The organism is Streptomyces sp. NPDC002490 (assembly GCF_040296045.1).
In the GTDB taxonomy this organism is placed as follows: domain Bacteria; phylum Actinomycetota; class Actinomycetes; order Streptomycetales; family Streptomycetaceae; genus Streptomyces.
Map to the genome: position 1 here is coordinate 1 of NZ_JBEOWM010000035.1, position 54,882 is coordinate 54,882.

Annotated in this window: 57 protein-coding genes and 2 pseudogenes (1 of these 59 only partly in view); 28 read left to right on the plus strand and 31 right to left on the minus strand. The window is 72.9% G+C overall.

Annotated elements, in window-relative coordinates; all coding sequences use genetic code 11:
• The 3 genes from ABT092_RS21625 to ABT092_RS21635 all read right to left on the minus strand — a co-directional run.
• Nucleotides 1-1,905, minus strand: a 1,905-nt coding sequence (locus ABT092_RS21625) for a HelD family protein (RefSeq protein ID WP_351246260.1), incomplete at its 3' end; no start/stop codon positions are given.
• Nucleotides 1,906-1,945: 40 nt separating this feature from the next.
• Nucleotides 1,946-2,623: a TetR/AcrR family transcriptional regulator gene (locus ABT092_RS21630; RefSeq protein WP_351246262.1), complete on the minus strand. Its 678-nt coding sequence runs from the start codon at nucleotides 2,621-2,623 to the stop codon at nucleotides 1,946-1,948.
• A 50-nt stretch (nucleotides 2,624-2,673) separates the two neighbouring features.
• Entirely contained in the window at nucleotides 2,674-3,942 is a 1,269-nt protein-coding gene (locus ABT092_RS21635) for a GNAT family N-acetyltransferase (protein WP_351246264.1), read from the minus strand.
• Nucleotides 3,943-4,105: 163 nt separating this feature from the next.
• Here ABT092_RS21635 and ABT092_RS21640 point away from each other — a divergent pair, with 163 nt between their 5' ends.
• Nucleotides 4,106-4,504 carry a hypothetical protein gene (locus ABT092_RS21640; RefSeq protein WP_351246266.1) on the plus strand — a complete coding sequence of 133 codons (399 nt, stop codon included), beginning with the start codon at nucleotides 4,106-4,108 and terminating at the stop codon, nucleotides 4,502-4,504.
• A 211-nt stretch (nucleotides 4,505-4,715) separates the two neighbouring features.
• On the opposite strand, the gene pstB is transcribed toward ABT092_RS21640, so the two are convergent.
• The 4 genes from pstB to pstS form a co-directional block, all read right to left on the minus strand.
• On the minus strand, nucleotides 4,716-5,492 hold the full coding sequence (gene pstB / locus ABT092_RS21645; RefSeq protein WP_351246268.1) for a phosphate ABC transporter ATP-binding protein PstB: 777 nt from the start codon (nucleotides 5,490-5,492) through the stop codon (nucleotides 4,716-4,718).
• 30 nt (nucleotides 5,493-5,522) lie between these two features.
• A complete protein-coding gene (pstA, locus tag ABT092_RS21650; protein ID WP_351246269.1) occupies nucleotides 5,523-6,599 on the minus strand; it encodes a phosphate ABC transporter permease PstA in 1,077 nt (358 codons plus the stop codon).
• Nucleotides 6,596-7,609, minus strand: coding sequence for a phosphate ABC transporter permease subunit PstC (gene pstC, locus ABT092_RS21655; protein WP_351246271.1), 1,014 nt, complete (start codon nucleotides 7,607-7,609; stop codon nucleotides 6,596-6,598). The genes pstA and pstC overlap by 4 nt, the downstream gene beginning before the upstream one ends.
• Nucleotides 7,610-7,789: 180 nt before the next feature.
• Nucleotides 7,790-8,926 carry a phosphate ABC transporter substrate-binding protein PstS gene (pstS, locus tag ABT092_RS21660; RefSeq protein WP_351246273.1) on the minus strand — a complete coding sequence of 379 codons (1,137 nt, stop codon included), beginning with the start codon at nucleotides 8,924-8,926 and terminating at the stop codon, nucleotides 7,790-7,792.
• An 803-nt stretch (nucleotides 8,927-9,729) separates the two neighbouring features.
• Here pstS and ABT092_RS21665 point away from each other — a divergent pair.
• Entirely contained in the window at nucleotides 9,730-9,975 is a 246-nt protein-coding gene (locus tag ABT092_RS21665; protein ID WP_351246275.1) for a hypothetical protein, read from the plus strand.
• A gap of 21 nt (nucleotides 9,976-9,996) precedes the next feature.
• On the opposite strand, the gene ABT092_RS21670 is transcribed toward ABT092_RS21665, so the two are convergent.
• The 5 genes from ABT092_RS21670 to ABT092_RS21690 form a co-directional block, all read right to left on the minus strand.
• Nucleotides 9,997-10,839, minus strand: a complete 843-nt coding sequence (locus tag ABT092_RS21670) for a hypothetical protein (protein WP_502968476.1) — start codon at nucleotides 10,837-10,839, stop codon at nucleotides 9,997-9,999.
• A 57-nt stretch (nucleotides 10,840-10,896) separates the two neighbouring features.
• Nucleotides 10,897-11,748, minus strand: a complete 852-nt coding sequence (locus ABT092_RS21675) for an 8-oxoguanine DNA glycosylase OGG fold protein (RefSeq protein WP_351246279.1) — start codon at nucleotides 11,746-11,748, stop codon at nucleotides 10,897-10,899.
• 11 nt (nucleotides 11,749-11,759) lie between these two features.
• The gene (locus ABT092_RS21680; RefSeq protein WP_351246281.1) at nucleotides 11,760-12,626 is read right to left on the minus strand and encodes an alpha/beta fold hydrolase; all 867 of its coding nucleotides are present in this window, start codon (nucleotides 12,624-12,626) and stop codon (nucleotides 11,760-11,762) included.
• A 306-nt stretch (nucleotides 12,627-12,932) separates the two neighbouring features.
• On the minus strand, nucleotides 12,933-13,349 hold the full coding sequence (locus tag ABT092_RS21685; protein ID WP_351246283.1) for an NUDIX hydrolase: 417 nt from the start codon (nucleotides 13,347-13,349) through the stop codon (nucleotides 12,933-12,935).
• Complete coding sequence (locus ABT092_RS21690) at nucleotides 13,346-14,005, minus strand: NUDIX hydrolase (protein WP_351246285.1); 660 nt, start codon at nucleotides 14,003-14,005, stop codon at nucleotides 13,346-13,348. Before ABT092_RS21690 ends, ABT092_RS21685 begins: the two co-directional genes overlap by 4 nt.
• Before the next feature lie 407 nt (nucleotides 14,006-14,412).
• On the opposite strand from ABT092_RS21690, the gene ABT092_RS21695 reads away from it, so the two are divergent.
• The 6 genes and pseudogenes from ABT092_RS21695 to ABT092_RS21720 all read left to right on the plus strand — a co-directional run bounded on the left by ABT092_RS21695 (nucleotide 14,413) and on the right by ABT092_RS21720 (nucleotide 19,020).
• Nucleotides 14,413-14,922 (plus strand): nucleoside-diphosphate kinase, encoded by a 510-nt coding sequence (locus ABT092_RS21695; RefSeq protein ID WP_351246287.1) that lies wholly within the window; start codon nucleotides 14,413-14,415, stop codon nucleotides 14,920-14,922.
• An 80-nt stretch (nucleotides 14,923-15,002) separates the two neighbouring features.
• Nucleotides 15,003-15,302, plus strand: coding sequence for a hypothetical protein (locus ABT092_RS21700; protein ID WP_351246289.1), 300 nt, complete (start codon nucleotides 15,003-15,005; stop codon nucleotides 15,300-15,302).
• A 157-nt stretch (nucleotides 15,303-15,459) separates the two neighbouring features.
• Nucleotides 15,460-16,044, plus strand: coding sequence for a CYTH domain-containing protein (locus ABT092_RS21705; protein ID WP_351246291.1), 585 nt, complete (start codon nucleotides 15,460-15,462; stop codon nucleotides 16,042-16,044).
• Nucleotides 16,045-16,083: 39 nt separating this feature from the next.
• Nucleotides 16,084-16,800, plus strand: coding sequence for a hypothetical protein (locus ABT092_RS21710; RefSeq protein WP_351246293.1), 717 nt, complete (start codon nucleotides 16,084-16,086; stop codon nucleotides 16,798-16,800).
• Between the two features lie 2 nt (nucleotides 16,801-16,802).
• Entirely contained in the window at nucleotides 16,803-18,197 is a 1,395-nt protein-coding gene (locus ABT092_RS21715) for a hypothetical protein (protein WP_351246295.1), read from the plus strand.
• A 63-nt stretch (nucleotides 18,198-18,260) separates the two neighbouring features.
• Nucleotides 18,261-19,020: pseudogene (locus ABT092_RS21720) on the plus strand (class I SAM-dependent methyltransferase).
• Between the two features lie 213 nt (nucleotides 19,021-19,233).
• Here the strand turns inward: ABT092_RS21720 and ABT092_RS21725 are convergent.
• The 3 genes and pseudogenes from ABT092_RS21725 to ABT092_RS21735 form a co-directional block, all read right to left on the minus strand.
• Nucleotides 19,234-20,265: pseudogene (locus ABT092_RS21725) on the minus strand (NsdA family TPR-like regulatory protein); the annotation flags it as partial.
• Nucleotides 20,266-20,284: 19 nt separating this feature from the next.
• Nucleotides 20,285-20,761 (minus strand): hypothetical protein, encoded by a 477-nt coding sequence (locus tag ABT092_RS21730; protein ID WP_351246299.1) that lies wholly within the window; start codon nucleotides 20,759-20,761, stop codon nucleotides 20,285-20,287.
• A 30-nt stretch (nucleotides 20,762-20,791) separates the two neighbouring features.
• Nucleotides 20,792-22,057 (minus strand): helix-turn-helix domain-containing protein, encoded by a 1,266-nt coding sequence (locus tag ABT092_RS21735; protein WP_351246301.1) that lies wholly within the window; start codon nucleotides 22,055-22,057, stop codon nucleotides 20,792-20,794.
• A gap of 320 nt (nucleotides 22,058-22,377) precedes the next feature.
• Between ABT092_RS21735 and ABT092_RS21740 the strand changes: the two genes are divergently transcribed.
• The gene (locus tag ABT092_RS21740) at nucleotides 22,378-22,527 is read left to right on the plus strand and encodes a hypothetical protein (RefSeq protein WP_351246303.1); all 150 of its coding nucleotides are present in this window, start codon (nucleotides 22,378-22,380) and stop codon (nucleotides 22,525-22,527) included.
• A gap of 59 nt (nucleotides 22,528-22,586) precedes the next feature.
• On the opposite strand, the gene ABT092_RS21745 is transcribed toward ABT092_RS21740, so the two are convergent.
• From ABT092_RS21745 to ABT092_RS21785, 9 genes are all read right to left on the minus strand, one after another.
• Nucleotides 22,587-23,759 carry an RCC1 domain-containing protein gene (locus ABT092_RS21745; RefSeq protein WP_351246305.1) on the minus strand — a complete coding sequence of 391 codons (1,173 nt, stop codon included), beginning with the start codon at nucleotides 23,757-23,759 and terminating at the stop codon, nucleotides 22,587-22,589.
• A 51-nt stretch (nucleotides 23,760-23,810) separates the two neighbouring features.
• Nucleotides 23,811-24,077 (minus strand): DUF397 domain-containing protein, encoded by a 267-nt coding sequence (locus tag ABT092_RS21750; RefSeq protein ID WP_351246307.1) that lies wholly within the window; start codon nucleotides 24,075-24,077, stop codon nucleotides 23,811-23,813.
• Nucleotides 24,074-24,892, minus strand: a complete 819-nt coding sequence (locus ABT092_RS21755; protein WP_351246309.1) for a helix-turn-helix domain-containing protein — start codon at nucleotides 24,890-24,892, stop codon at nucleotides 24,074-24,076. The genes ABT092_RS21750 and ABT092_RS21755 overlap by 4 nt, the downstream gene beginning before the upstream one ends.
• Before the next feature lie 252 nt (nucleotides 24,893-25,144).
• On the minus strand, nucleotides 25,145-25,573 hold the full coding sequence (locus ABT092_RS21760) for an NUDIX hydrolase (protein ID WP_351246311.1): 429 nt from the start codon (nucleotides 25,571-25,573) through the stop codon (nucleotides 25,145-25,147).
• Nucleotides 25,570-26,730, minus strand: a complete 1,161-nt coding sequence (locus tag ABT092_RS21765) for a CHAD domain-containing protein (protein ID WP_502968477.1) — start codon at nucleotides 26,728-26,730, stop codon at nucleotides 25,570-25,572. Before ABT092_RS21765 ends, ABT092_RS21760 begins: the two co-directional genes overlap by 4 nt.
• Entirely contained in the window at nucleotides 26,648-28,879 is a 2,232-nt protein-coding gene (locus ABT092_RS21770) for an RNA degradosome polyphosphate kinase (RefSeq protein WP_351246315.1), read from the minus strand. Before ABT092_RS21770 ends, ABT092_RS21765 begins: the two co-directional genes overlap by 83 nt.
• Before the next feature lie 335 nt (nucleotides 28,880-29,214).
• Entirely contained in the window at nucleotides 29,215-30,273 is a 1,059-nt protein-coding gene (locus tag ABT092_RS21775) for an ABC-2 membrane transporter-related protein (protein ID WP_351246317.1), read from the minus strand.
• Nucleotides 30,270-31,193, minus strand: a complete 924-nt coding sequence (locus ABT092_RS21780) for an ABC transporter ATP-binding protein (protein ID WP_351246319.1) — start codon at nucleotides 31,191-31,193, stop codon at nucleotides 30,270-30,272. The genes ABT092_RS21775 and ABT092_RS21780 overlap by 4 nt, the downstream gene beginning before the upstream one ends.
• Nucleotides 31,190-31,639 (minus strand): GntR family transcriptional regulator, encoded by a 450-nt coding sequence (locus ABT092_RS21785; RefSeq protein ID WP_451364374.1) that lies wholly within the window; start codon nucleotides 31,637-31,639, stop codon nucleotides 31,190-31,192. The genes ABT092_RS21780 and ABT092_RS21785 overlap by 4 nt, the downstream gene beginning before the upstream one ends.
• Before the next feature lie 235 nt (nucleotides 31,640-31,874).
• Here ABT092_RS21785 and ABT092_RS21790 point away from each other — a divergent pair, with 235 nt between their 5' ends.
• From ABT092_RS21790 to ABT092_RS21800, 3 genes are all read left to right on the plus strand, one after another.
• Complete coding sequence (locus ABT092_RS21790; protein WP_351246323.1) at nucleotides 31,875-33,059, plus strand: S1C family serine protease; 1,185 nt, start codon at nucleotides 31,875-31,877, stop codon at nucleotides 33,057-33,059.
• Between the two features lie 84 nt (nucleotides 33,060-33,143).
• Entirely contained in the window at nucleotides 33,144-33,881 is a 738-nt protein-coding gene (locus ABT092_RS21795) for a response regulator transcription factor (RefSeq protein ID WP_351246325.1), read from the plus strand.
• Nucleotides 33,882-33,958: 77 nt separating this feature from the next.
• Nucleotides 33,959-35,374, plus strand: coding sequence for a sensor histidine kinase (locus ABT092_RS21800; RefSeq protein WP_351246402.1), 1,416 nt, complete (start codon nucleotides 33,959-33,961; stop codon nucleotides 35,372-35,374).
• A 72-nt stretch (nucleotides 35,375-35,446) separates the two neighbouring features.
• On the opposite strand, the gene ABT092_RS21805 is transcribed toward ABT092_RS21800, so the two are convergent.
• Nucleotides 35,447-37,273: a bifunctional metallophosphatase/5'-nucleotidase gene (locus tag ABT092_RS21805; RefSeq protein ID WP_502968478.1), complete on the minus strand. Its 1,827-nt coding sequence runs from the start codon at nucleotides 37,271-37,273 to the stop codon at nucleotides 35,447-35,449.
• Nucleotides 37,274-37,493: 220 nt separating this feature from the next.
• On the opposite strand from ABT092_RS21805, the gene mshD reads away from it, so the two are divergent.
• Nucleotides 37,494-38,420, plus strand: coding sequence for a mycothiol synthase (gene mshD, locus ABT092_RS21810; RefSeq protein ID WP_351246329.1), 927 nt, complete (start codon nucleotides 37,494-37,496; stop codon nucleotides 38,418-38,420).
• A gap of 28 nt (nucleotides 38,421-38,448) precedes the next feature.
• Here the strand turns inward: mshD and ABT092_RS21815 are convergent, their stop codons facing one another.
• Together ABT092_RS21815 and ABT092_RS21820 are read right to left on the minus strand one after the other, a co-directional pair.
• On the minus strand, nucleotides 38,449-39,471 hold the full coding sequence (locus tag ABT092_RS21815; protein ID WP_351246331.1) for a LacI family DNA-binding transcriptional regulator: 1,023 nt from the start codon (nucleotides 39,469-39,471) through the stop codon (nucleotides 38,449-38,451).
• Nucleotides 39,472-39,581: 110 nt separating this feature from the next.
• Complete coding sequence (locus ABT092_RS21820; RefSeq protein ID WP_351246333.1) at nucleotides 39,582-40,376, minus strand: response regulator transcription factor; 795 nt, start codon at nucleotides 40,374-40,376, stop codon at nucleotides 39,582-39,584.
• A 515-nt stretch (nucleotides 40,377-40,891) separates the two neighbouring features.
• Between ABT092_RS21820 and ABT092_RS21825 the strand changes: the two genes are divergently transcribed.
• On the plus strand, nucleotides 40,892-41,146 hold the full coding sequence (locus ABT092_RS21825; RefSeq protein ID WP_351246335.1) for a MoaD/ThiS family protein: 255 nt from the start codon (nucleotides 40,892-40,894) through the stop codon (nucleotides 41,144-41,146).
• 22 nt (nucleotides 41,147-41,168) lie between these two features.
• Here ABT092_RS21825 and ABT092_RS31040 read toward each other — a convergent pair whose 3' ends face one another.
• Entirely contained in the window at nucleotides 41,169-41,474 is a 306-nt protein-coding gene (locus ABT092_RS31040; protein ID WP_502968479.1) for a hypothetical protein, read from the minus strand.
• Between ABT092_RS31040 and ABT092_RS21830 the strand changes: the two genes are divergently transcribed.
• The 6 genes from ABT092_RS21830 (at nucleotide 41,466) to ABT092_RS21855 (ending at nucleotide 45,664) form a co-directional block, all read left to right on the plus strand.
• Entirely contained in the window at nucleotides 41,466-42,653 is a 1,188-nt protein-coding gene (locus ABT092_RS21830; RefSeq protein ID WP_502968480.1) for a hypothetical protein, read from the plus strand. The genes ABT092_RS31040 and ABT092_RS21830 overlap by 9 nt on opposite strands.
• A 215-nt stretch (nucleotides 42,654-42,868) precedes the next feature.
• On the plus strand, nucleotides 42,869-43,612 hold the full coding sequence (locus ABT092_RS21835; RefSeq protein WP_351246339.1) for an LmeA family phospholipid-binding protein: 744 nt from the start codon (nucleotides 42,869-42,871) through the stop codon (nucleotides 43,610-43,612).
• A 215-nt stretch (nucleotides 43,613-43,827) separates the two neighbouring features.
• Nucleotides 43,828-43,935 carry a putative leader peptide gene (locus ABT092_RS21840; RefSeq protein ID WP_351246341.1) on the plus strand — a complete coding sequence of 36 codons (108 nt, stop codon included), beginning with the start codon at nucleotides 43,828-43,830 and terminating at the stop codon, nucleotides 43,933-43,935.
• Nucleotides 43,936-44,118: 183 nt separating this feature from the next.
• Nucleotides 44,119-44,958: a sulfurtransferase gene (locus tag ABT092_RS21845; protein ID WP_351246343.1), complete on the plus strand. Its 840-nt coding sequence runs from the start codon at nucleotides 44,119-44,121 to the stop codon at nucleotides 44,956-44,958.
• A 35-nt stretch (nucleotides 44,959-44,993) separates the two neighbouring features.
• On the plus strand, nucleotides 44,994-45,281 hold the full coding sequence (locus ABT092_RS21850) for a DUF1416 domain-containing protein (RefSeq protein WP_351246345.1): 288 nt from the start codon (nucleotides 44,994-44,996) through the stop codon (nucleotides 45,279-45,281).
• 131 nt (nucleotides 45,282-45,412) lie between these two features.
• On the plus strand, nucleotides 45,413-45,664 hold the full coding sequence (locus ABT092_RS21855) for a DUF3099 domain-containing protein (RefSeq protein ID WP_351246347.1): 252 nt from the start codon (nucleotides 45,413-45,415) through the stop codon (nucleotides 45,662-45,664).
• Between the two features lie 18 nt (nucleotides 45,665-45,682).
• Here ABT092_RS21855 and ABT092_RS21860 read toward each other — a convergent pair whose 3' ends face one another.
• Nucleotides 45,683-46,045, minus strand: coding sequence for a DsrE family protein (locus ABT092_RS21860; RefSeq protein ID WP_351246349.1), 363 nt, complete (start codon nucleotides 46,043-46,045; stop codon nucleotides 45,683-45,685).
• 86 nt (nucleotides 46,046-46,131) lie between these two features.
• Here ABT092_RS21860 and ABT092_RS21865 point away from each other — a divergent pair, with 86 nt between their 5' ends.
• The 4 genes from ABT092_RS21865 to ABT092_RS21880 all read left to right on the plus strand — a co-directional run bounded on the left by ABT092_RS21865 (nucleotide 46,132) and on the right by ABT092_RS21880 (nucleotide 49,215).
• Nucleotides 46,132-46,857 carry a hypothetical protein gene (locus tag ABT092_RS21865; protein ID WP_351246351.1) on the plus strand — a complete coding sequence of 242 codons (726 nt, stop codon included), beginning with the start codon at nucleotides 46,132-46,134 and terminating at the stop codon, nucleotides 46,855-46,857.
• Nucleotides 46,854-47,612, plus strand: coding sequence for a hypothetical protein (locus ABT092_RS21870; protein ID WP_351246353.1), 759 nt, complete (start codon nucleotides 46,854-46,856; stop codon nucleotides 47,610-47,612). Before ABT092_RS21865 ends, ABT092_RS21870 begins: the two co-directional genes overlap by 4 nt.
• Nucleotides 47,609-48,433 (plus strand): hypothetical protein, encoded by an 825-nt coding sequence (locus ABT092_RS21875; protein ID WP_351246355.1) that lies wholly within the window; start codon nucleotides 47,609-47,611, stop codon nucleotides 48,431-48,433. Before ABT092_RS21870 ends, ABT092_RS21875 begins: the two co-directional genes overlap by 4 nt.
• Before the next feature lie 209 nt (nucleotides 48,434-48,642).
• Nucleotides 48,643-49,215 carry a heme-binding beta-barrel domain-containing protein gene (locus tag ABT092_RS21880; protein WP_351246356.1) on the plus strand — a complete coding sequence of 191 codons (573 nt, stop codon included), beginning with the start codon at nucleotides 48,643-48,645 and terminating at the stop codon, nucleotides 49,213-49,215.
• 88 nt (nucleotides 49,216-49,303) lie between these two features.
• Here the strand turns inward: ABT092_RS21880 and ABT092_RS21885 are convergent, their stop codons facing one another.
• The gene (locus ABT092_RS21885; RefSeq protein WP_351246358.1) at nucleotides 49,304-50,008 is read right to left on the minus strand and encodes a response regulator; all 705 of its coding nucleotides are present in this window, start codon (nucleotides 50,006-50,008) and stop codon (nucleotides 49,304-49,306) included.
• Nucleotides 50,005-50,886 (minus strand): sensor histidine kinase, encoded by an 882-nt coding sequence (locus tag ABT092_RS21890; protein WP_351246360.1) that lies wholly within the window; start codon nucleotides 50,884-50,886, stop codon nucleotides 50,005-50,007. The genes ABT092_RS21885 and ABT092_RS21890 overlap by 4 nt, the downstream gene beginning before the upstream one ends.
• Nucleotides 50,887-50,997: 111 nt before the next feature.
• On the opposite strand from ABT092_RS21890, the gene ABT092_RS21895 reads away from it, so the two are divergent.
• The 4 genes from ABT092_RS21895 to ygfZ form a co-directional block, all read left to right on the plus strand.
• Entirely contained in the window at nucleotides 50,998-51,708 is a 711-nt protein-coding gene (locus tag ABT092_RS21895) for an ABC transporter ATP-binding protein (RefSeq protein ID WP_351246362.1), read from the plus strand.
• A complete protein-coding gene (locus ABT092_RS21900) occupies nucleotides 51,705-53,987 on the plus strand; it encodes an ABC transporter permease (protein ID WP_351246364.1) in 2,283 nt (760 codons plus the stop codon). Before ABT092_RS21895 ends, ABT092_RS21900 begins: the two co-directional genes overlap by 4 nt.
• Before the next feature lie 86 nt (nucleotides 53,988-54,073).
• Entirely contained in the window at nucleotides 54,074-54,547 is a 474-nt protein-coding gene (locus tag ABT092_RS21905; RefSeq protein ID WP_351246366.1) for a Fur family transcriptional regulator, read from the plus strand.
• A gap of 34 nt (nucleotides 54,548-54,581) precedes the next feature.
• Nucleotides 54,582-54,882 carry the start of a CAF17-like 4Fe-4S cluster assembly/insertion protein YgfZ gene (ygfZ, locus tag ABT092_RS21910; protein ID WP_351246368.1) on the plus strand. It continues 671 nt past the right edge of the window, so the window shows 301 of its 972 coding nt (coding positions 1-301); it begins with the start codon at nucleotides 54,582-54,584; the stop codon falls past the right edge of the window.

The following is a 54,882-nucleotide window of genomic DNA, read 5'->3' on the forward strand; positions in this document are numbered from 1 at the left end:
CGCCGCCGTGCGGGACCCGGCGGGCACCGTGCTGCGGGACGCGGTCCAGGAGGGCCTGACCGCCTGGCGGCGGCGGCACGCCCGGGCCGCCCGGGCCGCCGACACCGCGGCCGCGACGGTGTCCGTCACCTGACGGATCGTCACCTCGCCGTCGTGGCGCAGCGAGCGGATCGGCGGCACCTCGACGTCCAGTCCGACCAGCAGCCGGTTCGCCAGCTCGGCCACCGGTGCCGGCAGCCGGAACCCGGCGCTCAGGGCCGCCCGGCGGGCCCCGGGCCGCCCCAGGTGGCCCAGGAGTTCGGACCAGGAGCGGGGCGCCCACGGGGTGGTGGCCTGGGCCAGGTCGCCCAGGACGGTCAGCGCGCCGTGCGGGACGCGGCGGGCGATCGCCCGGCACTCCATCGGGGAGAGGTCCTGCGCCTCGTCCACCACGATGTGCCCGTATCCGTCGGGCGGGGCGATGAGTCCGGCGAGTTCGTCCAGCAGCACCAGGTCGGCCGTCGTCCACCGGGCCGACCGGTACGTGCGCGGGGTCCGGGCCGCGTCCCAGCGCAGTGCTGCCCGTTCGGCCGGGTCGAGCAGCCCTTCGGCGGCCCGGTCCAGGGCGGCGGAATCGGCGAGCAGCCCGGCCAGCACCTCCTCGGGCACCGCCCGGGGCCACACCGCGTCCAGCAGGGCCGTGACGGGTCGGGACCGCTCGGTGCGCCGCAGCCATCCGTCGCCGCGCGGGCCCGCACGCCGTTCGGCGCCTTCCCGCAGCCGGGCGGCGACCCGGGCCGCGAGCCGGGCGCGGCCGGTGGCGTACGGGGGCCGCTCGGCGCGGACGGCGGCGACCAGGTCCCGGAGGTCGGCGGCGGGCAGTCGCCAGCGGTGGGCGCCGTCCGGGACGGTGAGACCGGCGTCCGCGACGGCCCCGGGCCGCACCCGTGCGTACAGGGCGCGGCGGAGCACCTCGGCCATCCGGGGGTCGTGCTTGACGCGGGCGGCGTCCGGGGCGTCGTGGGCGCGCACCGGTTGCCGGGCGAGGAGCTCCGCCACCGTGGACTGGCGGACGCCGTCCTCGCCGAGGGCGGGCAGCACCCGGGCGATGTACCGCAGGAAGGCGGGGCCGGGGCCGAGGACGAGCAGCCCGGAGCGGTGCAGCCGCCGGGGGTGGGTGTAGAGCAGGTACGCGGCCCGGTGCAGACCGACGGCGGTCTTGCCGGTGCCGGGGGCGCCCTGGACGCAGAGCGATTCGGTGAGCTCCGCGCGGACCAGGTCGTCCTGGTCGGGCTGGATGGTGGCGGCGATGTCGCGCATGGGGCCGGTGCGGGGGCGGCGGATCTCGGCGGCGAGCAGGCCGTCCGGTGCCGGGACGCCGGGCGCGGGCCGGGCGCCGTCCCCCCGCGCGTCGAAGGTCTCGTCCTCGTACCCGGTGAGGTCCCCGCCGGCGCCCTCGCCGCCCGGGGCCCAGCCGAACCGGCGGCGGACGGCGAGGCCGTGCGGGTCGTCCGGGGCGGCCCGGTAGAACGCCCGGGCGACCGGTGCCCGCCAGTCGACCACCAGGGGCGGGGCGGTGGGCTCCTCGGTGATCCGCATCCGGCCGATGTGGTACCGCTGTCCGGCGTGGTCGGGGTCCGGCCGGCCGGCGTCCGGGGGCCCGGCGGCGAAGTCGACGCGGCCGAAGAAGAGCGGACCCGGCGGGAGTTCGGCGAAGACGCGGGCCCGGGTGCGCAGCGCCCGGCCGAGGACCTCGGCGTCGGCGCCGGAGGCGGAGACGTCCTCCCCGGTGACGACCTGCCGTGCGGCATCGGCGGTCATGGCGTCCAGGGCGGCCCGGCAGCGGTCGTGGTGGACGCGTTCCGCCCGCAGCGCGGCGGTCGCGGACTCGACGGGACGGGGGTCCGGGGCGGGGGAGGACGGCATGGGGCGACCCTAGCCCAAAAACTTAACCGAGTTACATTTTTTACTCGGTTGCCTCCGTGCCGCCCGTGGTCGGCGCGTACCGCGGCAACCCGGCGCACAGGTCCGCGAACGCCGCGTCCGCCCGGGCGTGCGCCCCCTGCGCCACCTCCGCCGCACTCGCCCCTGCCACGATCCGGCGCCGGTTCTCCAGGGCCAACACCCGCCGCACCGCGATCACCTGCGCCGCGGCCAACCGCGCCGTCACCGGCGCCGACCGGTCCGCCGGGACGTCCGGGGCCAGCGCCCGGGCCAAGTGCTCCTCGGCCCGCTCCAGATGGCCGGACAAGCGGGCGACCAGGGCCGGCGTCCCGTACAGCAGCCCGTGGAAGGCCAGCACCGCCGGATCGTCGTTGAGCCCGGTCACCGGCTCGCGGCGGTCCAGGCCGTCCCGGACGTCCCGGTGCAGGGCCACCAGCGGGGCGAGGCCCGCGGCCCGGCCGGCGGCCACCGCCCGGGCCGCCTCGCCCTCGTGGTCGGCGAGCCGGTGCAGGACCAGGTCCTCCTTGGCCGGGAAGTACCGGAACAGCGTCGGCTTGGAGATCCCGGCCGCCGCCGCCACCTCGGCCACCGACACCTCGTCGAACCCCCGCTCCAGGAACAGCGCGATCGCCGTGTCGGACACCGTCCGGTAGGTCAGCAGCCGCTTGCGCTCCCGGAGCCCCATCTCACCCTCGCTCATGCCGACGAGCTTGCCATCCCGCGGGGGCGGCGGGCCCGGCGCCGCCCGCCTCAGAAGAGGTCCGGGCACCAGGGCCGCCGGCCGGTGCGGAACAGGACGTCGGCGCGGGCGGCGGCGCCCGGACGCTCCTCCCCCACCAGGCCCAGGTCCACCAGTCGCCGCACCGAGGCGTCGCCCAGCCACAGCCGGGCCAACGCGCCCAGCGGCAGGACCAGTTCGGCGGAGCCGGTGGTGGGCGGGCAACTGCTGCCCTGCGGGCCGGCGTCCAGCCGGAACCGGCCGCCCGAGGGACCGCCCGCGCCGAGGGGCTCGTCCACCACCGCGATCACCACCGAGCCGGCGGCCTCGTAGCTCCGGGCGGTCAACGCCCCGGGCACGTCCAGCAGCCGCACCCACAGCCAGTCCGCGGCGGTGGTGACCCGGGCCGCCCGGGCGTCCGGGAACAGGTCGGCCACCAGCGAGTCGGGGGCGCGCGGGCCGGTGCGCACGGTGGCGATCCAGTCGACGGCGCACAGGTACCGCCACAGGGCGCGTTCCGCGGCCGGGGTCGCGGCCGACAACTCCTCGACGGTGGCGGTGTTCAGGGGCCGCTTGCCCTCGCCCCACTTCTCGTCGGTGCGGTACACGAGCAGCCCGTCCACGGTGCCGTCCGCCGACCGGTGCACCACGCAGAAGGGTTCCTTCCACGGCTCGTCCTCGGTGGCGTACAGCCCGGTGGCCCGCTGCCACCAGCGCGCGTCCCGGTCCACCGCGCCCGGCTGGCCCCGGTGCACCCGCGCGTGCAGGGCGGGGCCCAGGGCACGGACCCCGTCCGGGTCCACCAGGTCGAGCCGGGCGCCCGGCTCCTCGGGGACCGGGCGGCGGGGGTCCAGCCCGGTGCGGGCCACGTCGATCTCCCACTCGGTGGCGCCGGCGGCGGGCCCGAAGCCGTAGCGGCCGTAGATGCGGTACTCGGCGGCGATCAACGTGGCGACCAGGTCACCGCGGTCCCGGGCGGCGCGCAGGTCGGCGTCGATCATCCGGGTCAGCAGTCCGCGGCGACGGTGCGTGGGGCTGACGGTGACGTTGCTGACCGCGTTCGCGGCCACGGGGGCGCCGCCGACTGCCGTCACCCGCTGGTCGAAGGAGCGGTAGGTGGCGACGCAGCGGCCCGCGTCGAAGGCCCCGTACAGCCGGCCCGGGGCCCCGGAACGGATCTCCACCTCCCTCGGGGTGGGGGTGGGCGTCCGGAGGAATCCGGTGCGCATCGCCCGGATCCAGTCCGGCAGTTCTCCGTCCCCAAGGGGACGCACATCGAGGTCAGTTCGCTGTACACCCATGCCCCCACGCTAGGGGGGCGGCGGCCCGTCTGTCGTCCGCGATTCGCGCACCGCGAGGCCCCGGCCGGCCGCGGAGTAGTCTGTCGGGCGGCGGTCGACGGCCTCCGACGGCGGTGGTCCACGCGCGGGTCATCGCACCGGGACCGGATGGGGGAGGACTGGGATGGACGAGCCGCGGATGCGCCTCGGCACCGATGACGCGTGGCTGGACCTGACGCGGACCGGTGCTGACACCTGGCGGGTGAGCGCGGACTGGTGCTCCCTGCTGACGGCCGACTTCACCGCCCACCTCAGCGACGCCGAGGTCGCGGACTTCGCGGAACGGGTGCTCTCCCGTCTGCCCGCCGCGCCGGGTCCGGGCTTCTCCGCCGCGGTGACCCCCGGGCGCAACAATCCCCTGGCGCTGAGGGCCGAGCCTGCCGGGAGGGGCTTCGCCTTCTTCGTCCGGCTGACCCCCAACGGGGACGACACCGTGTGCCGCCTCCAGTTGGAACTGGACCCGATCGCCGTGGCGGACCTGCGCGAAACGTTCGGCGCACTGCGCGCCGCACTGGTGGGCTGACGGTCCGGAGCGGTGAGCCGGTCCGGCCACCTGCCGCGCCGAACCGTGCACGGGTACGGCGCGGGCCCGCCCCCGGGGGCGGGGGCGGGCCCGGGTCCCCGCGGCGGCACCGCCATGCAGCACCGCGGGGAGGGTCCCCCGTCCACCGGAGCACCGGGTTGCGGACGGGGGGAGACGGGCGGCCGCCGCTCGGGCGGCCGGGGGCGACGGCTCAGCCGAAGCGGCCGGAGATGTAGTCCTCGGTGGCCTGCACCGCCGGGTTGGCGAAGATCCGCTCGGTGTCGTCGATCTCGATGAGCCGGCCGGGCTGGCCGACCGCGGCCAGGTTGAAGAACGCGGTCCGGTCGGAGACCCGTGCGGCCTGCTGCATGTTGTGGGTGACGATGACGATGGTGAACTGCTCCTTCAGCTCCCCGATCAGGTCCTCGATGGCGAGGGTGGAGATCGGGTCGAGCGCCGAGCACGGCTCGTCCATCAACAGCACGTCCGGTTCGACGGCGATGGCCCGGGCGATGCACAGCCGCTGCTGCTGACCGCCGGAGAGCCCCGAACCGGGCTTGTTCAGCCGGTCCTTCACCTCGTTCCAGAGGTTGGCGCCCTTCAGCGACTTCTCGACCACGTCGTTCAACTCGGACTTCTTGTACGAGCCGTTGAGCTTCAGGCCCGCCGCCACGTTGTCGAAGATCGACATGGTGGGGAAGGGGTTGGGCCGCTGGAACACCATGCCGACCGTGCGGCGCACCGCGACCGGGTCGACCCCGTTGCCGTACAGGTCCTCGCCGTCCAGGAGCACCTTGCCCTCGACCCGGCCGCCGGAGGTGACCTCGTGCATGCGGTTGAGGGTGCGCAGGAAGGTCGACTTGCCGCAGCCCGAGGGGCCGATGAAGGCCGTCACGCTCTTCGGTTCGACGGACATCGAGATGTCCTCGATCGCCTTGTGGGAACCGTAGTACGCGGTGAGGCCGCTGACGTCGATCCGCTTGGCCATGGGAATCACGCTTTCTCTCGTCGGGACGCGTCAGCGACCGGTCTTCGGGGCCTTCCAGCGGGCGATGCCGCGGGCCACCAGGTTCAGGATCATGACGAAGGCGATCAGGGTGAGCGCCGCGGCCCAGGCGCGGTCGTACGCCGCGCCCGAGCCCGCACTGTTCGCGTACTGCTGGTAGATGTACAGCGGCAGCGACGCCTGCGCCCCTTCGAAGGGGTTGTTGTTGATGAAGTTGGTGCCCCACACCAGGAGCAGCACGGGTGCCGTCTCCCCGGTGATGCGCGCGACCGCGAGCATCACTCCGGTGGTGATGCCGCCGATGGAGGTCGGCAGCACCACCTTGAGGATGGTCCGCCACTTCGGCACGCCCAGCGCGAGGGACGCCTCGCGCAGCTCGTTGGGGACGAGCTTGAGCATCTCCTCGGTGGAGCGGACCACGACCGGCATCATCAGGATGGCCAGGGCCAGCGCGCCGGCGAAGCCGGACGGGCCCAGGTCCAGGATGAGGATCCAGAAGCTGAGGACGAACAGGCCCGCGACGATCGACGGGATGCCCGTCATCACGTCGACGAAGAAGGTGACGGCCGCGGCCAGCTTGCCCCGGCCGTACTCGACCAGGTAGATCGCGGTGAGCACGCCCACCGGCACGGCGATCACGGTGGCGATGCCGACCTGTTCCAGGGTGCCGATCAGGGCGTGGTAGATACCGCCGCCGCTTTCGGTGTCGGCGACCACGCCCATGGAGTGGCTGAGGAAGTAGCCGTCGAAGACCTTCACGCCCCGCTTGACGGTCTCCCAGATGAGGGACGCCAGCGGGATCACGGCCATCAGGAACGCGACCCACACGATGCTGGTCGCGACCCGGTCGCGGGCCTGGCGCCGGCCCTCGACCCGGGCCGCCACGGCGTAGCTCAGCAGCACGAACAGCAGCGCGGCGATCAGGCCCCACTGCACCCTGCTGTGCAGGTCGAACAGGAGGCCGATGCCCACCGAGAGGGCGACGGAGGCCCCGGCGAGCGCCCACGGGGTCCACCGCGGCAGGCTCGCGCCCTGTATCCGGGAGGGGGCCGGGCGCTCGGGACGCCGGGTGGTGGTCGACTGGTTCATCCGTTGGCCCCCGAGTACTCCTTGCGGCGGGCGATGATGCCCCGGGCCGCACCGTTGACCAGCAGGGTGATGACGAACAGCACCAGGCCGGAGGCGATCAGCGCGTCCTGCCCGACGGTGTTGGCCTCGCCGAACTTGCTGGCGATGTTCTGGGCGAAGGTGCCGCCGCCCGGGTCGAGCAGGCTGGCGTTGATGTCGAAGGTCGGCGACAGGACGGTGGCGACCGCCATGGTCTCGCCGAGCGCACGGCCCAGGCCCAGCATCGACGCGGAGATCACGCCGGAGCGCCCGAACGGCAGGACCGCCATCCGGATGACCTCCCAGCGGGTGGCGCCGAGGGCGAGCGCGGCCTCTTCGTGCATCTTCGGAACCTGCTTGAACACCTCGCGCGACACGTTGGTCACGATCGGCAGGATCATGATGGCCAACAGAATGCCTACGGTCAGCATCGAGCGCGGGGCGCCGCCCTGCCACTCGAAGACGCCGGTCCAGCCGAAGTAGGTGTCCAGCCAGCCGAACAGTCCGGTCAGGTGCGGGACGAGCACCAGCGCGCCCCACAGGCCGTAGACGATCGAGGGCACCGCGGCGAGCAGGTCGATCACGTACGCGACCGGGCCGCTGAGCCGGCGCGGCGCGTAGTGGGTGATGAACAGGGCGATGCCCACGGCGATCGGCACCGCGATGACCATGGCGATCAGCGCGGAGACGACGGTGCCGAAGGCGAGCACGGCGATGCCGAACACCGGCGGGTTGACCCCGGTGTTCCACTCGAACGTGGTGAAGAAGTTGCCCTCGTTCTTGGTGAGCACCAGCGCGGCGCGGTAGGTCAGGAAGCCCGCGATGGCGGCCATGACCGCCAGCAGCAGGATGCCCGAACCGCGGGTCAGACCGAGGAAGATCCGGTCACCCGGGCGGGTGGCGCCCCGCGCGGCCCGTCCCCCGTCGACCGCGGCGGTCGACGGGGCGGGCGGGGGCGGGTTGTCTGGGTGGTCCTTCGTAGCAATGTCCATGGGAGTTCTCCGGTCTGCGGAGCCGTACGGGGAGTGCGGCTCCGGGCGGCGGTGCACCGGACGGGTGGGGGCGGGGGCCCGTGCTCCCCGCCGCCCACCCGGAAGGGGGTCGGGCCGGCGGCGGGAGCGGGGAGGCGGGGCGTCCGCCCGCACGCTTCAGGCAGGTCGGTTCGGCTCGGTTCAGCTGAGCGACGCGATGGTCTCGCGGACCTTGGTGGCGATCTCGGCGGGCAGCGGGGCGTAGCCGGCGTCGGACAGCAGGCTCTGGCCGTCCTCGCTGGCGATGTAGGTGAAGAAGGACTTGACGGCCGGCAGCGTCTCGGCGTCGTTGCCCTTCTCGCAGAGGATCTCGTACGTGACCAGGGTGATCGGGTAGGCACCCTCGGCGGTCGGCTTGTAGTCCAGCTCCAGGGCGAGGTCCTTGCCCTTGCCGACGACCTTCGCCGCAGCGATCGCCTTGGAGGCGTTCTCCGTGGTCGCCTTGACCGGCTCGGCGGCGTCCGTCTTGATGTCGACGGTCTTGATGCCGCCCTTGGCGTACGACAGCTCGAAGTAGGAGATGGCGCCCGCGGTCTCCTTGACCTGCTGGGCCACCCCGGAGGAGCCCTGCGCGGACTGGCCGCCCTTGGCCTGCCACGCCTTGCCGCCCTCGTACTTCCACTCCTCGGGGGCGGCGGCCTTCAGGTACTGGGTGAAGTTGTCGGTGGTGCCGGACTCGTCGGACCGGTGGAACGCCTGGACCTTGGTGTCCGGGAGGTCGACGCCCGGGTTCAGCTTCTTGATCGCCTCGTCGTCCCAGGTCTTGATCTGGTCGTCGAAGATCTTGGCCAGGGTGGCGGCGTCCAGGACCAGGGTGTCCACGCCGGGCACGTTGAAGCCGACCGCGATCGGCCCGCCGACCATCGGCAGGTCGATGGCCTGGCTGTCCTTGCAGACCTTCGCGGACTCGGCGATCTCCTCCGGCTTGAGCGCGGAGTCGGAGCCGGCGAAGGCGGTCTGGCCCTGGAGGAAGTTGGTGATGCCGGCGCCGGACCCCTTGGGGTTGTAGTTGATCCGGACGTCCTTGCAGGCCGCCTGGTAGTTCTTCACCCAGACGTCGATCGCGTTCTTCTGCGCGGAGGACCCCGCGGCGAGGATCTCGCCCTGGGCGTCGTCGCACGCGATCGAACCGGTGGCGGCGCTCTGCGTCCCCCCGGTCGCGCCGCTCGCACCGGCGCCCGTCTCGTCGGAGCCGCACGCCGTGAGGGCCAGGGCGCCGGAGACGGCGACCGCACCGAGGGAGAGGGCGCGCAGCCGGTTCTTGCGCTGAAGCTTCACTGTTCGGGAGTTCCTTCCAGGAGCCGCCCGGTGTGCTGTTCGGCGGCGTGCGGGTGTCGGTCGGGCCTCCCCGTGACGGCACCGTTCGGCGGTACCGGGGCGGCCCGGAGGGTGTCCGGGTCGTACACGTGCACCCGGTGCGGTTGCCGGAAGTGGCCCCGGTTTTCGCACCTGGTACGGCCGAAATTAGGCAGGGCAGGTGAAGCCACCCACGGCCACAGGTGAACGGTCGGTGAACCCGCGCGGTCGGTGCGGTGAGGTCACGGCCCGCTCACGCGGAGTGTCCGAGCCGGCCCGGCGACCGGCCGGAAGACGGTGCCGGGGCCGTGCCCGTGGCACCCCGGCGAGGCCGGCCGGGGACCGAACCGCCACGTCGCACGGTGCGCGCCCCCGCCGATGGTGCCGCCGAACGGGGTGGACGCGCGTCCGGCTCCCCCGCCGTTCGGGTGAACGGATCGATGCACGGAAGCCCGCACGGGGCGTGCACCCGGCCCGCGCGCCGATCACCCGCTGCTACGCGCGGGGGGTGTGACCCCTGTCCGGAAAGGACCGACCACATGCCGGTATCCGCCCCGGCTCCCGGTTTCCGCCACCGCGGACCGTCCGGCTCCGCCGCCCCCGGTCCGACGCCCCCGCCCACCGCCTCCGTCCGGCACGCGTGAGCAGGTGCCCGCGCGGGTACGGAAGGACTCCCGACCACCGCGAACTCACCCACCGCACCGACGACCTCACCCACCGTCACGTCCTCGGCACCGTCCGCGCTCCTCGCCGCTCCTCGCCGCTCCTCGCCCAGGGAATCCCCTATGACGACCCGCCGCACGGTCGCCGCCCGCGCCCGTCGCCACGGCCTGCACGAGGCCGCGAACGGCACCGCCCTGATCCCGCCGCCGCGCGGGGGGCTCCTCTTCGACACCGACCGCAGCCGCCCCGGCGAGTTCCTCGGCCCGGCGGACGGCCACTGGACGCTGCGCTGCCCGGACACCGGTGAGCAGTGGCGGGCGGCGCCCCAGGACCTGGTCCCGCTGGGCGCCGGGCGGCCCACCGGCTGACAGGCACGGACGCCCCCGCGGTCAGCCCCCGCCGCAGCCCCCGCATCCCCCGCAGGAACTCGCACCCGTGCCGTTCAACCAGGCGCCTCCGTCGGAGCCCGGGACGCCCTTCGTCCCCCGTCGCCCCGGGTACCGGCGGACCGCCCCGAAGTCCACCATGATCCGGACCCGTTGCGGAACGCCTGCCAGCGCGGCCTCGGCCCGCTCCCGGCAGTACCGGTCGAAGGCCGGCCACCGCGGGGCGTACTCGGCCGGCCAGACCCTGCCGCAGAGCCAGAGCGCACCCCACCCGAGCACCCCCGCACAGGCCCAGAGCAGGGCGTCGTGACCGGGCGCCGGGAAGGGCGCCTCCGTCTCCACCGCTTGGACCACGATCCCGGAAGCGACGACGACCGCGGCACCGAACGCCACCGTCCGACAGGGCTCCGCCTGCCGCCGCACCTTCGGCACCCGCTCGGCGAGGAGGCTCCGGTAGGGAGCGAAGTCCGCGTGGTCCAGCGCCTCGCCGATCCGGGCTCCCGCGGGCCCCCGCCGCCGGATGCCGTCGAGGAGGGCCCCGAGCACCGGATCCGCCGGCTCCGGTGCGCTCGGCACCGCGGTGAGCACACCCGCCTGCGAGACCGTGACCGCCCCCGTGTCCACCAGGAGGTACGCGGCCGTCTTCGCAGCGGCCGAGGGGCCGTCCCACCGGTGCGCCGCCCGCCAGGCGGCCTCCGCCGGCCCGATGCCCTCCCGCATCACGCGCCGGATGACCGCCCGGTCGGGCCGCCCCCGGATCGCCGTCCAGCACCCCAGCACGAGGTTGACCGCCGCGTAGCCCAGCAGCCACCAGATCACGAAGCGTCCCTCGCCGGTCAACCACATCCCGGTCAGCCCCCGCGCGCTCTCGACTGGCCGCTTCCTGCCCGGTGCGGCAGCACCTCAAGCACGGCGCCCAGGGCCCTCCGTCCTCAGCAGCGGATCCCAGACACCCTGGAAGAAGGCCAGCTCCACCAGGTCCACGCCGGCCGCGGGGGCGCCGACGCCCGCATCGGCGAGCTGGGCCCGGGCCGCGGACATCAACTCCAGGTAGACCGCGTACCGATGGGCGGTCCACCCCCCGTCCGACCAGGTCCACGCGGCCGTCCCCGCGGCGGAGGCCACCCCCGCCGCGGCCCCGACCCGCTGCGCCCAGGCCCGCACCACCCGGGCCACCCGCTGGTCCAGGACCAGCGCCCGCGGCCCGACCGGGGCGGGCTCCGCCAGGTCCAGGAAGTACAGGAACTTGGTGAAGAACGCCGGCCCCAGGCCCCGGACCGTTCCCCGCAGCCCGCGGTACGCCGCCACGGCACCCCGCTCCCGCAACTCCGCCACCGCCGCGCCCAGCGCCTCCTCCGCCCCCGGCTCGGCCAGGACCGCCTCCAGCCGGTGCGGCCCGTAGCCCGTCCTGCCCTGGCCCCACACGTACGAGGCCACCAGCGCCTCGGCCCAGGCCCCGCGGCCCACGGCGTCCCGCACCGCCTCGGTGACCCGCGCCCGGCTGACCCGTACGGCCCCGGTCTGCTCCCGCCCGGCGAAACCCCGGAGCCAGGGCTCCGCACCGGACCAGTGCGCCGGCACGTACGCCACCGCGTGCGCGCCCACGCCCTCGGCCGCGTAGCGGGCGCCGGGGCCGGCGAGCCACACCCCGATCGCGTCCACCGCGGCGGGCGGCAGCAGGTGCCGCCGCACCTCCTCGTCCAGGGCGTCGGCCAGCGCCTGCCGCCCGTCGCCCCTCGTGCGACCCGCGTCCACGACCGCGTCCGTCAGGCCGACGGAGCCGTGGGCACGGCGAGTTCGCCGAGCACCCGGGCCGCCGGCGCCGGGTCCACCAGCCACTTCAGGTGGCTGCCGGGGAGGGTGCGGACGTCGTACGGGTTCTCCGGGGTCAGCGCGTCGCCCTCCCGGATCAGCCGGTCCTGGGCCGCGAGCGGCAGGCTGGCGTCGTCGGCGAGCCGGACGAAGGTCTTGGGGACGCGCCCCCACGTCGCCGCCTGCGCCCGGTCGGCGGAGGTGCCGACGTCGAGGTTCTCGTCCGGCTGGAAGGTGTTGAGGAAGGTCAGGAACTCCTCGTCGGTGCCGTCGGCGAGGAAGGCCGCCTTCAGCCCGGCCAGGGCGGCCGGGTCGGCGGTACGGAAGTTGACGCGCAGCAGGCCCAGTTCGGCCGGGTCGCCCGCCATGACCGCGCCCAGCGCGGCCAGGTCGACCGAGGCCATCTCCGGCTCGGCGTAGTAGTCGTTCACGTCCAGCTCGACCGGGCACCAGGCCGCGACGTAGACGATCCGGTCGATCAGGTCGGGCCGCGCGTTGGCCGCGGCCGTGGCGGTGACCCCGCCCCGGCTGTGCGAGACCAGGATCACCGGGCCGTTCTCCTTGGCCCGTTCCAACACCCCGATCAGATGGGCGGCGTTGTCGGCGAGGGTCACGCCCTTGATCGCCCCGGGCGCGGTAGCGAGCCCGGCAAGGTCCTGCGGTGCCTGGTAGGCCCGGGTGTAGGTCGCCCCGAAGCCGTGCCCGGGCAGGTCCACGGCGACGGACCGGTGCCCGAGCAGGCCGAGTTCGGCTTGCAGCGGCGCGAAGGCGAAGGAGTTCCCGAACGCTCCGTGCACCAGGACGAACGTGGGTTGCTGCATGTGCTCACTCAACTCTCTGGCTCCGCGGTCCGGCGGGGCACGCCGTGCGGACGGCGGTGGGGCAACTGTCCCGGCCCGCCCCGCGTCCTGTGCCGGCCGCCGCGACGGTCTCCCCGGTCAGGGGCGCCGTCCGTCCGCACGCGGAGTTCCGATCGGGGGCAACACGAACGGCTGCCCGATTCCCCGGGACAGTACGCAGCCGAAGATCACCGGTGCAACCGACAAAGCTCCGGGGGGCTCAGCCCCGGTGGCTCGTGTCGACGCGGCTGGGTGCCAGGGTGGCACGGGCCCTGACCCTGTGGGTATCTACGCGCGGAAGAGAGCTGTGTCCAGGTAGTCCTGCACTGGTTCGAAGAGCCCATAGGGCACGTACTTCGGGATCTCGCCGTGGGCGACCCAGGCCAGTTCGGCCAGTTCCTCGGTGTCCGCGACGTGGGCCGTACCGTCCAGCACCTCGCAGGCGGTGTACGACATCAGCCGGCCCGTCTTCGGGTGGACGCGTTCGCCGAGCGGCTTCACAGCCGCTACGGTCAGCCCGGTCTCCTCCTGGGTCTCCCGCACAGCCGCGTCCTCGCGGGCCTCGCCGGGCTCGACCTCGCCGGCTGGGAACTGCCAGGAAAGCTGTCCCTCGCTGACCCGGCGGCGCACCATCAGCACGCGTCCCCCGTTCACGACGATGGCGGCGGCGATGCCCGGACGCTCGTCCGTGTTCTGGTTCGTCACGTCTGTTCCTCCAGGACAGCCAGGATGGGCGGAAAGATCGTATCGACGGGGATGAAGCGGGGCACGGAGTTTCCGGGGACCCACATGACGTCGATGTTCTCGGCCGCGTCGCTGTTCGTGGCCTCGCCGGCCAGGTACTCGCAGAGGAAGTACTCGCACAGCACGCCAGTCACGGGGTGTAGGCGGCTCCCGAGGTGCTGCCGGACCGCGCAGTGGACGCCCGTCTCGTCCAAGGTCTCCCGCACGGTGGTGGTCTCCGCCTTGCCTCCCGGCTTGATGACGCCGGCCGGGAACTGCCACGTGATTCCAGCGGCGTCGTCGTCCCGCCGGCACACCAGGAGGACATTGCTGTCGCGGACGACCACCGCGACGGCCACCCGCAGCGCCTGCGCGCCTGGCGGTGTCGAGTCCGCGGGGGCCTGTTCCTTCGCCAGCAGGAGCGCGAACCGCTGTCGGGCAGCCGGAGGAGCCTGCTCGTGGGCCGTGTCGAGGAGTTGCTGCATCTCCCTGCGAGGCACGACGGACGGGTCGGCGTGCCAGGCGGCCACCGTCCTCACGGCGATGCCGAGGTGAGCGGCGAACTGTTCGTTCCCGAGCCGTAGGGCGGACTGCAGCAGGCAGGCGTACCGGCCGCTCCAGCGCTCGATCACGTCCACAAGACTGCCCCCTCGTCGCCGCCCCGGTGCAGGAATCCGCGCGCCGAAAGTGCACTCCCACTGCACTGGCACTTCATGGTCACACGGGCAGAGCCCCGGAAGAATCGGAGTCGCCAGGGGCCAAGGAATCAGCCGCCGAAGGCTCAGTCCCTGGGAGGCGTATGAGAGGCGTGAGAGCGCCAGACGACCACAGGGAGATTCTAGGTGCCTACCCCCAGCGGATGGCGGAGACAGAGAGGTTGACCGAATCGGGACTCTCGTTGGGCTGATCGGTCGTACCTCGGCCGACGTTCGCCCGTCCGGGGCACTGCCCGCACGCCCGAACCTCCCTGCCAGCGCCGGTAACCTCAGCGGATGACGGCTGATCGTCCGTCATGTTCGGTTGCTGGCAAGGCGAAAGGGAGTCAATGGCCGAGGTTCAGGCACACACTGTCGAGCGCACGCTCGTCCTGCTCAAGCCCGATGCGCTGGCGCGTGGCCTGGCAGGAAGGGTCATCACACGATTCGAGGATGCCGCGCTGAAGATCGTCGGCACCAAGATGAAGTGGATGGACGAGGAGTTCACCCGCAAGCACTACTTCGACCTGGAAGAGCGGCTGGGGTCGGAGGTCTACAACCTCACGGCGACGTTCATGCAGCAGGGGCCGGTCATCGCCCTGGTGCTGGAGGGCTTCGACGCCATCGCCACCGTCCGCAAGATCGTCGGCAGCACGTACCCGAACCAGGCTCCGGCCGGCACGGTGCGGGGCGACTTCTCGCACTACAGCGCGGCGGCCAGCATCGCCTCGGGCAAGGCGGTCGCGAACCTCGTGCATGCCTCCGGCAACGCGGAGGAGGCCAAGCAGGAGGTGGAGCTGTGGTTCGACAAGGACGAGCTGCAGGAGTACAAGACGCTGGCCGAGATCTACACGTACTAGCAGCGGGTCACTGCGTCACCGCGGGGACGCCGGGGCGTTGATCACCACTGGGGCGCGACCGTTTGAACCGAGAGGGCACCATGACCAACCAGACCCGCCTGGCCTCCACCGACGAGCTGGAGTCGATCTTCCAGCGTGAGCTGGCGGCCGACCGGTGGGCCGCCACCGAGACCGCGTACGCCCTGGCCGTGCGCCACCGCGACCTGGGCGACTGGCCCGCGTCGCAGGAATGGGCCCAGCAGTGCCTGCGCCTGCTGGAGGACTTCCCCAACGAGACGGAGGAGCAGGTCGCCACCGGCCGTACGTCGGTGGGAGGCGTTCAGCTGCCGACCTACCTGCACTCGGGAGTCGTCGAGGAGCGCTTCGGCACCCTCGGGTGACACCGACCGATCCACCGGGGTGATGTGGCCGGCACCCGCATCGACCGCATCACCCCGCGCTCGACCACCAACCCCATGGCGATCGCCCGACCGGACAGCCCCGCACGGCAGGGTCCGGCTGGCTTCGCCCTGCCTGAAACGAGGAGGCAGCAGCCCCGTGGCCGTCGAGATCGAAATGCGCGCCCGCTTCACCAAGGAGGTCCACGACCAGCTCGTCATCCGCCTGAAGGCGGATGGGGAGGACCTGGGCCCCGACGACAAGCACATCTACTTCTACGTGCTGCCCGACCAGCTCCTGAAGGTCACCGACAACACGGCTGCCGGCACCGCCAAGATCACCCTCAAGGGGAGCAAGATCGGGCAGGGTGCGGCCTTTGCGGAGACCGAGTTCGCCATCGCCCCGGCCGACGTTCCCGCCGCGGTGAAGGTGTTCAACGCCCTCGGGTTCGAAGCGGCCATGCACGAGGCGTTCAACTTCCGTCACAACTTCCGCTTCGACGACGTCGAGATCGCGGTCAAGTGGAGCGAGGCGTGGGGCTACCACGCCGAGTTCGAGATCCTCCTGGAGGACGGTGCCTCGGACGCCGCCCGCGCCGAGGCCGAAGCCAAGATCACGGACGTCGCCACGGCGCTCGGCGTGACCCTGATGACGGAGCAGGAGCTGGCCGACTTCACCGCAGCCTTCGAGGCGGCCGAGAAGGAACGCAAGGAGCACGAGCAGCAGGCCGCGCGGATCCGGTAGGGAACATCACCGCGGAGACCACCAAGGGGGTGGGCACGAGTGAGCACGACCCCGTTGACCGCAAGTCTGATCTACCTGGCTGCCCGAGGGCAGCTCCCGCTCCACCAGCACATGGACCACGCCACCGTCGCGTGGATCAGCGACCACAGGCCCGACCTCCCGCCGACACCGCAGCCGGCCTTGCGCCCGCAGTCGAAGGAGCTGCTCGCGCACGGCGGACTGCCCGCCCGGTGGTGGGCCGACCCCCACCTGTACACCTCGCTCCACGGCGTCCGGCACGCCATGAGGACGGCGGCGCTCGCCGCCGTCCTCGCCGCGGCCGTACACGACTGCCAGCGGCGCCACGACCAGGACGATCGCGGACATGGCGCCCGCGCGGCCACCTGGCTCACCGTGAACGCCGACACCGTCTGGGGCCACTTCGGCCTCGCCGCCGCGCCACGGCGGATCGTGCAGGCGGCCACCGCCGTCCGACTGCACGACGTTCCGTACGAGGCGTTCACCGCGGACGACAAGTCCGACCACGCCCGGGCTGAGCACATCACCGACGTGGTCAAGGCTGCCGATGCCCTGGACCGCTACCGCCTGCCGAAACTGAAGTGGTGGCCGGACTCCCGGTACGTCCGCGAGCCCGGCTTCGACCAGCTGCGCAACCTCGCCTTCGACCTGGCCCTGGTCTCGGAGCGTGCCTACCTCGCCGGGGCCAGCGGCACCGCGGCCGTCCGTTACGCGCTCGCCGAGAAGGGCCTGGTCTGACCATGGACTTCCTCGACGCCTACCATCTGTGGGCCGACGCCCACGCCTTCTACGACTCCACCCTCATCCCCAGCCCCGCCGACCACACCGACCCGCTCGCCACCCAGGCCGCAGGCTGGGACCGACGTCTCGCCGAGGACACCCGGAACGGCCATCTGCTGCGGCAGAACGCCCTCTTCGAGGCCCTGAGCGGGAGCGGCAAGCTGCACCTGCTGCACGTCACCCACGCCCTGGAGGAGATCAGTCGGCAGGGAGTGCTCTACCCGTCGGGCGGCTGCCTCGTCGGAAGCATCTACTGCGCGCCGCTCACCGCGACCGACCATGGCTTCCGCATGCACAACCTCGGTGCCTACGTCCTGACCAAGGAAGCGCCGACCTTCCTGGCCAAGCTCGGCGTCACCGATCGCGTCCCCACCCCGCTGATCTTCGAGATCGCCACCCCGCCGCAGGCGTACCGCGGTCTCGCCGGCGTGGACTACCTGCGGCTGGGCCTCATCCACCTGCGGATCTACAGCCACCTCGAATACCTGCTGAGCAAGAACGAACGGCACCAGCTGCGCGAGACCGTCGTCAGCCGGGTCAAGAACTCGGCCGCGTTCCTCGCCACCGCTGCCGCCGTCGCCTACCAGGGCACCCGGGTCGACTCCGAGCCGTTCCTCAAGCTGCTCGACGAGACGATCCCTCGGCTGCCGATCCTCGGCTACCTGTACTTCGAAGCGGTCGCCGAGTACCTGATGCTCCACTCGGCCTCCCGCCACACCCGGCGCCTGGCCGAGCTCGGCGAGCTGAACAACTGGCTCTACAAGGAGATGCTGTTCGCCTCCTTCCCCGCGATGGCCGGCAAGTTCGACCTCGCGAGGTTCCGTCCCCGCCCGAAGCAGCTGGCCGCACTCATCCACCGAGTCGACCCGACCATCGACACCAGTCACGCGAGCGCCTACCTGGTCGAGCGGATCAGCTACCTCGTCGCCGCCCGCCTCTTCGCACCTGGCGACGCCCCGGAAGCCCGGCACCACACGCGCTGGGAGTTCGACTCCCTGGCCACTCAGCTCGGACCCCTCCTCGGCCACCTCATCCACCGGGAACTGCGCACCTTCGGCCGCTACCCCGACTTCTACTTCTACTTCGACCAGCACAAGGCTCTGCAAGCCTGGAACTACTGGAACCACATGGACATCGTCGCCCCGTTCAACGGCACGATGCCCAAGGGTGAGATCGGCATCAACCCGGCCTACCCCAACCTCGACTACCGCGTCTGGCGCGCCGAGCAGGACGACACCGGCCACCTCCACCCGGCCGAGGAGCTCGCGCTGACCATCGCCCCGCGGCTGGTGGACATCAAGTACACCCTCATGCGCAACAACCAGTGGACCGCCCCCTCGCCCAGCGGCGCCTGATCACCGCCGCCGCCATCCGCGGCCCACCCCACCCCGCGCAACCTCACACCCAGGAGATCCCTGATGAGTCCCTCCGGCCTACCCTCCGTCGACCTCCTCGGCGAACAGATCGCCTCGGTCCTCGCCGACCCCGCCACGACCCATGGCCTCGCCCGCACCCTCCGGGCCGCCGCCAAGGAGATCGAACTCCACGGCTACCACAACGCCAGCCGGCGCGCCTGGCCCAATGGCCGGATCGACGACAAGCCCGCCAAGGTCCAGATCGGCGGCGGGGCCCACCGCATCGACGGCTTCTTCAACATCGACCTCGTCCCGCCGGCCGACCTCCTCTGGGACATCCGCGAGGGCATCCCCCTCCAGGGACGACAGCACTGACGAGATCTTCTCCGAGCACTTCCTGGAGCACATCGACTACCCGCGCTCGGCCAAGCACTACGTCCGCGAGGCCCACCGCGTCCTCGTGCCGGGCGGCAGGATCATCACCGGCGTTCCCGACGCCGCGTTCGCTCTGAGCCAGTACCCCGGGCCCCTGAACAGCACCGACGAGACCATCGAGCGCTGGTACGCCAAGCGCAACTGCCTCGGCGACATCAACACGCGGCTTGATCTCGTCAACCTCGTCCTCCGCGACCAGGACGACGACCCCACCTACACCCCGCACCTGTGGGCCTACGACCACGAGAAACTCGTCCAGCTCTTCGAGGAAGCCGGCTTCATCACCGTCGGCCCTTGGACGTTCCACCCCACGGTGGCCAACCCCAAGCGCCGCCGGGGCAGCGTCTACGTCATCGCCACCAAGTGCCGTGCACCGTCAGGAACTTAGACACTCCGGCCACCCGCCAGGTCGGCCTCAGGCATCAAGGACCTCCATGTACTCAGCGAAGGGCCGGAGTTCTCCAGGGCGATGCGCCTCCACTCCTGGTGGGGGCGAAGTCCCCCTCGTACTCCTCGCGATTGATCCGGGTACCGTCCGGCCGGAAGTTCAGGTGGGCGATGCGGACCTCGTCGATCATCCACCAGTCACGGCCGGCCCCGCTCACGCATGCAGGGCCGCCGGCGTCTCGGTACGGGCCCGATCGTAGAGCGCCCGGGCGTACCGGTTGCCGAGATGCGGCTTGATCATTCCGAACATGCGGGTGACCCTGCGGTCCACCCGACCGCTCTGCACCAGGGGCAACTCGTCCAGCACCTTGTTCCAGGTGACGCAGGCGGCTTCCAGGTGGCCGTGCTGCATCTGGAACTCGGCGAGAGTGGCTCGCTTCTTCGCGTGAGAACGTCGGTAGACCGCGTACATGAGACGGTCGGACTCCTCCATGGCGCTGATGGCTCCCGGCAGGTCGCCCAGCTCATGACGGACGTGGCTGATGTGGTAGTACAGCGCCGCCGGATCGTAGGAGCCGAACGCCTTCTCACGGGACTCGGCCTTGTCCATGGCACGCTCGGCTTCGCGAAGGTGCGTCATCGCCCTGCTGACGTCACCGGACTGGGCGGCGGCATGGGCCTGTTGTCCCGCGAGGAAGGCCCGCATCCGGGGTCCGGCCTGGGGGGACGCGGAGGCGGCTGCGTCGGCGAGACGCATGGACGTGGCGCTGTGCCCCAGTTCCACGGCCTGCACGCTCATCCCGCGCAGTGTGGTGCAGTACGTCAGGTGGTCCTCCGAGGCCCCGGCCAGTTCCAGGGCCTTCAGGTAGTACCGCTGGCCGAGCCCCTCCAGGCCCTCGTCCACGGCCATGTACCCGGTGAGGTAGCAGAGGTCCGAGGCGGCGGACATCATCGCCTTCCGGACCGCGTCGGGTGCCTGGGCCCGTAGGTAGGGGACGACCGTGTTGACGAGGAACGCCGCCGCCATCGGGCGGGCGTGACGTCCGCCGAACCTGTCGTCCAGCTCGGACAGTTGTTCCGTCATGGCGATCACCATGTCGACGTCCGGCATCCCGATCCGGGGCGCCGTCTCCTGACGCACCCGCTCCATCCGGCCCACCACGTCCGGCCAACCGGGAATCGTGAGCGCGACGCTGAACAGGCTCGCGTTGACGACTCCCCTGCGGGTGGGGACCATGTCGCTCTTCTCCCTCCTTCTGAACTCGTCAGTCCCGCACGGCCCCTTCAGGCCAGAGCACCCTCACCGGCACCCCGTTGCGCTCGGCATGGGCCACCACATCCGCGGTCCCGCCGAGGCCGCGTGCCGGCTGACCGTCCCAGACAGCGATCAGCACCTCGACCGAGTCGGCCAGCAGCTCGCCACCGGCCATGTGCGCGTGCGCGCCGGATGCGACGAGCCCGGTGCGGTGCACGGCGGCAGCCCTCCTCAGGAGCTCGTCATACGTGCTGTGGTGCCACTCGGGCAGATCGGCCCTGTAATCCTGTGCAGGCAGCACCACTTCGAGCCCGCCACCGCGTTCGAGCACTGCCAGCGCGAACCAGGTGTCAGGACCATCCGCGATGCAGCTCACAGCAACGAGTTCACCAGGCTCGTACAACGCGACGGCCTCGGCCAGAAGGGCTCGCGTCTGTACCTCGACCGCACTCGACAGTCCGCGGTGTCCAGTGATACCCACTCGCATGTGATTTTCCTTCCGATGGCAATCAGAGGGCTACAGGTACACGTCATGCAATTGCGCATCGAATTCACGCACCACTGACGGGGGCGATGTGGACGCGTAGGCACGGCGAAACGCTCTGGCGCGCTCAACGATACGACCGGAGCGAAGCCTGACACCGACGTCAAGAGAACGGAGGGCGAGCGCGAACGCGCTGTCAAGCTGCCCCGAACTCAGATAGCCGCTCGCCACGTCCAAACCCAGCAATGCACGTTGCTTCTGATGACCAACGGTCAGCGCGGACCGCGCATCGTCCAAGGATTCCTCGACCCATCGAGCACGTGCCAACCGAGCACCACAGGTTACCCTTGCGGCAGCGACCTTACGTTGATCGAAAGTGAAGATCCAGGGCCAAGGCGGCATCTCGTCCCGAGAGACTTCCCTTGTCCGGATCTCGCTGTCCAGGAGAGCACGGTCCGCCTCACGCGAGTTCCCTGCCGTGGCATGGGCCACGGCTTCCAAGGACGAGAGCCAGGCGGCCGAAATCGCCGGGTAGTCGTCGCTGAGTTGTTCACGGGCCGCCCTGATGAGTTGGAGCCCTTGGGCCACGTTTCCCAACTCCACCTCGAATTGAGCAAGGCTCCCTTGCTGGTATGCGGTCAAGAGCGGACGATGGGAGCGCTTCGCGGCCTTGATCGCAGCTCCGTACCAACTCCGAGCAGACCCTTGGTCCGACATGTCCCAGCAGAGCCACCCAGCAAAGCTGGCCACTTCGCTACCCACCGCTGCCATCCGAGCTCGACCTTCACGGTCGGTTTCCTGTGCTGTAACAGCACGCACCAATCGCATGTGCCCTTGAACCGCGTCCAGCAGCTGGGGCGCCGCCACGGTGGCCTCCACCTTCCGAAAGGAATGGGTTGCGATACTCAGCACATGGGCTTGGTCAGCCCCAGCGCCGGAGATCCGGGGAAGCGAACCATGCAGTTCTGAAACCGTCGCATCTTCATGCACAGCAGCCAGACGCGATCGAGAACCCAACGACTCGCGGTCCTCCGTCGGCGGCGAAGGCCGAGATCCAGTTTCCGCCAGACCAACCAGTGAAGGCGGAATGGACAGATACTCGGCGACCCTGGCAAGGGTCTTCATGTCGTACGCGCCCGATCCTCTCTGCTCAATGCGCGAGACTGCCGACTGCGACAGTCCGCAGAAGTCTCCCAGTTGTCTCTGCGATACCCGGGCATCCCTCCGCACCAGCTGAATCACGCGCCCGTAGTCACCACGACGCGCTGCCTCCCGGACCGCCCGGCCTGACCAGTTCACGTCTACCTACTTCCTCACTGCACCCGTCGCGCAACCCCGACATGCGCCCTCCGCATGCGTGCATGCACATCACGCATCGGAACTCGCCCGCAATCTCAGGCCGAGCCCGCCCGTGTCGTCACCGTCGCGGAACCGGTGACCCGAGCCCACCGCTTCCGGTTCGGCGACCGGACCTCCACTCGCCCGCCCCCGGACCACGCCTCCTCCCCTGGTCGTCCCCGGAGGGCAAACCCTGTTACCTCGCCCCCGACACCGAACACGAGGACGGAGGCGGCTACCTCACCCGACTCGCCGACGGCGTCGAAGCCACCCAACTCACCATGGCCGAGGACCTCCTCGCCCACACCCACGCCCTGCTCGACGAACCCCGACTCACCCACCCCGAACTCCGCTTCCTCCTCGCCCGCCACGCCGAAGCCCTCCACGACACCCTCCGCATCGCCCACAGCCGCGGGAGCCGCACGGCATGAAGCCCCCGGTGGACGGAACGGAAGCGTTCCGTCCACCGGGGGCTGCGGGGTGGGGGGCGTCAGCCCGCGAGGCTGAACTCTCCGCCGGCCGCGATCAGGGAGACGCTGCTGAGGCTGTTGACCGGGGTGGTCAGGGAGGTGCGGTTGGTGGCGCTGCCGTCGCCGAGCTGGCCGTTGTTGTTGTAGCCGACGGTGCTGACCTTGCCGTCCCGGTCGAGGACCAGGGTGTGGTAGCCGCCCGCGGAGACGGCGCGGATGTTGGTGGCGCCGTCGAGGGTGATGGGGGCGGGGCGGTTGGTGGTGGTGCCGTCGCCCTGCTGGCCCTGGGCGTTGTAGCCCCAGGTCTTGACGGTGCCGTCGGCGAGGCGGGCGACGCTGTGGTAGACGCCGGCGCTGATCTCGCGGGCGGTGGTGATGTCGTCGACCTTCACCGGGGTGAGCCGCTGGGTGCTGGTGTTGTCGCCGAGCTGTCCCTCGGAGCCGCGGCCCCAGGCCCACACCGTGCCGTCGGCGCGGCGGGCGAGGGTGTGGGCGCTGCCGCCGGCCGCGCTGCGGGCGTTGGTGATGCCGCTGACGGTGACGGGGGTGGTGCGGTTGGTGGTGGAGCCGTCGCCCAGTTGGCCGTTGGCGTTGTAGCCCCAGGTCTTGACGGTGCCGTCGGCGAGGACGGCGACGCTGTGCAGGGCGCCGGCGGCGATGGCCTCGACGTTGGTGAGGCCGGAGACGGTCACCGGGTTGTTGCGCTGGGCGGTGCTGTTGTCGCCGAGTTGGCCCTCGGAGTTGCGGCCCCAGGCGCGGACCGTGCCGTCGGAGAGCAGGGCCAGGCTGTGGTAGTTGCCGGCCGCGACGGCGACGACGCCGCGCAGGCCCGTGACGGTGGACGCCTGTTCCTGGGCGACGGTGTTGCCGATGCCCAACTGCCCCTCGGCGTTGCGGCCCCAGCTCTCGACGGTGCCGTTGGAGAGGAGGGAGAGGCTGTGGTAGTAGCCGGCGGCGAGGCCGTCGACGTCGCTGCCGGTGGCTCCGGGGATGGTCACCGGCTTGTACTTGGCGCCGGTGAGGGTCCCGCCGAGCTGGTAGTTGTCATTGGCGCCCCAGCCCTTCAGCCGGCCCTCCTGGGCGCCTGCGGTGGTCGCCGGCAGGGCGCTCCAGGCCAGGAGCGCGGCGAGCAGGCCGATCAGTGCGGTCAGGGCGCGGCGGGCGGGGCCCGGCCGGTGGGTGCGTGGGTTCATCGTCGTCCTACGGTCGCGTGGTGGGGGCGGGGTCCCGTTCGATCCCGTCACTCAACGCAACCCTTGTATCACCATCCGTGGCGTATCGGAGCGTTCGGCGGGGCCGTACGTGCCGACCCAGGCCACCAGTCCGGCGAACGCCCGGACGGGGAGGACGAGGTGGGGGCCCTCCGGGACCTTGCCGTCGCGGAGACGGACCAGGTCTCGGGCGGGACCGGGCGCCCACTCCAGGCACTGGCCGCCCTCGCCGCCGCTGTGACTGCTCTTGGCCCAGGGCGGGTCGGTGCTGCGGCCCGCCCCGGGCACGGGGGTGGTCACCGGGAGTGCTCCTCGGCGATCTCGCGGATGAAGGACACCGACAGGTCGGGCGAGAGGGCGGAGGCGCGGAGGCGTTCGTAGGCGGTGCGGGCGTTGCCCACGGCCGCTGCCGAATCGTTCACGTGGCCCAGTTCCCGCGCTTCCGAGTACACGACGGTGGGCCCGTCGTTCGGCTTCAGCAGGGTGAAGGCGGCGGAGGAGGCGGGGGCGCCGGCGGCGAACCGGAGCACCTGGAGGGTGATGTGGGGGCTGGCCGCCTGCCGGACCAGGTGGCGGAGTTGGCTGGTCATGATGGCGCGGCTGCCGACCACCGTGCAGAGCACGGCCTCGTGCAGGATGATCCACAGCAGCGGCGGCGTGGTGGTGTCCATCACTTCGCGGCGGCGCATCCGGGCGTCGACCCTGGCCCGGATCTGGTCGTCGCTCTCGCGCGGGTGCGAGGCACGGAAGGCGGCTTCGGCATAGCTGGGCACTTGCAGCATGCCCATGACGAAGGTGTTGCTGTAGTCCTCGATGCGGGCGGCTTCCCGTTCCAGCTTCAGGTACGGGACGAACCAGCCGGGGTGGCCGCGTTCGTTGAGCCGGTTCAGGAGGCGGGTGAACCAGCCGGAGGTGCCGAAGTAGCGGTCGCAGCCCTTCGCGAAGGCCGTCGAGGGCAGTGCGGTGCCGCTGCTGACCTTCAGCACGTAGGGCACTTCGTACCCCGTCGCGTCCGCGAGTTCCTGGGGGGTCACCCCCTTGTGCAGGAGCGCTTCGGAGATCTCGCGGCCGAACCATTCCAAACCGTCCGCGGGCGCACCCGACCTTTCAGTCATATGTTCAACTCCAGTGCTTTTCGGGCGGTTTGGAAACTCCCTCCCGCTTCCGGAGGTTACGCACGGGCCGCCATACCGGTCACCGGCTACGCTCCGTAGTCGGTGACCGGGCACGCCGAAGGCGCCGGACCGTCCGTCAACGCGAGGGCTGGGCAGAGGAGTTGCCCGCCGGGCGAGGGGGTGCGAGCGCCGGGCCGACGGTCGCTTCGTCGGACGGTACGACCGGCCGGGGGGTCGCGTCCGTCCGGGGGATCAGAGGGGGCGCCGGGCGGCCAGCAGCGCGTCGACCAGGGTGCGGTCGTGGTCGTGGGTGAGACGGGCGCGGGCCGCGCCGGGGGCGAGCCACAGCAGGTGGTCGACCTCGTCGTTGGGGACGAACTCGCCGTCCGTGGCCTCGGCCGCCCAGTACCGGACCTCCTTGGGACGGCCGGCCACCTCGTAGCGGACCGTGGGCAGCACCACACCGGGCAGACAGGTGTGGCCGGTCTCCTCGGCGACCTCGCGCAGCGCACCGGCCAGGGGGTCCTCGCCGCGCTTCAGCTTGCCCTTGGGATGGCTGTAGTCGTCGTAGCGGGGGCGGTGGACGAGGCACAGTTCGATGCCGTCCCCGCCCGGGGCCCGCCGCCACAGCACGCAACCGGCCGCGCGCACCGTGCGGTCCGTTGTGGGGTCGCCGCTCATCCTCCGGTCACCTCCCGGGTCCAGGCCCGCTGGAACGCGTAGCGGGCCGCCTCCACTTCGTGGCGCTGGTCGGCGTGGAGCACGCCGAGGACGTAGGCGGTGGTCGGGGCGATCCTCGGGGTGCCCGCCGCCGTCGCCGCGGCCTCGGCGGCCTCGGACGCGTCCCGGTGCCGGTCGAGGGCCTCGCCGGCGTGCAGCAGCCGGGTGTCCTCGGCCGGGTGGCCCGCGCCGTCCTGTCGGGCCAGCACCTCGCGAGCGTAGCGGTGCAGCCGCAGCAACTGCCGGACCCGGTGCCAGGGGTCGTCCTGGGCGCGGGGCGAGGGGGCGGCGGCGAGGCCCTGCGCGTTGTACGGGTGGCCCGCGGTGAGCAGCGGCAGCGCCCGGACGGCGTCCAGCAGCCGGGCCTCGGCCTCGGCGGCGAGCGGGTGCAACAGGTCGACGGGGACGCGGGCGGCCGGGGTGAGGGGCACGTCGCTGGCGAGGACGGCAACGTTGTCAGCCAGGGCGTGGAAGCGGGCGGAGCCGAAGGCGTCCAGGCCGGCCGAGTGGGCGCGGGTCCGGGCCAGGGTGAGTTGGCGTTCCAGCAGGGCGGCGGCCCGGGCGGCGCCGAGGGCGAGGCCCTTGGCCGGATCGGCGGCGGAGGCCGGGGGCGGGACGGTCGCCCCGGCGGTCCGGGTCGTCCGCCGGGCGCCGGCGACGGTACGGCCGGCCGCGGCGCCGGGGGCCGCGGCCGGGGCGGCGGCCTCGCCGGAGAGCCGGGCCAGTGCGCCGAGCAGCCGTTCCAGGCGGTCGCCGTGGGCGTGCTCGCGGGCCAGGGTGCCGGAGAGCCAGGCGAGTTCGATGCGCAGCTCGTCGGACCAGTCGTGGTCCACCAGCGGGCGGAAGGTGTGCAGGGTGCCGCCGATGCGGCGGGCGGAGCGGCGCAGGTGCACCGCTGCCGCCCTGGCCGGGGCGGTGGTCCCGCCCGCCCCGGCACCGGCCTCGCGGTGCAGCCTCAGCGAGCGGAGGAAGTCCGTCGCACGGCCCCGGAGATGGGCCGCGAGGACGTCCCCCGCCGAGGGCTGCACCGCGAGGTCAGGGTTTCGGTGTGCCACGCCTGCGCCTCCGGGCGTCGATGAGCATCTCCTGTACGTTCCGCAGCGGTTGGCCGTCCGCATCGGTGGCGTGCCGGGTCCACTCGCCGTCCGGCCCCAGGTGCCAGGAGCTGGTGGCGTCGGACATCCCGGTCTCCAACAGCCGGTTCAGGGAGGCCCGGTGCGCGGGGTCGGTGACCCGGATCAGCGCTTCGATGCGGCGGTCGAGGTTGCGGTGCATCATGTCGGCGCTGCCCAGCCACACCTCGGGTTCTCCCCCGTTGCCGAAGGCGAAGACCCGCGAGTGCTCCAGGAAGCGGCCGAGTACCGACCGTACCCGGATGTTCTCGGAGAGACCCGGCACTCCGGGGCGCACGGCGCAGATGCCGCGCACCCAGATGTCGACCGGCACGCCCGCCTGGGACGCCCGGTAGCAGGCGTCGATCAGGGCTTCGTCCACCATCGAGTTGACCTTGATGCGGACGTAGGCGGGTCGCCCGGAACGGTGATGCTGGACTTCCTTGTTGACGCGGGAGACCAGGCCGTCGCGGAGCGACTTGGGGGCGACCAGCAGCCGGCGGTAGGTCTCCCGGCGGGAGTACCCGGAGAGCCGGTTGAACAGGTCGGACAGGTCGGCGCCGACCTGGGAGTCGGCGGTGAGCACGCCGAGGTCCTCGTAGAGGCGGGCCGTCTTGGGGTGGTAGTTGCCGGTGCCGACGTGGGAGTAGCGGCGGAGCGTGTCGCCCTCCTGGCGGACCACCAGGGACAGCTTGCAGTGGGTCTTCAGCCCCACCAGCCCGTACACGACGTGGCAGCCGGCCTCCTCCAGCTTGCGGGCCCACTTGATGTTGGCCTGCTCGTCGAAGCGGGCCTTGATCTCCACCAGGACGAGCACCTGCTTGCCGGACTCGGCCGCGTCTATCAGCGCGTCGACGATCGGGGAGTCGCCGGAGGTGCGGTACAGCGTCTGCTTGATGGCGAGGACGCCCGGGTCGGCGGCGGCCTGCTCCAGGAACGCCTGCACCGAGGTGGAGAAGCTGTCGTAGGGGTGATGCAGCAGCACGTCCCGCTCGCGCAGCGCGGCGAAGATGTCGGGCGCGGAGGCGGTCTCCGCCTCGGACAGGTCGCGGTGGGTGCCGGCGATGAACTTGGGGTACTTGAGTTCGGGCCGGTCAAGCGAGGAGATGCCGAAGAGGCCGGTGAGGTCCAGCGGGCCGGGCAGCGGGTACACCTCGGCCTCGCTGATCTTCAACTCACGCACCAGCAGGTCGAGGACGTAGCGGTCGATGGACTCCTCGACCTCCAGCCGCACCGGGGGGCCGAAGCGGCGCCGCATCAGCTCCTTCTCCAGGGCCTGGAGGAGGTTCTCGGCGTCGTCCTCCTCGACCTCCAGGTCCTCGTTGCGGGTGAGCCGGAACATGTGGTGCTCCAGCACCTCCATGCCCGGGAAGAGTTCCTCCAGGTGGGCGGCGATGACGTCCTCGATCGGCACGTACCGCGAGGGCGAGGCCTCCAGGAAGCGGGAGAGCAGCGGCGGCACCTTCACCCGGGCGAAGTGGCGGTGGCCGCTGACCGGGTTGCGGACCACGACCGCGAGGTTCAGCGACAGGCCCGAGATGTACGGGAAGGGGTGCGCCGGGTCGACCGCCAGCGGCGTGAGCACCGGGAAGATCTGGTGCCGGAACAGGGTGAACAGGCGGGCCTGCTCCTTGTCGGTCAGCTCGCCCCAGCGGACCAGGTGGATGTCCTGTTCGGCGAGGGCGGGCGCCACGTCCTCCTGGTAGCAGGCGGCATGACGGGCCATCAGCTCGCGGGAGCGGGCCCAGATCATGTCGAGCACCTCGCGCGGCTGGAGGCCGGAGGCGGACCGGGTGGCGACCCCGGTGGCGATGCGGCGCTTCAGACCTGCGACCCGGACCATGAAGAACTCGTCCAGGTTGCTGGCGAAGATCGCGAGGAAGTTGGCACGCTCCAGCAGCGGCGTGTGGGGGTCCTCGGCGAGTTCGAGCACGCGCTCGTTGAAGGCGAGCCAACTGCGTTCCCGGTCGAGGAACCTGCCCTGGGGGAGCCGGGCGCCTTCCGCGTCGTCGTCCTCGTAGACGTCGAGGTCGGAGTCGATGTCCGGTTCCAGATCGGAAACGGCCGCGGAAACGGTGTGCGGACGGTGCGCCGCGATCGACCCCACGGAGGGCTGGGCGTGCTGGACCTGTGCCTGGGCGTCTGGCTGACTCATGTCCCCATTGTTCCGCCTCACCGGTCCGCGCGGCGCGTCGGAGCAGGTGGGAATTCGAACGGGCCTCCCGTTCACTTGCGGTGCGGGTACGGCGGGCTGCATTCCGCGAGCCTGACAAGAGCATCTGAATGCCCGGTTACGAGGACATGACGGGAACGTACGGAGCGGCCCCCGGGTGCCGCCCGTGACCCGCTTCCCGACGGGAAAACGGGTCACCGGGCGGGCCCGGGGGCCTCGGCCTGGTCAGGGCCTTTCCGGTGCGGGCCGTGCGGGTGCCGCCCCGCACGGCCTGCCCCCCGTGCCGGTGCACCGGTGGCTTCGGAGGCCGCGCGGCCTCAGGGTGCGAGTCGGCGCAGGGCCCGCAGGGCGAGCAGGGCGATCACCGCGGTGACGCCGAGCACCAGGGCCGTCTCGACCAGCTGGAGCGGCCAGACGTGGGACGCCGGGTGGTACTCGACCCACTGGCCGACGTATCCGTTCTCGCGCAGGCACTCGTAGCGCTTGTCCCACTCACGCGTGCACAGGCTCTCCGGCGTCGGCACGCGCTCGCCGGCGGAGGTGAGCATCCCCTGGTCGACCACGGACGCGTGCCCGGGCAGCGGCCACGCCCCGAACCGCCACGCGGCGCTCTCGGTGGGCCACAGGCCCGGCCGCAACTGGTGGAGGAGGGCGAGGAGCCCCCCGGTGGCGAGGGTGGCGACGGCCATGGCCGGCAGTACCCGGCGCAGCAGCAGCCCGGTCAGCGCGCCGACCGCGAGGGCCAGCAGCAGATAGGCGACCAGCACCGGGCCGAGGGCGTGGAAGGTGCCGAGGTTGGGCCAGGCCGACGGCCACTGCTCGCTGGTCGCCCGGGCGAACCGGAAGAGGCCCACCAGCACCACGCCCGCCGCCACCGCCACCGCGGCGAACAGGGCGAGCCGGCCGGTCAGCCAGCGCCGTGGCGTCTCGGCCTGGGTCCAGGCCAGCCGGAAGGTGCCGGATTCCAGCTCCCGGGCGACCAGCGGCCCGGCGGCCAGCGCCGCCGCGAACAGCACCGGGACGAAGAGCCAGAAGGCCGGATCCGCACTGAGCAGGCCGTACCAGGTGGTGGCTTCGGCGTAGCCGAAGGACGCCCCCGTGCAGGCGTTGAGGGCTTCGACCTCGTCCGCGGAGAGCATGCGCCCGTAGAAGCCCCGGCACCGTTCCCGGTCCGGCGCCAGCCGCTGCCACAGGTAGAGCCCGAAGACGACCGCGGCGGCGAGCAGCAGCACGATGCCGGTGGTGCGGACGGTGCCGCGGTGGACCAGGTGGGCGACGCGCAGCGAGGCGCGGAAGTCGGTGCCGGCGGGCGGGGCGGGGGTGGCGGGGCCGGTGCCCGCCGGGCGGGGCGGGGCGGCGGTGTCGGGGGCGCTCACGCGGCCACCTCCGTGCGGGTGCGGGCGTCCGGGGTGAGCAGGGCGGGGGCGTCCGGGGAGCGCAGATGGGCGAGGAGGACGTCCTCCAGGGTGGGTTCCGTCGGCTCCCAGCCGGGTGGGAGGGCGCCGTCGGGGCGGATCAGGGCGCTGGTGCCGCGGCCGGTGGCCCGGGACTCCACGACGGTGTGGGCGGCCAGTTCCCCGGCCGCGCCGCGGCCGGTGACGTGGGTGTGCGCGGCGACCAGGTCGTCGATGCCGCCGCCGAGCCGGATGCGACCCCCGCTGACGAGGAGGAGGAAGTCGCAGGCGGTGGCGAGCTCGCCCAGGATGTGCGAGGACATCACCACGGTGGTGCCGTGCTCGGTGGCCTCGGCCAGCAGGGTGCCCATGAGCTGGTGGCGGGCGAGCGGGTCGAGGTCGGCCATCGGCTCGTCCAGGAGCAGCAGGTCGGGGCGGGTGGCGAGGGCCAGGGCCAGGGCGACCCGGGTGCGCTGGCCGCCGGACAGGGACCGGACGCGGGCCCCGGACGGCAGGGCGCCCTCCCCGATCACGCGGCGGGCGAGCGCCCCGTCCCAGCGGCCCGGGTTCAGCTCGGCCCCCAGGCGCAGCGTCTCGTCCACGGTCAGCCGCGGGTACAGCGGCTTCTCCTGGGCGACGTAGGCGATGCGGGGGCGGGCGGCGGCCGGGGTGGCGCCCAGGACGCTCAGGGCGCCCTCGGTGAGGTGGCCGAGCCCGGCGGCGAGCGTGAGCAGGGTCGACTTGCCGGCGCCGTTGGGCCCGACGACGGCGCACACCCGCCCCGCGGGCAGCCGGAAGGTGCAGTTCCGTAGGGCCCAACCGGTGGCGGCCCCGGCGGTGCGGGCCCGGCGTCCGCCGTAGCGTTTGCCGAGGTCGGCCGCCTCGATGGCGGTCTCGGTCATGCGGTGTCCCCCTCGTGCGGCCGTGCCTGGTCGGACGGCCCGGTCGGTGGTGGTGTCGTCGGCCCCTCGCCGGCGACGAAGTGTGCGTCCAGCACCGCGGCGAACAGGGCCGCGGCGTCCTCCCGGTCGAGCCCGGCGGCGCGGGCGCGCCGCGCCCAGGCGTCGAGTTCGGCGCGTAGGGGCGTGTCGGCGGCGCCGGCGCCGAGCGTGCGGCGCACGAAGGTGCCGAGCCCGCGCCGCGCCTCGACCAGCCCCTCCCGTTCCAGCTCCCGGTACGCCTTGAGCACGGTGTTGGGGTTGATGGCGGTGGCGGCGACCACCTCGCGGGCCGTGGGCAGCCGGTCGCCCGGCTCCAGGAGGCCGAGGCGGAGCGCCTGTTTGGTCTGCTGGACGATCTGGACGTAGGTGGCGACGCCGCTGCGCCGGTCGATCCGGTACTCGACCACTGGGACAACCACCCTTTCACTAATTGAGTAGTGAAAGGGTGGTGCAAGATCCTCCCCCGCGTCAAGCCGAACCTCCGACCACCCGCCCGACCTGCACGAACGCTTGCCCGTCGAGCTTCACCCCGGCGCCTCGCACACCTGCGCGCAGCGCCTTTATATCGGGCATACGCGGTTCTGTCGGGCTTCTCAGCTCGTCCTCAGACCGCTCTCATGCACCGTCGACACGCTCATGGACATGACCGAGAGCCCCCGCCGCGACGGCGGTCACCCCCAGCGCGACGACGAGCAGCGGTACCACGTCCACCCGGGCGGCGCCGCCCACCCGGCGCCCACGCCCCCGGCCTCCCACGAGCCCCCGCACGCCCCCTCCTACGCCCCGCCCGGCAGCGGGTACGGGGCCCCCGCCGCCCACGGGCACCCCGGGCACCCCGGGCACCCGCAGGCCCCGTACCCGGCCCGGCCGCCGGAGCCCCCCGGCGGCGCCCCCTACGGCACCGACACCGTCCAGGAGGGCGGCGCCCCCGCCCCGGTCGCCGCGGTGCCCGCCGGAACGGGTCGCGAGCGGCGGGCCAGGCGGCCGATCGCCCTGCTCGCCGCCGTCGCCATCGTCGCCGCGGCCGTGGGCGGCGGCACGGCCTTCGGCATCCAGGAACTGACCGAGCGGCACACCACCTCCAGTTCCGTCCCGGCCAGCCCGGTCGCCTCCGGCAACAAGGGCACCGTCGCCGGCGTGGCCGCGGCCGTCACCCCCAGCACCGTCGAGATCAAGGCGTCCACCGGCTCGGGCGGCTCCACCGGCTCGGGCGTGATCATCACCTCGGACGGCGAGATCGTCACCAACAACCACGTGGTCTCCGGCGCCTCCGCCGTCCAGGTGAAGACCAGCGACGGCAAGGAACACACCGCCGACGTCATCGGCACCGACAGCAGGAAGGACCTCGCCCTGATCAAGCTCCGCGGAGCCACCGGGCTCAAGGCCGCCGCCCTCGGCGACTCCGACCGGGTCAAGGTGGGCCAGGAGGTCGTCGCGATCGGCTCGCCCGAGGGCCTCACCGGGACCGTGACCAGCGGCATCGTCTCCGCCCTGGACCGCGACGTCACGGTGGGCAGCGACCAGGACCGCCCCCGCCAGCCCGACGCCGACTGGCCCTTCGAGTTCGGCGGCCAGGAGTTCAACGGGGACACCGGCACCGCCACCACCACCTACAAGGCGATCCAGACCGACGCCTCCCTCAACCCCGGCAACTCCGGCGGCGCCCTGATCGACATGAACGGGCACGTCATCGGCATCAACTCGGCGATGTACAGCGCGAGCGCGGCCGGCGGCGGCGCGGCCGGCAGCGTGGGGCTCGGCTTCGCCATCCCGATCGACACGGTGAAGGACGACCTGCCCGCCCTGCGCGCCGGGACGAAGGGCTGACCCGCCCCGTACCGTGAGCCACGGACCTCCGCCCGCACCGAGCGCCACCCGTCCCCGACCCCGCACCCACCCGGAGCCGCACCGATGAACCCCGCCCCCGAAGGCGAGCCGCAGCGCGTCCTGATCGTCGACGACGAGCCCGCCGTACGCGAAGCCCTCCAGCGCAGCCTCGTCTTCGAGGGGTACGCCACGGAGGTCGCCGTGGACGGGGCGGACGCCCTGGACCGGGTGGCGACGACCCGGCCCCACCTGATCGTCCTCGACGTCCAGATGCCGCGCATGGACGGCCTGACCGCGGCCCGCCGCATCCGGGCCGCCGGCAACCAGGTGCCGATCCTGATGCTGACCGCCCGCGACACCGTCGGCGACCGGGTCACCGGACTCGACGCGGGCGCCGACGACTACCTCGTCAAACCCTTCGAACTGGACGAACTCTTCGCCCGCGTCCGGGCCCTGCTGCGGCGCAGCTCCTACGCCGGCGCCACCGGGCAGGCCCCGCCGGACGACGTCCTCTCCTTCGGCGACCTGCGCATGGACCTCGCCACCCGCGAGGTCACCCGGGGCGGGCGGGCGGTGGTGCTGACCCGCACCGAGTTCACCCTGCTGGAGATGTTCCTCACCCACCCGCGCCAGGTCCTCACCCGCGAACAGATCCTCAAGGCCGTGTGGGGCTTCGACTTCGAGCCGACCTCCAACTCCCTCGACGTGTACGTGATGTACCTGCGCCGCAAGACCGAGGCGGCCGGGGAGCCCCGGCTGGTGCACACCGTGCGCGGGGTGGGGTACGTCCTGCGGTCCCACGGCCCGGAAGGCACCGCGTGAGCGCGGACCATCCAGTACCGCCCCCGACCCCACCCGCCGGCGCGGACGACAGTGCGCGCCGGCGCACGGCGGGACGACTGCGCCGGCTCCCGCTGCGCTCCCGCCTCGCGCTGCTGGTCGCCGCCACGGTGGCGCTGGCCGTCGCCGCCGTCGCGGTCGCCAGTTGGTTCGTGGTGCGCAGCACGCTCATCGTCTCCATGGAGAAGTCGCTGGTCGCCAACCGGCCCGCGGCCCAGTCCGTGCGCAACACGGTGGACATGGCGAACCTGGTGCAGAGCCAGCCCACCAGCCGCTGTTCCCCGTACCCGCCGGGGACCGGCCCCAGTTGGCCGGGGGCAGTCCTCCAGATCGTCTACGTGGACGGCTCCACCTGCCTGATCTTCGGCGAGTCCCCGCTCTCCGCGACCTCCTCGGACCGGGAGGTCGCCCAGGGCGCACTGGACCAGGTCTTCCACACCGTCAGCGACTCCGAAGGCCGCGAGTACCGCGTCCTCACCTACCGGATCCCGGGCGAGCCCTACGCGGCGACCATCGCCCGCCCGCTCTCCGAGATCGACGACACCCTCTCCCACCTCACCCTCGTCCTGTTCCTCACCGCCGCGGTCGGGGTCATCGCCTCCGGCGTCACCGGAACCCTGGTCGCCCGCACCGGACTCCGCCCGGTCGACCAGCTCACCCGGACCGTGGAGCACGTGGCCCGCACCGAGGACCTGACGGTGCGCATCCCGGTGGAGGGCGACGACGAGATCGCCCGGCTGTCCCGGTCGTTCAACGCGATGACCGCCGCCCTCGCCTCCTCCCGGGAACTCCAGCAACAGCTCATCGCCGACGCCGGCCACGAACTGCGCACCCCGCTGACCTCGCTGCGCACCAACATCGAACTGCTCGCCCGCAGCGAGGAGACCGGCCGCGCCCTGCCCCCGGCCGACCGGGCGGCGCTGCTCGCCTCGGTGAAGGCCCAGATGACGGAACTCGCCGCGCTCATCGGCGACCTCCAGGAGTTGTCCCGCCCGGACGGCGGACGCCGCGTCCAGGTGCTCGCCCTGCACGACCTGGTCGAACTGGCCCTGCGCCGGGCCCGGTTGCGCGGCCCGGAGCTGACGATCACCGCCGACCTCACCCCCTGGTACGTGCGCGGGGAGCCGGCCGCCTTGGAACGGGCGGTCGTCAACGTCCTGGACAACGCGGTGAAGTTCTCGCCGCCCGCCGGGGAGATCACGGTGGCCCTGCGCGCGGGCGAACTCTCGGTCCGGGACCACGGACCGGGCATCGAGGCCGAGGACCTCCCGTACGTCTTCGACCGGTTCTGGCGCTCCCCGTCCGCCCGTTCGCTGCCCGGCTCCGGACTGGGGCTGTCGATCGTGGCCCGCACCGTCGAGCAGTCCGGCGGCACCGTGCGCCTGCACCGCGCGGACGGCGGCGGCACCCTGGTCACCGTCCGGTTGCCGGGCGCCCCGACCCCGCCCCCGCAGGGGCCCGCCGGCGAGGGCTGAGCTGCGGAAAGGGGGTGGCACGGAACGGGCTCGGCCCGTCCCGCACCACCCCCTCCCGGGAGTGAGCCGCGGCTACTTCACCACGGTGATGCGGTCGGCCGCCGGCGGGGCCAGCGGGGCGGTGGCCGAGGAGTTGGCCGCGAAGTAGTCGGTGAGGGCCTTCAGGTCGTCACCGCCGACCAGCATGTTCGCGCCCTTGCCCAGCTCGGTGAAGCCGTCGCCGCCTCCGGTGAGGAAGTTGTTCAGCACCACCCGGTAGGTGGCGTTCGGGTCCAGCGGGGCGCCGTTCAGCCGGATCGAGTCGGCGGGGACGCGGTCCGCGCCGGCCTTCGTCAGGTCCAGCGTGTAGGTCAGGCCCGCGGACACCTGGAGGATGCGGGGCGAGGCCGTGTTGGAGCCGCTGACCTGCTGCTTCAACGCGGTGACCAACTGTGCGCCGGTCAGGTCGACCAGGTTCACCGTGTTGCCGAACGGCTGCACCGTGAACGCCTCCCCGTAGGTGACGACCCCGTCGCCCTCGGCGCCGCTCGCCGCGTGGGTGAGGTCCGAACGGATGCCGCCCGGGTTCATCAGGGCCACCACGGCCTTCGGGTCCAGGGACTTGCCCTGGGCGAGCTGGGCGTCCGCGATCAGGTCGCCGAGCGGCGTTTCGAGCGCCGTCGAACCGCGGCCCGGCAGGTCGCCCGAGATGTAGCCGACGGGGCGGTTGGCGATCGGGGCGGCCAGCTTGTTCCACCGGTCGATCAGCCGCGTCATGTCGGGGGCCTTCGGCTGGTCCCGCCGCACCACGTGGTTGGCCGACTTCACGCTGGTGCGCACGATGTCCTTGGTGCGCCGGTCGTAGGTGAGCGTGGTCTCGGTGTAGAGCCGTCCGAAGGAGGCCGCCGAGGTCACCGTGCGCGGCTTGCCCGAGGGGTCCGGGATGGAGCAGGCGTACGGCTGGTGGGTGTGGCCCGTCACCAGCGCGTCCACCTGCGGGGAGACGGCCTTGGCGATGTCCACGATCGGACCGGAGATGCCGTCGCCCGCCCCCGGCGAGTCGCAGTCGTAGTTGTACGAGGTGGAGGCCGGGTAGCCGCCCTCGTGGATCACCGCGACGATCGACTTCACGCCCTGGCGCTCCAGCGCCTTGGTGTACTTGTTGATGGTCTCGACCTCGTCGTGGAACTTCAGGCCCTTGATGCCGTCCGCCGAGACGACGTCCGGGGTGCCCTCCAGGGTGAGCCCGATGAACCCGATCTTGACGCCCTTCTCCTTCCACACCCAGTAGGGCGGCAGGACCGGGCGGCCGTTCTTCTCGTACGTCACGTTCGCCGCGAGGTAGGGGAAGTCGGCGCCCTCGAACTTCCGCTTGGGCTCGAAGCACCCGGCGGTGGGGTGGCAGCCGCCGCGCTGGATGCGCTGGAGTTCCGTCAGCCCCTCGTCGAACTCGTGGTTGCCGACGCCCGCGACGTCGAGGTCCAGCTCGTTCAGCGCCTCGATGGTGGGCTCGTCGTGGAACAGCCCGGAGAGCATCGGGCTGCCGCCGATCAGGTCGCCCGCCGCGGTCGTCACCGAGTACGGGTGGCCCTTGCGGGCCGTGCGCAGGGCGGTGGCCAGGTACTCGACGCCACCGGCGTCGATCTGCTTGCTGGTCCCGTCCTGCTGACGCTCCGTCACCCGCCCGGAGGACCCGGACGGGGGCTCCAGATGACCGTGCAGGTCGTTGAAGGACAGCAACTGGACGTCGACGGTGCGGGAGGAACTGCCGTGGCCGTGCCCCCGGCGGTCGTCGCCCTCGCCCCGACCGGAGTCGGCGGCGGCGGGAAGGGCCGCGGTCAGCGCGCCGGCGGTGGCTGCGGCGGCCACGGCGGCGAGGATGCGGATGGTGCGCCTGGAATGGATCGGCTGGGTTCGCACGGGCCCCCCTGGGTGGGTGCGGGATGTCGGTGACGCGTCGGGGGAACTCTAGGGTCAACGCGCGTAGCGCAACAGGGGGTGAGGGTCACGGAGTGGTTGCGGGAGGCGGTCGTTGCCCCCGGCGGCGACACCGGGCGACCCGACCGCCCCCGACGGCACTCCTCCCCCGCCCCGCCCGGGTCCCGCCCCCTTCCCCGGCCCGGGACGTAGGGTCGAGGGCATGACGAGTGAGACTGTTCCCGTGGGAGGGCCGCTCCGGCGGATCGAGACCTTGACCGCGCTCACCGCCGAGCAGGCGGACGCCGTGCTGGAGCTGATCGCGCGGGCCGCGCGGGAGGACGGCCAGCCCGCCGTCTCCGAGCAGGGCCGGCTCCAGTTGCGGAACGGCGCCCGGGACGGGGTGAGCCATCTGCTGCTGCTGGTGGGCGAGGACCTGCTCGGCTACGCGCAGTTGGAGGACACCGACCCGGTCGAGGCCCCCGCCGCCGAACTGCTGGTGCACCCCGAGCACCGCGGCCGGGGCCACGGGCGGGCCCTGGGCACCGCCCTGCTGGCCGCCTCCGGCAAGCGGCTGCGGGTCTGGGCGCACGGCGGCCACGCCGCCGCCCGCCACCTCGCCCAGGTCCTGGGCCTCAGCCTGTTCCGCGAACTGCGCCAGATGCGCCGCCCGTTGACCGACCTGGACCTCCCGGAGCCGGTGTGGCCCGAGGGCGTCACGGTGCGGACCTTCGTCCCCGGGCAGGACGACGCGGCCTGGCTCGCGGTCAACGCCGCCGCCTTCGCCCACCACCCCGAGCAGGGCTCGCTGACCTCCCGCGACCTGGACGCCCGCAAGGCCGAGCCCTGGTTCGATCCGGCCGGCTTCTTCCTCGCCGAGCGCGCGGGCGAACTCGTCGGCTTCCACTGGACGAAGGTCCACGCCGAGGAGGGGCTCGGCGAGGTGTACGTGGTGGGCGTGGCGCCCGAGGCGCAGGGCGGCGGCCTCGGCAAGGCGCTCACCACCGTCGGGCTGCGCCACCTGGCGCGCACCGGGACGCCGACCGCGATGCTCTACGTCGACGCCGACAACACCGCCGCGGTGAAGGTGTACGAGCGCCTGGGCTTCACCGTCCACGAGACGGACCTGATGTACCGCGCGGAGTCCTGAGCGGGCCCGCGGGCGCGGGGCCGGCGGCTCAGTGGCAGCCGCAGGACCGCCGGACGACCAGGCGGGACGGGAAGAGCTTGAGCCGTTCCCGCCGGGAGCCCGGCACCCGCAGCGCGTCGTCGAGGACCAGGTCCACCGCGGCGCGGGCCATCGCGGGGCGGTCGGAGGCGACGGTGGTCAGCGGCGGGTCGGTGAGCGCGGCCTCCTTCACGTCGTCGAACCCGGCGACGGCCAGTTCGCCGGGGACGTCGATGCGCAGCTCCCGCGCGGCCCGCAGCACCCCGATGGCCTGGTCGTCGGTGGCGCAGACGATCGCCGGCGGCCGGTCGGGGCCGGCCAGCAGGTCGAGGGCGACCCGGTAGGCGTCGTAGCGGTTGTAGGGGGCCTCGAAGAGCCGTCCCTCGATGGAGCGGCCGGCCTCCGCCATGGCCCGGCGCCACCCCTCGACGTGGTCGGTGACCGGGTCGCCCACGACCGGGGTCTCCTCCACGCCGCCGAGGCAGGCGACGTACGGGTGGCCGTGCTCCAACAGGTGCCGGGTGACGAGTTGGGCGCCGCCGACGTCGTCGATCACCACCGCCACGTCCTCGATCGCCTCGGGCCTGCGGTGCAGCAGCACCACCCGGGCGTCCCAGGCGTCGATCTCGGCGGCGGCGGTCTCGCTGGGGCCCTGGCTGACCAGGATCAGACCGGAGACGCGCATTCCGAGGAACGCGCGCAGGTAGTGCACCTCGCGTTCGTCGAGGTAGTCGGAGTTGCCGACGAGGACCATCTTGCCGCGCTCCGCGGCGGCCTGTTCCACGGCGTGGGTCATCTCGGCGAAGAAGGGCTGCCGGGCGTCCGGGACGATCATGCCTATCAGGTCCGTGCGCCGCGAGGCCATCGCCTGGGCGACCCGGTCCGGGCGGTACCCGAGCTCCTTGATCGCGGCGAGCACCCGTTCCCGGGTGGCCGGGGCGACCGGCCGGGGTCCGTTGTTGATCACATAGCTGACGACCGCGGTCGACGTACCCGCCAGTCGCGCCACATCGTCCCGAGTCACCTTGGCCACGCGCGGAGTCTACGCGGAGAGAGCCCTGTTTGAGCAGGTCCGTCCGCCCTCTGGGACCCCCCGGTTATCCGAGGGCAACCCGACGGTGACCCGCACCGCCGGGCGGGGCGTCACCCCTGCGCCCGACGACCCGCGGCGCCGACCGCCGGAGCCGCCCGGCCCGTGCCGCCCCGGGTCCCGCCGCCGCGCTCGTCCTGCTTCTCCTGCTTGTCGCGGCCCTCGTGGCGTTCGGGCTTCTCCGGGATGACGAAGCGGTACCCGACGTTCCGGACGGTCCCGATCAGGGACTCGTGCTCGGGCCCCAGCTTGGCGCGCAGCCGCCGCACGTGGACGTCGACGGTCCGGGTGCCCCCGAAGTAGTCGTACCCCCACACCTCCTGGAGGAGCTGCGCCCGGGTGAACACCCGCCCGGGGTGCTGCGCCAGGTACTTCAGCAGCTCGAACTCCTTGAAGGTGAGGTCCAGCACCCGCCCCTTGAGCTTGGCGCTGTAGGTCGCCTCGTCCACCGAGAGGTCGCCGTTGCGGATCTCCATCGGGGAGTCGTCGATCCCGCCCTGTTGACGGCCCAGGGCCAGCCGCAGCCGGGCCTCGACCTCGGCCGGCCCCGCGGTGTCGAGGAGGACGTCGTCCACCCCCCAGTCCGCGGTGACGGCGGCGAGCCCGCCCTCGGTGACCACCAGCAGCAGCGGACAGCCGGGACCGGTGGAGCGCAGCAACTGGCAGAGGCTGCGCACCTGCGGCAGGTCGCGGCGCCCGTCCACCAGGATCACGTCGGCCCCGGGGGTGTCGACCAGGGCCGGCCCCTCGGCGGGGGCCACCCGGACGTTGTGCAGCAGCAGGCCCAGCGCCGGCAGGACCTCCGCGGACGGTTGGAGGGCGTTGGTCAGGAGCAGCAGGGAACTCATCGCGCCCCACCCGCCCGGGTCGCTCGTTCTTCCTGTGCGGTTCGCTCGCCCATAACGTCGGTTCCTCCTCGGTCCCCGCGAGGACGTTCACGGCACTGCTTCGGACTGGTACTCGTCCTGCGTCCACGGCTCCGACGGTGGTCTGCGGTGCCACCGCCGGCCGGACCCCGGTACCGCCGCGCCGCGTCGTCGCCGCACCGCTGCACCGGCCGGTTCCGGAGTCGTATACAACGCCCCGGAAAGCGCAAAAGGACTCGGAGGCTGCATCGCCCGAGTCCTTCACCAGCAGAATAGCCCACCCGTCCGCCGCCCGGGCGGAGCCGACGGAGGTCGTGGTGTGCCGCTGCTCACGGCCCCGCGCCGGCCCGCGCGCCCGCCCTCGGCCCGGCCGCCCCGGCGCGAGCGCCCGCGCCCGCCCGCGCCGGGGCGCTCCCGGGGCGCGGAAGGAGCCCTCCGGCACGGCATGATGGGGCGGGTACGACCTGTACGAACAGGACTCCGGAGGGCGAGAAGACATGGCGAGGGGGACGATCCGCTACTGGGCCGCGGCGAAGGCCGCCGCCGGGGTGGCGGAGGAACCGTTCGACGCCGGGAACCTGGCCGAGGCACTGGCCGGCGCCCGGCAGCGCCACCCCGGGGAGTTGGTACGGGTGCTGGACCGCAGTTCCTTCCTCGTCGACGGCGCATCCGTCGGCGCCCGGGGGCACGAGACGGTCCGACTGACCGAGGGCGGCACGGTCGAGGTGCTCCCGCCGTTCGCAGGAGGGTGACCCCAGCACGATGCCTGACCAGTCAGACCGCCGCCCGTTCCCGCCCCAGCAACCCCACCAGCCCGATCCCGCCCACGGCCACCCGCCGTACCGGGAGCACCCCGGGCCCGAGGGTCACCACGCGCCGCAGTACCCCGCGCACCCCCAGCCCCCGCAGCAACACCCCCAGCACCAGCAGCACGCGCCGTACCCGGAGGCGCCGCCGCAGCAGCACCCCGACCCGTACGCCCAGCACCAGGCGCACCAGCAGTACCCGGCGTATCAGCAGCCCGCCCAGCAGTACGGGGCCCCGCACGCCCACCAGCACCACCCGGGCCAGGTGAACCACCCCGGGTACGCCGGACACCCGGGCCCCACGGACCACACCACCGGCGCGGGTCACCCGGGCACGGGCCACCCGGGCTTCGCGGAGCCGCCGCGGGACGAGGGCCCGCAGACCCAGCAGTGGCAGGCACCGACCTGGGAGACCCAGCTCCAACCCCCGGTCCAGGTGGCGGCCCCCGCACCCGCACCGGCGCCCGCACCGGTGGTCGCCCCCGCTGCGCCCGCCCCGGCGTACGGGCCGCCGCAGACCTACGGCCGCGGCACCCACGCCCCGCAGCCCGCGCCCGCCCCGACCGCGGTCCCGCCCGGGGCGGCGAACGGGACGGCGAACGGAACGACCGGCGGGACGCCGGCCGGAGCAACGGGCGGCGGGCCTGCACACGGCGGAGCCGAACCGGCCGCGCCGCCCGCGGAACCGCAGTACGCGACCGCCGCCGAACGCGCCCGGGCGGAGGGCCGGCCGCAGATCCTGGAGCCGGGGCTCCAGCCCGCGGCGCTCACCGCGGTGCTCGCCCTGCTGCTCGCCGGCGCCGCGGCCGTGCACGAGTACGCCCTGTTCCTCCCGGTGGCCCTGCTCCAGGCGGTGACCGCGGCGGGCTGGTTCCGGCTCAACGGCATGTGGCCCGCCCGCCAGGGCATCGCCCTGGCCTTCCTGGGCGGGCTGGTCGCCGACGTGACCCTGCTCGCGGCGGGGCGCGACCACGCGACCACCGCGGTGCTCGGCACCCTCGGGGTGTGGGTGCTGTTGTCGGTGGTGCTGACCCTGCGCAGCCGGGCGCACGCCGACGAACGGCTGTACGGGCTGATGGTGCAGGTGGTGTCGGCCGCGCTCGCGGTGGTGGCCGCCGGGCACCTGGCCGCGGCCTCGGACGCGGCGGTCGTCGGGGCGCTGGCCGTGGCGGGGGCGGTCCTGGTGCGGGCGCTGCCGTTGCCCACCCCGGTGTCGGTGGTCGCCGCGCTGGTGGCCGCGGCCGGCGGCGGGTTCCTCGCCGGCGGGCTGACGGACCTGGGCGGCGGGGACGGCGCCCTGCTCGGGCTCGCCGCCGGGGCCGCGGCCCTGATCGGGCACCGGGCGGCCAGCTACGACTACCCGTCGCGGTTCGTCCACCTGACCGCGGGGGTGGCGCTGCCGCTGGCCGCGGCGGCCCCGGTGGTGCAGTTCCTGGGGAACGCGCTCGGCTGAGCCGCCGTCCCCGGGCCGGCCGGACGCCGTGTGTCACAAGCTCGTTCGACTACCGCCGCCTCCCCCGTCCACAGCCTGTGGACGGGGTTAGGCTCGCGGTCCAGGGTCTTTCGTTCGGATCTGGCTGGATCAGGGAGCCCCGCGAGCCCGGCAGGACCCGAACGAGAGGCCCCACGTCCGATGCCGTCCGTTGCCGTGGGGGGAAACCACCGGTCATGCGCGCTCTGCGAATACTCCTGATCATCGCCGTCGTCCTGGGCGGCCTGTTCGTCGCCGCCGACCGGGTGGCCGTGTACCTCGCCGAGGACGAGGCGGCGGCGCGGGTGCGCTCCAGCGAAGGACTGACGAGCACCCCCGAGGTCTCGATCAACGGCTTCCCGTTCCTCACCCAGCTCGCCGGCGGCACCCTGGACGAGGTGGAGGTGACGATCGATGACTACGACGCCAATGCGGGCACCGGCAGCGGGCGGGGCGCCACGCCGGTCCGGATCGAGAAGCTGACCGCGACCATGTCGGACGTCGAGTTCACCGGTGACTTCGCCTCCGCGACCGCCGGCCGGGCCAGCGGCACGGCGCTCGTCTCCTACCCCGAACTCCTCAAGGCCGCTCAGGTCGAGCCGGTGGAGCCGATCCCGGGCGTGACCGCGCAGGTCGTGCAGTTGTCCGACGGGGGCGACGGCAAGGTCGCGGTGCACGTGGAGCTGACCGCCGGGGGCGTGAAGTCCAAGCTCCCGCCCGTCAACGCCTCCCTGGTCGTGCGCAACGGCGAGATCGCGGTGCAGGCCGACAAGCTGCCGAACATCGGCATCCCGATCCCGGAGGAGACGATCCGCAAGGTCACCGACTTCCGCCAGCGGATCAGCGATCTGCCCGCCGGGGTGGAGCTGGACGCGGTCGAGGCCGCCGAGGACGGGGTGGACCTCCTCCTGAAGGGTTCGAACGTCCGCCTCGTCGGGTAGGCGCTGTTGCAGAGCCCGTACCGGGGCACTCCACCCTCGGAGTCCACAGTGCGAGACGGCGAAGTCCGTACCGCAGATGCGCTCCCCCCGGAAGCCGGACCGGGCTCCGTCGGGACGGCCCGCGAGGGCACGCTCATCCCATAATCCGGATGATCCCGTCTCGACATGTGAAACATCGGTGACACGGTCGGCCGCGGCTACCTACGATCGTCCCCATGCAGTGCTATGCGAGCGGTCTCCGTCACCGGGGACGGGCGGATCTGACGAAGCGGCGGGCAGTCGACCTGTGCCGCGTCGCCGCCATGCTCTGTCGCGCTGTCTGAGCGGACCCGCGGCCCCCGGTCATCGACCCCGACGAACCGCGCCGCCCCGCTTCCCGAGGCCGCCCCAGGCGGCCTGTTCCACCGGGCCGCGCGCCCCGCACCGCCCGGACCACCGGGCACCGCACCGCGCGCCGCCCGTACTTCACGTGAGCCCCGCCGCAACTGCCCCGGAGGAGAACGAACATGAGCCGCAGCGACGTCCTGGTCGACGCCGACTGGGTCGAGGCCAACCTCGACAACCCGAAGGTCGTCATCGTCGAGGTCGACGAAGACGCCTCGGCGTACGACACGAACCACATCAAGAACGCCATCAAGATCGACTGGCAGCAGGACCTCCAGGACCCGGTCCGCCGCGACTTCGTCGACCAGGCCGGCTTCGAGAAGCTGCTCTCCGAGCGCGGCATCGCCAACGACGACACCGTCGTCCTCTACGGCGGCAACAACAACTGGTTCGCCTCGTACGCCTACTGGTACTTCAAGCTGTACGGCCACGACTCCGTCAAGCTCCTCGACGGCGGCCGCAAGAAGTGGGAGCTCGACGCACGCGACCTGGTCGCCGAGATCCCGCAGCGCCCGGCCACCTCGTACCAGGCCAAGGCCCAGGACAGCTCGATCCGTGCCTTCCGCGACGACGTGGTCGCCGCGATCGGCGTGCAGAACCTGGTCGACGTGCGCTCCCCCGACGAGTTCTCGGGCAAGCTGCTCGCCCCGGCCCACCTCCCCCAGGAGCAGTCGCAGCGCCCCGGCCACGTGCCGAGCGCCCGCAGCATCCCGTGGTCGAAGAACGCCAACGACGACGGCACCTTCAAGTCGGACGACGAGCTGAAGGCCCTGTACGAGGACGAGCAGGTGGACCTCAGCAAGGACACCATCGCGTACTGCCGCATCGGTGAGCGTTCCGCCCTGACCTGGTTCGTGCTGCACGAGCTGCTCGGCGTGACCAACGTCAAGAACTACGACGGCTCGTGGACCGAGTACGGCTCCCTCGTCGGCGTGCCGATCGAGCTCGGCCCCGCCAAGTAACCCCGCCCCCACGGCCAATCAGGAGAGACGCAATCATGTGTGGAGCCAAGGTCGGCGGCCCCGACGCCTCGACGATCAAGCCCGGTGAGACCACCATCCAGGGCCAGGTGACCCGCGACGGCGAGCCCGTCACCGGTTACGTCCGCCTGCTCGACTCGACCGGCGAGTTCACCGCCGAGGTCCCCACCTCGGCCACCGGTCAGTTCCGCTTCTACGCCGCCGAGGGCACGTGGACCCTCCGCGCCCTGGTCCCCGGCGCCACCGCGGACCGCACGGTCGTCGCCCAGACCGGCGGCCTCGCCGAGGTCGCGATCGCCCTCTGACGACGCGCACGCGAAAGCGGCCCGGAGGGCCGTACCCCAGGGGGTTGGACGCCACTGGACCTGGGTACGGCCCTCCGGGCTTTCCGCGTCGCGGGCGGGCCGGGCAGGGCCCCCGGACGTACGCTGGAAGCATGTACGCACGCAGGCGGCATGTGTACTTCGCCATGATGGGCACGTGCGTGGTGCTCTTCGTCCTGGCCTGGTCGGTGGTGCGCCTGTGGTCGGTTCCCGCGGCCGTCGTCATGTGCCTGGTCGCCATGGTCATCCCGCCGGTGGCCGCCGTGATCGCCAACCGCCGCGGCCCCGAAGACCGTTGGTGGGACGCACCGTCCGGTGACCCCAAGTCCGACGAGTGGTGGGACGAGCTCGACGGCAAGCGCTGAGCCCGCCCCGGCACGCGGTCAGTACACCAGCGCCTGCGCCCCGTCCCCCATCGCCTCCTGCACGAACACCTGCGCCCCCGCGATCCGGACCCCGTCCAGCACGTCGTCCTGGGTGATGTCGCGGCGCGCGGCGCACTGGGTGCACAGGGTGAGGGTGCCCCCGGCGAGCACCCCTTCGATCAGCTCGGGCAGCGGCGCCGCGTGCGGCAGCTCGAACTCGGCCGCCCGGCCGGGCAGCGCGAACCACGCCGACTCCCCGGTCAGCCAGAGCGAGACCTCCACCCCACTGGCCACGGCGACCGCCGCCACCGTGAACGCCTGCGAGCACCGTTCGGGTGCGTCCGCCCCCGCCGTCACCTTGATCACGAGCTTCTTCGCCATGCCCGAATCGTAATCGTGCACCTCGCAACCATGTACGGACCCCGGCCGTCTCCCTGGCACCGAACCGATCTTCAGGAGACACCCCCGTGGAACCCCCGAGACCCGACGAGGAGCCCTCCGGCCCGCCCGACCGCCGCCGCGGCGGGACCGCCCTGCCGCTCCTCGCCGCCGCGGCGGCGCTCGGCCTCCTCGCCGGCACCTGCGTCGGCTACCTGGTCCAGGCCGACCGCGCCCCCACCCCGCTGACCCCGCTCTCCCAACCGGTCCTCCCGGCCGCGGCCACCGGCGCCGACGCCCCGACCGACCCGCCCGACCGCGCCGACGGCGACCTGCGCAAGCTGCTGCTGCCCGTGCCGCGCGGGGCCGTGCCCACCTTGTCCGAGCGGGGCTGGCTGCCCCTCGAAGAGCACGTGGCCCGCTACGGCGTGCCCGCCGAACGGCTCGACGAACTGGTCCGGTTCGACTTCCGCAGGTCGGCCGCGACCAGTTGGCACCTCGACGACCACACCGTCCACATCCGACTCGACCAGTACCACAAGGGCCCGGGGTACGAGCTGCCCCGGATCACGGGCTTCGCCCGCTTCGAGACGGAGCAGGCGACGGGGACCGTCGGAACGCCGCTGCCCGGGTCGGCCAACGGCACCGTGCACGCGGCCACCGAGCCCGAACCGGGCGGGGGCCCACCGGTGTACGCCAGCGAGGCCCACGCCTGGCGCGGTGACGTGGCCCTGCACATCGTGGTGACGAGCAGCACCCCGCTCCCCGTCCGGGAGATCACGGAACTGGCGCGACGACAGGTGGCACGACTGTGAACGGCACCCACCCGGCAGCGGGACGCCGACGCCCCCGACGGCTCGTCGCCCTCGCCCTGACCTGCACGACCGTGGCCGTGGTCGGAGTCACCGGCACGGTGGTGGCCACTGCCGAGCGCACCCCGCCCACGCCCGTCTGGTCGTTCGCGGAGAGCCGCCAGGAACCCGGCGAGCGCCCCGGCGAACTCGCCGAACTCCTCGTGCCGTACGACGATTACGACCACAGCTACGGACCCGGTCCCGACGCCCTCGGTTGGGACTACGACGGCGAATTCAGTGACAGCGATCTGAAGAAACGATTCGTCGAGACGGCGGGGGGCTCGGGCCTCTCCCGGGAGGACCTGGGACGGGCCTTCGCCCACGGCGGCCCCCGTGCCATGGCCGTGCGGAGCTACGCCCGCGAACACGGTGGGCAGGGCACCGTCGTCACGACGGTGCTGATGCGCATGCGGAGCGAACAGCACGCCCGCGCCACGGCCCGGGCCGTCGGCGAGCAGCTCGACGCCCGGAAGGACCTCCGCCCCGGACCGACCCCCGAAGGGCGCCCCGGCATCCGCTGCTACCGGGTCCCGTCGCTCCCGGAACTCCCGGACCGGGGGCCGGACCGAAACCGGGTGGAGCAGTTGGAGTGCCTGGCCCCGGTCGGCGACGTGCTGATGACCGCCGATGTGTACGCAGCCCCCGTGGAACAGCTCCACCTCGCCCTCCTCGGGGAACAATTCGACCGCCTCGCCCGACGGGGGGAGCCCGCATGACGATCGACCACGAGATCGCGGACGACACCACCGCGGTCCCCGCCGAGGACGACCGGCCGCCCGCCCGGGAGCGCCGGGCGGCACTGATCCGCTGGGCGGCGGCGGCCCTGGTGTTCGCCGCCGCGGCCACCGGGAGCGGCTTCGCCCTCCTCGGGGCCGACCGCACCGACCTGCCCGGGCTGGCGACCGCGGCCGACGGCCGGTGGGAGTACCCGACGATCCGGCGACCCGCCCTGCCCGAGGGCGCTCCCGGGCCGTTCGCGGAGACCAACCCGGCCGCCGTCCACCACGCGGCCCTGCGGAAGCTGCTGCTGCCGGCGCCCCGGGGCTCGGCGCCCGACCCGACCCTGCGCAGCCGCGACGGCTGGGTGTCCCCCGGTGACTTCGCCCGTCTCTTCGCCCGCTCCGAAGTCCGCGACGCCGTACCACGACACCTCGCCGACTACGCGGTACGCCGGATCGCCGCCCGGGGCTGGACGACACCGGACGGCACCCGCACCCAGGTCCACCTCCTGCGATTCGGCAGCGCGGGCGCGGCCGAGTCCTGGCGCCTCGAACACGGCTGGCGCAACACGGGCCCCCACCACCTGCTCCGGGGCGTGGCCGCCGTCCAACAGGAGGAGTTCCCCAAAACCGCCCGGTCGGAGAACGTCGCGGCCCACCTCTTCACGGAGGTCGAGCCCCACGGCCGCGAACACACCCGGTTCGCCTTCCTGGAGGCCGGGGACGTCGTCGCACTGGTGGTCCAGTCCCGCGCGGGAGGGGTCCGTGACGTCCCGTTCCTCCAGACCGTCACGCTCCAGAGTCAGCTACTCGGCTGACCTCACCGCGAGGGCCGGGCCCCCGCCCACTAAACTGGGGCCCGGCCCGGTACCGCCGGTACCGCCCGACCGCCCATCGAGGAGCACCCCGTGGTCATCTTTTTCGAAGTTCTTCTCGCCCTCGTCTGCGTCGGCGTCCTCGCCTTCGCGGGGCTCACCGTGAAGAAGCTGTACCAGGGCCAGCGCTGATCACCTAGGAATTCCCGCTCATGATCGAGATCCCGTCCGACCTGCACAAGGACCTCGTCCCGCTCGCCTTCCTCCTCGGGAACTGGGCGGGCGCGGGCGTCACCGACTTCCCCGGGGCCGAGAAGGCCAACTTCGGACAGGAGGTCACCTTCGGTCACGACGGACGGGACTTCCTGGAGTACCACTCGCGCACCTGGATCCTGGACAACGACGGCAACAAGGTGAAGCCCTTGGAGACCGAGTCCGGCTTCTGGCGCATCGACGCGGACCGCAAGGTCGAGGTGACCATGGTCCGCGACGACGGCGTCGTCGAGATCTGGTACGGCGAGCTGGCCGACAAGAAGCCGCAGATCGACCTGGTCACCGACGCCGTGGCGCGCACCGGAGCCTCCGGCCCCTACACCGGCGGCAAGCGGCTGTACGGCTACGTCAAGAGCGACCTGATGTGGGTCGGCGAGAAGCAGACGCCCGAGGTCCCGCTGCGCCCCTACATGTCGGCGCACCTGAAGAAGGTCGTCACCCCGGAGGACGTCGCCAACTGGGCGAAGGACCTCGGCGACCTCCCCGACGACGGCATCGCCTTCTTCCGCTAGGCCGCAACCCCCGCCCGACCCCGAGGCCCCCGGCGCGACGCACCCACGCGCGCCGGGGGCCTCGGTCGTGGGGGGCGACGGCAGGTGCCTAAGGATCGGGTTCGGCGGAGCCACCGGGTGCGACCAGTCCCGTCTCGTAGGCGAGGACGACGGCCTGGGCCCGGTCGCGCAGGGCCAGCTTGGCGAAGATCCGGGCCACGTGGGTCTTCACCGTCGCTTCGCTCAGCGTCAGCTCCCGGGCGAGTTCGGCGTTGGACAGCCCCCGGCCCATGAGCGTCAGCACCTCGCGTTCGCGTGGTGTCAGCACGGCGAGGTCGCGGTGGACCACGGGAGAGGTCGCGGCGGCCCGTGCGGCACCGGAGGCGTGGCGTTCCACCAGGCGGCGGGTGATCGAGGGGGCGAGCAGCGCGTCACCGGTGTCGACCAGCCGTACGGCGGCGGCGAGATGTGCGGGGGTGACGTCCTTGAGGAGGAAGCCGCTGGCACCGGCGGCGAGGGCCGCGTAGACGTAGGAGTCGAGGTCGAAGGTGGTCAGCATGATCACTCGACAGTTCGGGACCCGGGCGAGGATCTGGCGGGCGGCTGCCAAGCCGTCCGTGTTCGGCATGCGGATGTCCAGGAGGGCGACGTCGGGGCGCAGTCGGCGGACGGCTTCGACGGCCTCGGCCCCGTCCGCGGCTTCGCCGACCACGTCGATGCCGCGGGCGGTCAGGATCAGACGGAAGCCGGTGCGGACCAACTCCTGGTCGTCGGCGATCACGACGCGGGGTGCCGGGTCGGTGGGTGCGGTCACGGCCGGTCCAACGGAATCCGGGCGCGGACCCGGTAGCCGCCGCCCAGGCGGCGCCGGGCGTCCAGGTCGCCGCCGTAGACGGCGACCCGCTCCCGCAGGCCGAGCAGTCCCCGACCCGCTCCGTCCGCCCGGCCCGCGGCCGGACGGCGGCGGGGCCGGACGGCATCTCCGAAGAGGGCGCTCGGTCCGCTGTTCAGGACTTCGACGCGCAACTGGTGCTCGGCGTACCGCACGGTCACCTCCGCGGTGGCTTCTTCCCCGTGCTTGAGGGCGTTGGTCAACGCCTCCTGGACGATCCGGTAGGCGGTGACGTCGATCCCGGTCGGCAGCGGGCGGGGCTCCCCGGAGATCCGCACCTCCACCGGCAGACCGGCGAAGGCGATCCGGTCGATCAGCGGACCGAGCCGGCCGAGGCCGGGCTGCGGTGTCAGGCCACGGCCGTGGGGTTCGTCCTCGCCGTTCTGCGCGGGGGCGAGCAGGCCGAGCAGGTGCCGCAGCTCGGTCATCGCGGTCCGCCCCGCGCCCTCCACGGCGCCCAGCGCGGCCGCCGCCTCCTCGGGCAGGGTGGCCAGCACCTCGCGGGCGGCCCCGGCCTGGACCACCATCAGGCTCACGTTGTGGCTGACGATGTCGTGGAGCTCGGCCGCGATCCTGGCCCGCTCGGCCTCGACCGCGGTCCGTGCCGCGCTCTCCCGCTCCCGTTCCAGCAGCCAGCCGCGCTCCTCGACGGCCGCCCGGCGGCGCCGGCGCTCCCGGACCAGCGCCGCGCCCAGGACGGCGACCGCGGTGCACGCCACGGCCCAGGTCGCGACCAGCCAGATCCACCCCGAACTCCCCACCCGAACGAGCATGGCAGCCCGGTCGGCCGGCCGCGTCATGCTCCGGGTCCATTTCCCTACATCCCCGGGATGAGCCGCGGGGACGGATACCTCCGGTGGGGGACGTCGCACCGGTCGGGCCGCTCCTAGGTTCATGGCATGACACATGCCATGACAACGGATCCGGACGGTTCCCCGCAGGTCGTCGTCCGGCTGGCGGACGTGCACAAGGAGTACGGCGAGGCGAAGGCCCTGGACGGCGTCCACCTGGAGATCCGTGCCGGGGAGGCGGTCGCGGTGATGGGGGCCTCCGGGTGCGGCAAGTCCACCCTGCTCAACATGGTCGCCGGGCTGGACCGCCCGACGTCGGGGACGGTGCAGGTGCACGGCCAGGACCTGGGGGCTTTGAACGAGAAGGGGCTGGCGCTGTTCCGGCGGCGGCACGTCGGCATGATCTTCCAGTTCTTCAACCTGATCGACGACCTGCCCGCCCTGGACAACGTCGCGCTGGCCGCCCAGCTGACCGGCACGTCCGCCCGGCAGGCCCGCCGCCGCGCGCTGGAGCTCCTCGACGAACTGGGCATCGCCGACCGCCGGGACGCCTACCCGGCCGCGCTGAGCGGAGGCGAGCGGCAGCGGGTGGCCGTGGCCCGGGCCCTGACGAACCGGCCCGCCCTGCTCCTGGCCGACGAACCGACCGGCGCACTGGACAGCCGCTCGGGCGAGCAGGTCATGGACCTGTTGATCGACCTCAACCAGATCGGGCAGACCCTGCTGATCGTCACGCACGACCCGCGGTTGGCCACCCGCTGCGCCAGCCGTCTGGTCGAGGTCGCCGACGGCCGGGTGGCCCGCGAGAGCACCCTGGAGCGCACGGCATGAGCGCCGTGTGGAGGGCCTCGCGGGCGGCCGTGGCACGCCGCCGGCTCCAGACGTTCGTGATCGGGCTCGTGGTGCTGTGCTCCACCACGACCGTGCTGCTCGGGCTGGGGCTGCTCAGGGCGGCCTCGGCCCCCTTCGACAGGGCCTTCGACCAGCAGCGCGGGGCCCACGCGGTGGCGGCGTTCGACCCGGACCGGGCCTCCCTCGCCGAACTGGCGCGGACGGCCGGCCGCCCCGGGGTCGAAGCCGCCGCCGGGCCCTTCGGACGAACCGTGCTGGAGCTGCCGCACGACTGGCTGTGGATGTCGGCGGGGTCCCTGGCCGTGGTGGGCCGGGCCGATCCCGGCGGTCCGGTGGACCGCATCCGGCTGCTCGAAGGCCGCTGGGCCACCGCTCCCGGCGAGATCGTCGTCGACTGGCCCGTCAACGGCACGCCCGGACCCGACCGCCTCGGCACCCGGCTCCGGGTCCGCGGGGCTCCGCCCCTCACCGTCGTCGGCTTCGCCACCAGCATGAGCAAGTCCGCCGGGGCCTGGGTCACCCCCGAGCAGATGACCCGGCTGCGCCCGACCGGCACCCAGATGCTGTACCGCTTCACGGGCGCCGCGACCGACGCGGAGGTGCGCGCCGGCCTGACCCGGGCCACCGCCGCACTGCCCGCCGCTTCGCTGACCAGCACGCAGTCCCACCTCACCCTCAAGCGGGCCTTCTCCGCGCAGGCCGACGCGTACCTGCCGTTCCTGACCCTCTTCGGCGTCCTCGGCCTGCTGGTCTCCGTACTGATCGTCGGGAACGTCGTCAGCGGGGCGGTCGTCTCCGGGCAGCGCCACATCGGCGTGCTCAAGTCGCTGGGCTTCACCCCGAACCAGGTGGCCGCGGTCTACCTGACGATGGTCTCCGTCCCCGCGCTCGTCGGCTGTGCCCTCGGCACCCTGATCGGCAACGCGGCGGCCCGCCCCGTCCTCAAGGTGGCCTTCTCCGGCATCGAGACCGGCAGCGCCGCCATCGGCATCGGCTGGTGGCCGTCCGCGGTCTGCCTGGTGGGCATGCCCGCCCTCGTGGTCGTCGCCGCACTGGTCCCCGCCCTGCGCGCGCACCGGCTCTCCGCGGCCCGGGCGATCACGGCGGGCAGCGCACCGCGGGCCGGACGCGGACTGCGCGTGCAGCGCCGGCTGGGCGGGACCCGACTGCCGCGGGCCCTGACCCTGGGGCTCGGCCAGCCGTTCGCCCGCCCGGCCCGCTCCCTGCTGACCACGGCGGCCGTCGTCCTCGGGGCCGCCACCGTGACCCTGACGACCGGCCTGACCAGCACCATGATCGCCTACGGCGAGGTCGGCGAGGGCGACGGCGCCGCCCGGGTACGCGTCCCGGCCGTCCCGTCCGCTCCCGACCGGCAGACCGAACAACGGCTGCGCTCCCTGCCCGGGGCGGACCGGGTGACCGTCCGTGCGCTCACCACGGTGAGCCTCGCCGGGTACCCGCAGACCGTCTTCGCCAACTTCCACCGCGGGGACACCCGGGACCTCGCCGCCGGGATCGTCAAGGGGCACTGGCCGACCCGGGCCGGGGAGGCCGCGGCCGGGCCGGCGTTCCTCCACCAGCACGGGTTGTCGGTCGGCGACCGGGTCACCGTCCGGCTGAACGGCGGGCAGGCACCCGTCACCATCGTGGGGGAGCTGATGGAGGGCAACGCCCAAGCACTGGAATCCGATTGGCGGACCCTGACACGGCTCGACCCGAGGGCGCGGGCGACCGAGTACACGGTCCGGCTCGCGCCCGGGGCCGACGCCCGGAGCTACCTCGAAGCGGTCGGGGCCGCCGATCCCTCCCTGGAGCCCACCGTGCTGGACCCGCACGCCACCGCCACCACGACCGTGGTCGGCCTCGCTTCGGTGTTCACCGTGCTGCTGACCGTCGTCGCCGCGCTCGGGGTCTTCAACACCGTCCTGCTCACCGTCCGGGAGCGCCGCCGCGACCTGGGCATGCTCAAGTCGATCGGGATGACCCCGCGCCAGGTGGTGGTGATGACCGTGTCCTCGGCCGCCGTTCCGGGAGCGGTCGGCGGCCTGCTGGGGATCCCCCTGGGGATCGTCGCGCACCGGCTGGTGGTGGACCACGTCGGGGTGATCTCGTTCCCGGAATCCATGAAGCAGGTCTGGCACCCGCCGCAGCTGGCGGCCCTGCTCCTGGCGGGCGGGGCGATCGCCGTCCTCGGCGCACTGGTCCCGGCGAGGTCGGCAGCACGACTCGCCATCGCCGAGGTGCTGCACCACGAGTAGCCCGCCCGGAGGCGGGGCGGCCTCCCCGTACGGCCGGAATCCGTCGACCCGCCCCGGCCCGGCCCCCTCCTGCCTACACTGGTCGGGTGGTGAGCACCGACTGGAAGGCCGACCTGCGCCGGCGCGGCTACCGGCTGACGCCGCAGCGGCAGCTGGTGCTGGAGGCCGTGGACGCGCTGGAGCACGGGACGCCCGACGACATCCTCTGCGAGGTGCGTCGTACGGCGTCCGGGGTGAACATCTCCACCGTGTACCGGACCCTGGAGCTCCTGGAGGAGCTGGGGCTGGTCAGCCACGCCCACCTGGGCCACGGGGCGCCCTCGTACCACCTCGCCGACCGGCACCACCACCTGCACCTGGTGTGCCGGGACTGTTCGGGCGTGATCGAGGCGGACGTCTCCGTCGCGGACGGGTTCACCGCCGAGCTGCGGGACGCCTTCGACTTCGACACCGACCTGAAGCACTTCGCGATCTTCGGCCGCTGCGGCGCCTGTCGCGGCGCCCCCCGGGACACCGGTGCGGGCGCCGACGGGCCGGCCGGGACCGGGGCGGGGGAATGAACGGCGCCCGCGCCGGGTCGTACCCTGAGTGGATATGAAGAGCCCTCTGCTGTCGCTGCCCGGTGCCGTCCCCGCCGAGGGGGTGGACGAAGGCGTCGCGGGCCACTACGGCGAGCTGTACCGCGAACAGCGCGCCCTGGCCGAGGGCACCGGATTCGTGGACCTCTCGCACCGCGGCGTGCTCACCGTCACCGGTGAGGACCGGCTGAGCTGGCTGCACCTGCTGGTCACCCAGCACGTCAGCGACCTGCCCCCGCACCGGGCGACCGAGGCGCTGGTGCTCTCCGCCAACGGGCACATCGAGCACGCGCTGTACCTCGTCGACGACGGCACCA

Bases quoted from the DNA above. Each gene is read 5' to 3' on its own strand.
- ABT092_RS21630 (WP_351246262.1), bottom strand. From the start codon at position 2,623: ATGAGCGAGGGTGAGATGGGGCTCCGGGAGCGCAAGCGGCTGCTGACC.
- ABT092_RS21635 (WP_351246264.1), bottom strand. From the start codon at position 3,942: ATGGGTGTACAGCGAACTGACCTCGATGTGCGTCCCCTTGGGGACGGA.
- ABT092_RS21640 (WP_351246266.1), top strand. From the start codon at position 4,106: ATGGACGAGCCGCGGATGCGCCTCGGCACCGATGACGCGTGGCTGGAC.
- pstB (WP_351246268.1), bottom strand. From the start codon at position 5,492: ATGGCCAAGCGGATCGACGTCAGCGGCCTCACCGCGTACTACGGTTCC.
- pstA (WP_351246269.1), bottom strand. From the start codon at position 6,599: ATGAACCAGTCGACCACCACCCGGCGTCCCGAGCGCCCGGCCCCCTCC.
- pstC (WP_351246271.1), bottom strand. From the start codon at position 7,609: ATGGACATTGCTACGAAGGACCACCCAGACAACCCGCCCCCGCCCGCC.
- ABT092_RS21665 (WP_351246275.1), top strand. From the start codon at position 9,730: ATGACGACCCGCCGCACGGTCGCCGCCCGCGCCCGTCGCCACGGCCTG.
- ABT092_RS21670 (WP_502968476.1), bottom strand. From the start codon at position 10,839: ATGTGGTTGACCGGCGAGGGACGCTTCGTGATCTGGTGGCTGCTGGGC.
- ABT092_RS21680 (WP_351246281.1), bottom strand. From the start codon at position 12,626: ATGCAGCAACCCACGTTCGTCCTGGTGCACGGAGCGTTCGGGAACTCC.
- ABT092_RS21695 (WP_351246287.1), top strand. From the start codon at position 14,413: ATGGCCGAGGTTCAGGCACACACTGTCGAGCGCACGCTCGTCCTGCTC.
- ABT092_RS21700 (WP_351246289.1), top strand. From the start codon at position 15,003: ATGACCAACCAGACCCGCCTGGCCTCCACCGACGAGCTGGAGTCGATC.
- ABT092_RS21715 (WP_351246295.1), top strand. From the start codon at position 16,803: ATGGACTTCCTCGACGCCTACCATCTGTGGGCCGACGCCCACGCCTTC.
- ABT092_RS21730 (WP_351246299.1), bottom strand. From the start codon at position 20,761: ATGCGAGTGGGTATCACTGGACACCGCGGACTGTCGAGTGCGGTCGAG.
- ABT092_RS21740 (WP_351246303.1), top strand. From the start codon at position 22,378: ATGGCCGAGGACCTCCTCGCCCACACCCACGCCCTGCTCGACGAACCC.
- ABT092_RS21745 (WP_351246305.1), bottom strand. From the start codon at position 23,759: ATGAACCCACGCACCCACCGGCCGGGCCCCGCCCGCCGCGCCCTGACC.
- ABT092_RS21755 (WP_351246309.1), bottom strand. From the start codon at position 24,892: ATGACTGAAAGGTCGGGTGCGCCCGCGGACGGTTTGGAATGGTTCGGC.
- ABT092_RS21760 (WP_351246311.1), bottom strand. From the start codon at position 25,573: ATGAGCGGCGACCCCACAACGGACCGCACGGTGCGCGCGGCCGGTTGC.
- ABT092_RS21765 (WP_502968477.1), bottom strand. From the start codon at position 26,730: ATGCGGACGGCCAACCGCTGCGGAACGTACAGGAGATGCTCATCGACG.
- ABT092_RS21770 (WP_351246315.1), bottom strand. From the start codon at position 28,879: ATGAGTCAGCCAGACGCCCAGGCACAGGTCCAGCACGCCCAGCCCTCC.
- ABT092_RS21780 (WP_351246319.1), bottom strand. From the start codon at position 31,193: ATGACCGAGACCGCCATCGAGGCGGCCGACCTCGGCAAACGCTACGGC.
- ABT092_RS21790 (WP_351246323.1), top strand. From the start codon at position 31,875: ATGACCGAGAGCCCCCGCCGCGACGGCGGTCACCCCCAGCGCGACGAC.
- ABT092_RS21795 (WP_351246325.1), top strand. From the start codon at position 33,144: ATGAACCCCGCCCCCGAAGGCGAGCCGCAGCGCGTCCTGATCGTCGAC.
- mshD (WP_351246329.1), top strand. From the start codon at position 37,494: ATGACGAGTGAGACTGTTCCCGTGGGAGGGCCGCTCCGGCGGATCGAG.
- ABT092_RS21820 (WP_351246333.1), bottom strand. From the start codon at position 40,376: ATGAGTTCCCTGCTGCTCCTGACCAACGCCCTCCAACCGTCCGCGGAG.
- ABT092_RS21825 (WP_351246335.1), top strand. From the start codon at position 40,892: ATGGCGAGGGGGACGATCCGCTACTGGGCCGCGGCGAAGGCCGCCGCC.
- ABT092_RS21835 (WP_351246339.1), top strand. From the start codon at position 42,869: ATGCGCGCTCTGCGAATACTCCTGATCATCGCCGTCGTCCTGGGCGGC.
- ABT092_RS21840 (WP_351246341.1), top strand. From the start codon at position 43,828: ATGCAGTGCTATGCGAGCGGTCTCCGTCACCGGGGACGGGCGGATCTG.
- ABT092_RS21845 (WP_351246343.1), top strand. From the start codon at position 44,119: ATGAGCCGCAGCGACGTCCTGGTCGACGCCGACTGGGTCGAGGCCAAC.
- ABT092_RS21850 (WP_351246345.1), top strand. From the start codon at position 44,994: ATGTGTGGAGCCAAGGTCGGCGGCCCCGACGCCTCGACGATCAAGCCC.
- ABT092_RS21855 (WP_351246347.1), top strand. From the start codon at position 45,413: ATGTACGCACGCAGGCGGCATGTGTACTTCGCCATGATGGGCACGTGC.
- ABT092_RS21860 (WP_351246349.1), bottom strand. From the start codon at position 46,045: ATGGCGAAGAAGCTCGTGATCAAGGTGACGGCGGGGGCGGACGCACCC.
- ABT092_RS21875 (WP_351246355.1), top strand. From the start codon at position 47,609: ATGACGATCGACCACGAGATCGCGGACGACACCACCGCGGTCCCCGCC.
- ABT092_RS21880 (WP_351246356.1), top strand. From the start codon at position 48,643: ATGATCGAGATCCCGTCCGACCTGCACAAGGACCTCGTCCCGCTCGCC.
- ABT092_RS21890 (WP_351246360.1), bottom strand. From the start codon at position 50,886: ATGACGCGGCCGGCCGACCGGGCTGCCATGCTCGTTCGGGTGGGGAGT.
- ABT092_RS21895 (WP_351246362.1), top strand. From the start codon at position 50,998: ATGACAACGGATCCGGACGGTTCCCCGCAGGTCGTCGTCCGGCTGGCG.
- ABT092_RS21900 (WP_351246364.1), top strand. From the start codon at position 51,705: ATGAGCGCCGTGTGGAGGGCCTCGCGGGCGGCCGTGGCACGCCGCCGG.